The organism is Bacillus sp. 5RYD7K, from assembly GCF_059831465.1.
Genome location: NZ_CP191200.1, coordinates 2,999,620 through 3,057,290, shown reverse-complemented (window position 1 = coordinate 3,057,290; position 57,671 = coordinate 2,999,620). Strand labels below are relative to the sequence as shown.

Genomic DNA, 57,671 nt, shown 5'->3' with positions numbered 1-57,671 from the left:
TGAGATGGTCATCGGCATCCTCGCCATTTTAAAAGCGGGAGGTGCGTATGTCCCGCTTGACCCGGCTTTTCCAAACGAACGGATGGCACACGTATTGACTGACAGCGGCGTTTCAATCGTATTAACGCAAGCGAAAACACGCGGCGTGATTGAGCGGTTAACCATCGGCGGCGTGAGCACGGTGGAGATTGAAAACAGCGGACCTGTCAGCGGAGCGAAACTGATGCCGCGTTCAAAACCGCATCATCTCGCTTATATTCTTTATACGTCCGGAAGCACGGGAAAACCGAAAGGCGTCATGGTTGAGCACAGAGCCATCATGAACACACTGCAGTTTTTAGAAGCGGAGTATCCGGTCGCGCATGAGGATGCCTATTTGTTAAAAACGAATTATGTGTTTGACGTTTCAATTTCAGAATTATTCGGCTGGTTTATCGGAAACGGACGGCTTGTCATTCTGCCGCCCGGTGCAGAAAAAAATCCGCAGCTTTGCATGGAATATATCCAGACTCACCAGGTGACGCATCTGAATTTTGCCCCTGCCGTGTTTAATGTATTTTTAGAAACGGTAAAGCGGCATACGGCATTTACAGAAGGCGGTCCTTTGAAATATGTAATGGTGGCCGGAGAGGCGTTTCCGAAAGACTTGGTCAAAAAGTCGGTTTCCATCTTCAAGCATGCCAGAATTGAAAATATATACGGCCCGACGGAAACATCCATTTATGCCGCTTACTACAGCTGCGGCGATAAAGAAATCACAAGCAGAAATACGCCGATCGGAAAACCGATCCAAAACACGCGGCTTTATATCCTCGATGAAAAGCTCAGCCCCGTCCCTGACGGTGTGGCCGGCGAGCTTTGTGTGGCCGGCGCCGGACTGGCCAGAGGCTATTACAATCAGCCTGAGCTGACGGCGGCATCATTTATTGATAATCCGTTTAGTGAAGGAGAAAAGCTTTACAAAACAGGCGATTTGGCCAGATGGCTGCCTGACGGAAATATAGAATATGCCGGCCGTATTGACAGTCAAGTGAAAATCCGCGGCTTCCGCATTGAATTGGGAGCGATTGAAACAAAATTGAGCGAGCATCCGGATATCCTTGATCAGGCGGTTGTTGTGCAGGAAAAGAACGGACATAAAAAGCTGATTGCTTATTATACGGCCCGCTCCGGTCATTCGGCAGATGAAAAAGCGCTCCGCGAACATCTTTTATCGGGTCTGCCGGATTATATGGCGCCTGCCCGTTTTATCCGTCTGGATGCGCTGCCGTTAACACCGAGCGGAAAAGTGAACCGCAAAGACCTGGAACAGCGCAAGGTGATCGTTCACCGGTCTGAAAGGACGGGCAGACTGCCGTTATCAGAAGCGGAAGCGAAAGTGACCGAAATATGGGAAGACCTGCTGAATACGGCAGGAATCAAAACTGAAGACGGCTTTTTCGATGTGGGGGGCGACTCGCTTCTGGCTGTTGCGGCGGCAGAACGCATTAAACAGGAGCTGGAGTGTGATTTTACCGTTACGGATTTATTCGAACACTCGACGATTCAGGCGATTAGCCGTTTTATTGTTGAAACAAAACAGGCGGATGAACCAGAAACGCCCGGCCAAGATGAGAGAGAAAGGGAACAAACACCGCAAAACGGGATGCCGTCTTACCTTGAAGACAGTGTGGCGATAGTAGGGATTTCCTGCCAGTTCCCCGGCGCGAAAAATCATCATGAGTTCTGGAAGCAGTTAAGAGAAGGAAAGGAAAGCGTCCGTTTCTATTCGGAACAAGAGCTCCGGGAAGCCGGCGTCCCGGAAGATTTGATCGAAAATCCAAACTATGTGCCGGCATTATCGGCGATAGAAGGAAAAGATCTTTTTGATCCTGAGTTCTTTCACATTTCTCCGAAAGACGCTGAATTTATGGATCCTCAGCTGCGGCTTCTGCTGCTTCATTCCTGGAAAGCCGTCGAGGATGCGGGATATGTATCCAAAGAGATTCCGAAGACAAGCGTTTATATGTCGGCGAGCAATAATTCGTATCGGTCGCTTTTACCGGAAAAAACGACAGAAGGCCACGAATCACCTGACGGCTATGTGTCATGGGTGTTAGCGCAGAGCGGCACGATTCCGACGATGGTTTCCCATAAGCTCGGATTAAAAGGGCCAAGCTATTTCGTTCATTCCAATTGCTCGTCATCACTGGTCGGTCTTTATTCAGCCTGCAAAAGCATAACGAGCGGAGAATCGGAATACGCGCTCGTCGGCGGAGCAACTCTGCATGCTTCGACCAGCATCGGCTATGTGCATCAAGCCGGATTGAATTTTTCAAGCGACGGGCATGTCAAGGCATTTGACGCTTCAGCCGACGGGATGGCGGGCGGAGAAGGAGCGGCCGTCATTCTGCTGAAAAAGGCGTCACAAGCCGTACAGGACGGAGATCACATATACGCCGTGCTCAGAGGCATCGGTCTGAACAATGACGGAGCGGATAAAGTCGGTTTTTACGCACCGAGTGTAAAAGGCCAGACGGACGTCATCCAGCATGTTTTAGACAGCACGGGCGTTCACCCGGAGACCATTTCTTACATTGAAGCGCACGGCACAGGAACGACGCTGGGTGACCCGATTGAAATGTCTGCTTTGCAGCAAGTGTATAAACGTTACACGGATCGGGAGCAGTATTGCGGGATCGGCTCCGTAAAAACAAATATCGGCCATCTGGATACAGCAGCGGGCCTTGCCGGATGTATTAAAGTTGCGATGAGTTTATATCATCGGGAGCTGGCGCCTACCCTTAATTACACATCACCGAATCCGAATATCACATTCAGCGGTTCGCCGTTTTATGTGGCGGACAAGAGAAAACCGCTTCCGGAGAGAGACACGCCGCACCGCGCAGCGTTAAGCTCATTCGGACTCGGAGGAACAAACGCACACGCCATTTTTGAACAGTATGAAAACAAAACGATCAGCGGATCAAATGACGGACAGCCGCCTTATATCGTTCCGCTCTCAGCGAGAAATCACGAGCGTCTGACTGCCTATGCGTCTTGTCTTTCTGACTTTCTGAATGACGCCGAAAACGATGTGTCCTTGCATGATCTGGCATTTACGTATCAGACCGGACGTGAAGCGATGGAAGAGAGAGCCGTTTTTCTCAGTCATGATCGTCACGATTTGAAACGGCAGCTGCAGGATTTCATCAATGGCAATGACCAAAACATCTTACAGGGTGAAAAGGTGAGAAATAAAGAAGCGTCATCTCAGGAGCTGGATGAGCTTGCGGCATGTCAGACACGGGATGAAAAGCTGAAAGCACTTGCGGCGCTTTGGATAGAAGGAGTGCGTGTCGATTGGGGCTTATTGTATGAGGATTCCGCGCCGCAAAAAATCAGTGCGCCGACCTACCCGTTCGCAGAGGAGCGCTTCTGGCCGGAAGAAACCGTGAAGCAAACAGATGCGAAGCTTTTGCATCCGCTGGTACATCAGAATACATCCGTTTTGCAGGAGCAGCGGTTCAGTTCGGAATTCACGGGAAAAGAGTATTTTATTGCCGAGCATATCATTAAAGGAATGGCGATTGTGCCGGCTGCCGTCACCCTTGAGATGGCACGGGCCGCGGCGGAGAGAAGCATCGGCGGGGTAACAGACGAATCTCTGGGCCTGCGTTTAAAGAATATCGTATGGGTCCGCCCGGTGATAGCCGATCAGGAGGCTGTCCGTGTTCATATCGGACTTTATGAAGAAGACGGGCAGATTCAATACAGAATGTACGGCGGGAATGATTCAAGCGGTGAAGCAGACCTTCTTTATAATCAGGGCATCGCTGAAATCATCCGGAAAGAACCGGAAGAAACAGCGGATCTTGATGAGCTGAAGCGCCGATGCACGCAGGGAACAATCGAATCTCAAGCGTTTTACAAAGGAATGATCGGAGCTGATTACGGGCCGGGCTACAAAGGTGTCCAGCTTGTATACAAAGGCGAAGACCGGATGCTTGCTAAATTGAAGCTTCCTGAATCCGTCTCTCATACAAAAGCTGATTATATCCTTCATCCGAGTATGATGGACGGTGCGCTTCAGGCCGCCGAATATTTGCAGAACGTGACAAGAGCGCAACTTGCAGAAAGCGGAGAACCATTCAAAGCCGCATTGCCATTTGCTTTAGAGGAGCTGGATGTTCTGAAGCCATGCGCTGATGACATGTGGGTGCACGTCACATTCAGCGCGAACAATAAAGCCGGCGATCCTATTCAAAAAGCCGATATTGATTTATATGACCATAACGGCGTGCTTTGTGTGCGGATGAGAGGTTTCTCAACGCGGATTATGGAAGAAAACGCGGGTGCCGGCGTTTCGGTCAGCCGTACCGAGATATTGCTGGCTGAACCGGTCTGGAAAGAGCAGCCGGAACCGGCGGACCGCGAGCCGTCGTATGAACAGCATATCATTTTTCTCTGTGAGTACGATGAGGCCGTTAAACAAGCCGTCGAAGCAAAGCTTGAACATGCAAGCGTCTTGATCTTGGACGAGCGTCCCGCATCCATTGCAGAGCGTTATCATTCTTATGCGGGCCAGCTGTTTGCCCGTATGAAAACCATCATGAAAAATAAGCCGAAAGGCCGCATCCTTGTTCAGGCTGTCATGCGGTCAGCGGGCTTACAGCAGGTGTTCTCAGGCATTACCGGTCTTTTCAAAACGGCATGTCTAGAACAATCCAAGCTGATCTGTCAAATGATAGAAGCTGATGAGAAAGAAAGTGCTGAAGGCATAGCGGAAAAAGCGGCGGAAAACCGCAGGCATGCCGAAAGCGTCCATGTGAAATATGAAAACGGCAAACGCTTTGCCGCTGATTGGAAAGAGATGGACATTTCTGAAGCGGAGCCTGACATTCCGTGGAAAGATGAAGGCGTTTATCTCATTACAGGAGGTGCGGGAGGTTTAGGTCTGATCTTTGCAAAAGAGATTGCAACCCGCGCAAAAGGCGCCGACATCATATTAACCGGCCGATCCGCTCTCGGAGAAAAGCAGAAAGACATGATGGAAACAGTGCGTGCTTTCGGTGCATCTGTCTTTTACGAGCAGACCGATGTCACAGATGAAGCAGAAGTATACCGTCTCATCCGCAATATCCGCAAACGGCACGGCAAGCTGGACGGGATTGTACACAGTGCCGGTGTTATTAAAGATAACTACATGGTGAAGAAGACGGCGGAGGAATACCAAGACGTTCTCGCTCCGAAAGTGAAGGGTCTTGTCTATCTTGACGAAGCGTCACAGCACGAGAAATTAGATGTCTTTATTGTCTTTTCCTCCTTATCGGGTGTGCTTGGAAGCGTCGGCCAGGCTGACTATGCGTCCGCAAACGTCTTTATGGAGATGTATGCCGAGTACCGCCGTTCTTTGCAAGCCGCAGGACAAAGATACGGAAAGACGCTTTCTGTCAGCTGGCCGTTATGGAAAGAAGGCGGAATGCAGGCAGGAAAGCAGACAGAAGATATGCTGATGCAGGAGGCGGGAATCGCACTGCTCGGCACAGAAGCCGGCATCAAGGCTTTATATCAAGGCTTGATGAGCGGGACAGCCCGGATGACGGTTCTTGAAGGAGATGTGAAAACCATGAAAGAAAAGCTGTTCCGCAAAGAAAATGACCGTCCGGAAGCAGAGACCCGCTTACGTCATGACATTGATGCTGACAGCCTGCTTGAAAAAGTGAAGCATCTGTTAAAACAGCAGACGGCCTCACTGTTAAAAGTGAAGCTTGACAACATTGATCCTCATGAAGAAATGACAAAATACGGGCTTGACTCAATTTCGATGACCGAGTTTACAAACCGGTTAAACAAAACGTACCGGCTCACGTTAACACCGACGATTTTCTTTGATCATCCGACGATCCATGAATTCGCTGTTCATTTAATCGGTGAATATGAAGAGGAATTCGCGGGACGTTTTGCGGTAAATACAAAAACGGTCCAATCACAAAGACCGGTAAAAGAAGCTCAAAACACACGCCCGTCCGTTAAGCGCCGCCGCACTCTGACTGAGACACTGCCGCAGACAGTGCAGCGGAACCAAAAGCCGGAGCCGATCGCAATCGTAGGCATCAGCGGAATTTTTCCGATGGCCGAAGACATTGAAGCTTACTGGCAGAACCTGAAAGAAGGCAAAGACTGCATGACCGAGATTCCGAAAGACCGCTGGGACTGGCGGGACTACTACGGGGATCCTGCAAAAGAAGCCAATAAAACAAACGTCATCCAGGGCGGATTTATTGACGGAATTGCAGAGTTTGATCCATTATTTTTCGGAATTTCGCCCCGGGAAGCGGAACAGATGGACCCTCAGCAGCGTCTCTTGCTGACGTATGCGTGGAAAGCGATTGAAGATGCCGGATATGCGTCAAAGAGTCTATCAGGCACAAAAACAGGTGTGTTTATCGGGACTGGAAATACCGGTTACGGATCTCTTTTAGCCAACGCCGATGCGACGATTGAAGGGTCGTCCGCAGCCAATACAAGCCCGTCTGTCGGACCGAACCGTGTCAGCTATACGCTCAATCTGCACGGACCGAGCGAACCGATTGATACGGCCTGCTCAAGCTCACTCGTTGCCATTCATCATGCCGTTTCTTCAATTGAAGAAGGGACGTGCGACATGGCTTTGGCAGGAGGAATCAACACGATCATTCTTCCGGATGTGTATATCAGCTTTGACAAAGCGGGGGCGCTGAGCAAAGAAGGGCGATGCAAAACATTCTCCGATCAGGCTGACGGTTTTGCCCACGGGGAAGGAGCCGGGCTCTTTTTCCTCAAAAAACTGAAAGCGGCTGAGGCGGATGGAGACCATATTTACGGCGTCATTAAAGGAAGCGCGGTGAATCATGGCGGCCGCGCGGCATCTTTAACAACGCCTAACCCGAAACAGCAGGCGGAAGTCATTAAAGCCGCATACAAAAAAGCGGGCATTGATCCGAAAACGGTCTCTTATATCGAAGCGCACGGCACGGGAACAGAACTTGGAGATCCCGTTGAAATTAACGGTCTGAAGCAAGCATTCAGCTCATTTACAGACGGAAAAGAGAAAGCGTCCGGCTATTGCGGCTTAGGCTCAGTCAAAACGAATATCGGCCATTTATCCCTTGCGGCGGGAGCAGCGGGAATCATTAAAATCTTGCTGCAGATGAAGCATCGGACATTGGTAAAAAGTCTTCATTGTGAGACGGTAAATCCGTACATTCAGCTTGAAGACAGCCCGTTTTATCTGGTGCGGGAAACGATGGAATGGAAGACGCGGACGGACGAACACGGAAACGATGAGCCGCGCCGCGCGGGCATCAGCTCATTCGGCATCGGAGGGGTAAACGCCCACGTCGTCATCGAAGAATACATTCCGCAAGAAAAAGCGGAAGCAGATGATTCGCATATCAACCCATGTCTTTTCGTTCTGTCCGCCAAAAATGAAAAACGCCTGAAAGAGCAGGCAAAACAGCTGAAACGTGCGCTTACTGAAAAACGATACGATCAATCCAGCCTCGTTTCTATGGCTTATACCCTCCAAATCGGAAGGGACGCCATGGAAGAACGTCTGGCGGTTATTGCCGGATCCGCAGAAGAACTGCAGGAAAAACTGTCACAGTTTATCACCGGGGATAAGAACGCGGACTTGTACAGAGGAAGAATAGACAAAGGCACGCTGCAAACGCTGACGGAAGATGAAGACATTCAAGAAGCCGTTGAAAAATGGATGGCACGCGGCAAATACGCGAAGCTGCTTGAATTATGGGTCAAAGGGCTGAATGTCAATTGGGCGAAGCTGTACGGAGACCGGCCGCCTAAGAGGATAAGCCTGCCGACATACCCGTTTGCAAAAGACCGTTATTGGGCGGCGAAACGTACCGGAAAACACGAAAAAACAGCCATTGTTTCAGCCGGAAAACTAGACGTGCTGCATCCGCTTCTGCACAGAAATACATCAAACCTTGCCGAACAGCGGTTCAGCTCCATCTACACCGGGGAAGAATTTTACCTTGCGGACCATGTTGTACAAGGCGTGCCGATTTTACCGGGAGTGGCACATCTTGAAATGGCGCGCGCAGCAATGGAACAGGCATCTGAAGTGCCGGCCGGACAAGGAAGCATCAAACTTAAGAATACGGTTTGGGTGCGCCCGATCACCATTGAAGACGAGCCGGTCCATGTCAACATCCGCCTCGTTCCTGATCCTGCAAACAATGTTCAATTTGACATTTACAGCGGCCGGGAAACAGATCAGCCGTCCGTTTACAGTCAAGGTTCAGTATCAATCCGCCCTGACGCCGAGGCACCGGTCATTGATCTGCAAAAGCTGAGATCACGATCCGCTGAGACACCGTTTTCTGCAGACGAAGTGTACGATATGTACCGCAAAATCGGTTTTGATTACGGCCCGGCTTTTCGGGGTGTCAAAGCGATTTATACAGGTGACGATTTCGTACTGGGCAGACTGTCGCTTGATCCGGCTTGTTCAGACACGGTACGGCAGTATGTCATGCATCCGGGCTTAATGGACTCAGCATTGCAGGCATCAAGCATATTAACCGGAACAAATGATGAAAAACTGATGCTTCCGTTTGCGGTTCAGGAGCTTGAAGTATTCAGCGCATGCGCTGCCGAGATGTGGGTTTACGCCAGACTTTCTGAAGACCACAAAGCCGGCCAGATTGAAAAACGCGATCTTGATATTTGTGATGAAAACGGCAAGGTTTGCGTAAGGCTGAAAGGTTTGTCATTCAGAACGGCTGAAAAAGAACCTGAGAAAAAAGAAAAAGCTCCGGGAACGCTCATGCTTGAGCCGGTATGGACCCGAAGCGATGAAACTGCCGTTCAAACGGAACCGGTTTTTGCCCGGCATATCGTGATACTTTGTGACACAGACGCCGGAATGAAACCAGCCGCTGAAGCTGCGGGGGCCGAATGCATTGAACTGACCTCCCCGCACGGGAAAGCTGCGGCGCGCTTCCGTGATTATACAGGACGGATATTGGAGACGCTGCAAAAACTGCTGAAGGAAGAGACGGAAGGAGACGTCCTCATCCAGACGGTTCTCTCTAAAACAGATAAGCATCAGCTGCTCTCAGGGATTTCAGCTTTGTTAAAAACGGCCGGCCTGGAACATCAAAAACTGAAAACCCAGCTGATTGAAATAGAACCGGCGGAAAACGGCAGAATCACAGACATCATCAGAGAAAATAAAACACGGGCTGATGACAGCCATGTCAAATATGAAAACGGCATCCGATACAGCGCAGATGTCAAAGAAACGGGCGTCTCCGGCAATAAAATACGCATTCCGTGGAATGACGGAGGCATTTATCTCATTACCGGAGGAGCCGGGGGCTTAGGTTTTATTTTCGCAAAAGAAATCGCCCGCAAAGTCAAAGAGCCGACACTCGTTCTGACAGGCCGTTCCGCATTAAGCGAGAATCAGCGGAAGCAGCTGCAATCGCTTGAAACACTCGGAGCAAAAGCGGAATACAGACAGGCTGATGTGACAAACGCTCAAACTGCGGCAGAGCTGGTCAATACAATTGAAACGGAATACGGCGGCCTTCACGGCATCATTCACAGCGCGGGTGTGATGAAAGATCAGTATATCGCAAAGAAAACAACCGAAGAGTTTTACAGTGTATTGGCGCCTAAAACGGACGGATTTGTCAACCTTGATGAAGCAACCGAGCATTTAGCGCTGGACTTTTTCATCGTTTTCTCATCCATATCCGGCGTCACCGGGAATGCGGGACAGGCGGATTATGCGGCGGCAAACGCATTTATGGACAGCTATGCGGCATACCGCAACGCGCTGGTTACGGCAATGTACCGCCACGGGCATACATTGTCGGTCAATTGGCCTCTTTGGAGAGACGGCGGAATGCAAGTCAATGAAGAAATGGCGAAGCTCACCGAAAAAAGAACCGGTGTCGTGCCGATGCGCACTGAAACCGGAATAGAAGCTCTTTACAACGCATGGAGCACAGGGAAAACAAGTGTGCTCGTCATGGAAGGAAACCGCGCCGTCATGCGGGAAAAACTGCTTCAGAAGACGCCTGCAGCCGCTTTTGCACCGGTTAAGAAAACGCCGGAGGAAACGCCTGCGCCGAAGGACTTGACGGCAAAAATTCAGGAATTGCTGGCAAAAGAAGTTTCCGCACTTCTGAAAATAAACATTGATGAAATCGATATTGAATTGGAGTTCAACCAATACGGATTTGATTCCATTACGCTGACGGAATTCGCCAACAAGCTGAATGACACTTATGAGCTTGATTTGACACCGACCGTATTTTTTGAATATGCGACGATTCAAGCCTTGGCACATCATCTGGCCGAAGACTATCACACACAATTTGCCGGCAGCACACAGCCGAAAGAAGAGAAACAAAGCCGCATAACAGATGACGGCAGCATGAGACTGACAGGGAACAAGCGCTTTGCAAAAACTGCCGTACAGCCTATTCAGACTGCGGTTGAACATAAACCGGAACCGATCGCTATCGTCGGCATGAGCGGAGTGTTTCCGAAGGCCGCAAATATTGATGAGTATTGGCGCAACTTAGAAGAGGGAACAGATTGCATAACAGAAGTGCCGGCGGACCGCTGGGACTGGCGGGAGTATTACGGCGACCCGCTTAATGAAGCCAACAAAACAAATGTAAAGTGGGGCGGATTTATTGACGGAGTTGCGGATTTTGATCCGCTGTTCTTCGGAATTTCGCCGCTGGAAGCCGAACAAATGGACCCGCAGCAGCGCTTGTTAATGATGTATGCGTGGAAAGCGATTGAAGATGCGGGGTATTCCGCTAAAAGCCTTTCCGGCACGAAAACAGGCCTGTACATCGGCACGGGAAATACCGGATACGGCTCATTGTTTTCCGACTTGGATATCGGCGGTGCGTCAGCCGCAAATATGAGTCCGTCAGCAGGACCGAACCGTGTCAGCTATATGCTCAATCTGCACGGGCCGAGTGAACCGATCGACACGGCTTGCTCCAGCTCGCTGGTCGCGATTCATCACGCCGTATGCGCCATTGAAAACGGGAACTGCGACATGGCGATCGCAGGCGGCGTGAATACCGTCGTCACACCGCAGGGCCACATCGCTTATGATAAAGCCGGCGCGCTGAGCAAAGAAGGGAAATGCAAAACATTCTCCGACAGGGCGGACGGATTTGCCGTCAGTGAAGGTGCCGGAATTCTGTTTTTGAAAAAGCTGTCAGAAGCAGAAAAAGCGGGCGATCATATCTATGGCGTCATTAAAGGCAGCGCGGTTAATCACGGCGGACGCGCGAACTCCTTGACGACACCGAATCCGAAAGCCCAGGCGGAAGTCGTCAGAACGGCTTATGACAAAGCCGGCATTGATCCGAGAACCGTCACTTATATTGAAGCGCACGGAACCGGAACGGAGCTTGGCGATCCGGTCGAAATCAACGGACTGAAATCAGCCTTTCAAAAGCTGTACGAAAAAACCGGCGATCCCGCCGTTTACGCGAGTCACTGCGGTCTGGGCTCGGCAAAAACCAATATCGGCCATTTGTCGCTTGCAGCCGGTGTCGCGGGTGTGATCAAAGTGCTGATGCAGATGAAGCATAAAACCCTTGCAAAAAGCCTCCATAGCGAGGTCATCAACCCGTATATCAAACTGAAAAACAGCCCGTTTTACATCGTACAGGAAAAAAGAGAATGGACGGCATTGAAAGACGAAAACGGCAACGATCTGCCGCGCCGTGCGGGAATCAGTTCTTTCGGCATCGGCGGCGTAAACGCACATATCGTCATTGAAGAATATATCCCGAGGGAAGAAAGGAAAACAGCCATTTTCACACACCCTCAAATCTTTGTGCTGTCGGCCAAAGAAGAAGCCCGTCTGCAGGAACAGGCACACCAGCTGGCACAAGCTTCTTTTACGGATGAGGATCTTACGGGTATTGCTTACACGCTTCAGCAGGGGCGTGATGCCATGGAAGAGAGAGCGGCCGTTATCGCTTCCTCCGCGGAAGAACTGCGGGACAAGCTAAAGAGCTGTGCAAAAGGGAATTATGACGCAGCGGGCATCTATAAAGGGAAAGCGGGTAAAGCCGCGCTGAAATCCATTATGGCAGGCGCAAACGGCGAAGCGGATACAGAAGAACTGATCAGCCGCCGGGAGAATGACAAGCTTGCGGAATTATGGGTGCAGGGTGCCGATATCAAATGGGACGGCCTGTATGCTGATATCAAGCCCCAACGGATGAGTCTTCCTGCTTATCCGTTTGCGAAAGAGCGGTACTGGATCACAGACAACCGGCCGAAAGCAGAGAAACCGCAAGCTGTGCCGACGGCCAAGGTGCTGCATCCGCTGCTCCACGAAAACGTATCGGATTTAACAGAACAGCGGTTCCGATCTGAATTTACGGGGCAGGAGACGATTTTCACCGATCATCTGATTAAAGGCAAACCGGTCATGCCGGGCGTCGCCTACTTGGAAATGGCTCGGGCTGCAGTTGCTCAGGCGGTCAAAGGGCAAAAAGAACGTCCGTCTGTCATCCGTCTGAAAAACATCGGCTGGGTTCGGCCGATTGAAGCGGGAAGCCGCCCGATTGAAACGCAGATCAGCCTCGTTCCGAGGGAAAACGGTGAAATCGTGTATGACATTTACACGGCTTCACAAACAGAAGCAAGCAGCAGGCAAATACACTGCCAGGGTGCTGCCGGCATTCTCGGCGCCGTTGAGACTCCGCATCGTGATATAGGCGCACTGAAAGCTCAATGCAGCCGCAGCATGCTGACTTCTGAGCAGTGTTACGGCTTATTCAGCAAAATCGGCATTGACTACGGTCCCGGACAACAAGGAATCAAGCAGATTCACATCGGAAACAATCAAGCATTGGCTGAGCTCCGGCTGCCTTCTTTCCTCGAAGAAACGGCAGATCAATACGTTCTTCACCCGTGTATGCTTGATTCAGCTTTGCAAGCGACAATCGGGCTGAAGCTGCACGCAGATGATAACCAGCTGTCACTGCCGTTCGCTCTTGAGGAACTGGACATTTTCAGTCCGTGCACGACAAGCATGTGGGCGTATGTCAGCTCCCGGGGAACGGACGAGAAAATACAGCGGCTGGACATTGACTTATGCGATGAGACAGGCCGGGTCTGTGTCAGGATTAAAGGGATTTCTTCCAGAATGATGGAAGGCTCTGCGCCGGAAACATCATTAAATGGAGCAAACCTTCTGGCTCCGGTATGGGATCTTGCGGAATTCAGTGACCGAAGCCCGGCATATAAGACGGAAGAGGTTGTCTTTATCGCGGGGGATGAGGAGAGCGCAGCTTTTCAATTGCATCATCCTTATGCGAAAAGGCTTCATATCACCCTGGAGGATGAGATAGAGGCTGTTGCAGCAAAAATGAAAGCAAGCGGGCCATTCGGCCATATCGTATGGATCGCCCCTGTTCACAGCGCTGCTGACATGGTGAAAGCTCAGGATACGGGCGTCATCCAGATGTACAGAGTGATCAAGGCCATGCTTGCTTTAGGATATGGAGGCAAGAGAATCAGCCTGACTGCAGTCACCATAAAAACACAGTCCGTACAGCCGGGGGACATCATTGATCCGGCTCACGCAGGCCTTCACGGTTTAATCGGCTCGCTCGCAAAAGAGTACCCGAACTGGCAGACAAGGCTGATTGATGCCGGATGTCCGGAAGATGTTTCAAAGGCGGAGCTGTTCTCGGCGCCGTTCGATGAGCAAGGCAATACTTTGGCGTACCGGAACAATCTCTGGTACAAACAGCGCCTCATTCCTGTACAGCAACCGGTGTCAAGCCGGCCCGCTTACCAAAAAGGCGGCGTCTATGTCGTCATCGGCGGCGCCGGAGGCATCGGCGAGGCATGGAGCGAATATGCCGTAAAAACGTATCAGGCACGCGTCGTTTGGATCGGCAGACGAAAACATAACAGTGCCATCCAGGAAAAAATCGACAGACTCAGCCAGTTCGGCCCGGCGCCGATTTATATTGAAGCAGACGCGGCAGATCAGGATGAACTCACACGTGCGTATGAAACGATCAAACGCAAGTACCCGCAAATAAACGGAATCATCCATTCCGCAATTGTTTTAGAGGATCAGAGTCTGGCAAATATGCCGGAAAGCCGTTTTAAAAGCGTGCTCGCTGCAAAGGTCAATGTCAGCGTGAATATGGCCCATGTTTTCCGAAATGAGCCGCTGGACTTTGCTTTGTTCTTCTCGTCTGTACAATCATTTGCACGAGCGGCCGGACAAAGCAATTACGCCGCCGGATGCAGTTTCAAAGATGCCTTTGCCGCTCATTTGGCTCAAACGCGGCCGTATAAGGCGGCGGTGATGAATTGGAGCTACTGGGGCAGTGTCGGAATCGTCTCATCTGCCGACTATCAAGAACGGATGAAACAGGCGGGAGTCGGATCAATTGAAGCGCCCGAAGCAATGGCGGCGCTTGAACGATTGCTCGGCGGCCCGTTGAACCAGTTCGTCATGATGAAACAGGCGGAAGAGCCTTTGGAAAAACCGGAAGAAATGATAGAAGTATACCCAGAACATCACGGCTCGGCGATGCAAAAACTGCGAAGCTATCAGCCTAAAGTAACTAGACGTGCACAACAATTGAGTTAAGGAGGGGACGGCTTTGCAAAACACTGAAGATCTTCTTTACAAACTATTGGCAGGCCAGCTGAAATCTGTCGGATTCTTTACAGAAAACGAGACACAGCCTGTATTGCAGGGGTTTTACGGCAGGTGGCTGGAAGAAAGCATCTCCATCTTGGTGCAAAAAGGCTTTTTGAAACAGTCAGGCAGTACGTATGTGTTAACAGGTCCGATAGAGCGTGCGGACGTGCTGTGGGAAGAATGGGATGAAAAGAAAGCTCCTTTACTCAAGGACAGCAGCAAACAGGCAATGATCATTTTAGTAGAGACAGCCCTCAGAGCTTTGCCGGATATTTTATCCGGCAGAGTTTCTGCCACTGATGTTCTGTTTCCTGATTCCTCAATGGAATTGGTAGAAGGAATTTATAAAAACAATGAAACGGCAGACTACTTTAATGAAGTGCTCGCTGACACATTGACGGCTTTCATTGATGAACGCCTGAAAGAAGACCCGAACGCAGAAATCCGGATACTAGAAATCGGAGCGGGGACGGGCGGGACAAGCGCGACCGTTTTCAAAAGATTAAAAGAGTACAAACGTCATGTAAAAGAATATTGTTATACCGATTTGTCAAAGGCCTTTTTCATGCATGCTGAAAAAGAATACGGCCCCGACAATCCGTATTTGACTTATAAGCGGTTTAATGTAGAAGAGCCCCCGGCTTTGCAGGGTGTAGAGGCGGGCGCATATGACGCGGTGATTGCGGCAAATGTGCTTCACGCGACAAAAAATATTCGGCAGACGCTTCGCAATGCCAAAGCGGTGCTTAAAAAGAATGGGATTTTGCTATTAAATGAGATCAGCAGCCATTCGGTTTATTCTCACCTGACATTCGGTCTTTTAGAAGGCTGGTGGCTGTATGAAGACGCCGAACTGCGTATTCCCGGGTGCCCGGGGCTGTATCCTGAAGCGTGGCAGTCCGTGCTGGAAAGCGAGGGATATCGGTACGTTACATTTATGGCGGAACCGTCACATCAGCTCGGCCAGCAGATCGTAGCGGCAGAAAGCGACGGTGTCATCAGGCAAAAACAGCCGGACGCACAGGCGGCTGAAGAAACTGCGGCTTCCAAAGAGCCGGCTGATTTTACAGAACCGGCTTTCTCAGTGACAGACCGGACCGTGCAATTCATAAAAGAAACGTTAGCCAAGTCGATAAAGCTTGCTCCCGAGCGCATTCAGCCGGAAACGAGCTTTGAAAAATACGGCATCGATTCCATTTTGCAGGTGAATTTCATCCGTGAACTGGAAACATTGACGGGCGAGCTGCCGAAAACGGTCTTATTTGAACACACGAATACGAAAGAACTTGCCGAGTATTTGCTGGAAACTTACCCGGATAAGCTTCAACAGGCATTTGGAGCTGAAGAAGCGCCTCCTGAAACGGAGCATCCGGTACCTGTAATGGCTGAACCGGTGCCCCTCGTCACGGAAACGCGGCGATTTATCACTGAACCAAAAGAGCCGGACGTGCCAAAGCAAGAAAAAGAAACCGCAGCCGCTAATCACTCTGATCGTGACGACATTGCCATTATCGGCATCAGCGGCCGCTACCCTGAATCTGAAACCCTCGATGAGCTGTGGGAGCATTTAAAAGCCGGAGACAGCTGTATTTCAGAAGCCCCGGAAAACAGATGGAAGTCCGGTCTTCTGAAAACAATGGCAAAAGAAACACGAAAAGAAGATCGCAAAACAAGGTACGGCGGATTTCTGCAGCATATTGACGCTTTTGACCATTACTTGTTTGATGTTAAGGAAGACCATGTGATGGAGATGACGCCTGAGCTCCGGTTAAGCCTTGAAACCGTATGGGAAACATTTGAAAACGGCGGCTACTCGTTAGAAAGATTAAACAAATGGCAGGAATCAGACAGCGGCATCGGTGTATTTATGGGCAGTATGTACAATCAATATTTCTGGAATATCCCGTCATTGGAAAAAGCCGCGCTCAGCTCTAACGGAGGGGATTGGCATATCGCCAACCGCATTTCTCACTTTTTCAATTTAACGGGTCCGAGCATGGGCGTCACGACCGCATGCTCCAGCTCACTGAGCGCCATCCATCTCGCCTGTGAGAGCCTGAAGCTTAACAGCTGTTCTATGGCGATTGCCGGAGGGGTCAATCTCACGCTTGAACCGTCTAAATATGATGCGCTTGAACGGGCGAATTTGCTTGAACAGGGAAGTGAAAGCAAAAGCTTCGGAACCGGCACAGGCCTGATGCCGGGAGAAGGGGTCGGGGCAGTGCTATTGAAGCCGCTCTCCAAAGCGGTTGCCGACAGCGATCATATTTACGGCGTCATCAAAAGCAGCGCATTGTGCCATAGCGGCGGAAGGCAGATGTACACGGCTCCGGATCCGAAACAGCAGGCGAAGCTCATGGCGGCTTCCATCGGTAAAGCCGGAATCAATCCGGAAACAATCAGTTATGTCGAATCAGCGGCAAACGGCTCTGTATTGGGAGATCCGATTGAGGTCATTGCCCTGACAAACGCGTTCTCGCAATATACCGGTAAAAAACGTTTTTGCGCGCTTGGATCTGTCAAGTCAAATCTCGGCCATTTAGAGGCGGCTTCCGGTATGTCCCAGCTCACGAAAGTGCTGCTGCAAATGGAGCGGGAAACGTTAGTTCCGACGATTAACGCAAAACCGCAAAATCCGAATATCTCATTTGAACAAACGGCCTTTTATCTGCAGGAGAAAACCGAGTATTGGGAGCGTCTGAAGGATGCCGAGACGGGAGACATCATCCCGCGGAGAAGTATGATCAATTCCTTCGGGGCAGGCGGGGCATATGCAAACCTGATCGTAGAAGAATATATCAGTCCGAATTCCGATTATGCCCGTCACGGCAATGAAGAATATATTTTCCCCGTGTCAGCGAAAACGAAATGGAGTTTTGACGCCTATCTTGACAGGCTGGCGGCTTTTTTAGAAAAAACGCCTTCACTTCATCCGGCCGCCATTGCATCCGCTTTACAAAAAAGAACGCATCATTTGGAGTATCGGGCGGCATTTACGGCTTCTTCCGTACAGGAACTGCTGAACGAGCTGGCCTCTTACCGCACGGATCAGCCGGGGCGGAGCCGCTCCGATTCTGCTGTCGGCCATCGGGCGCGGCAATGGGAAAAAGGAGAGAATATCGCATTTGATCAGTTGCAGCAAGAGCACGCCGTTCATTTGCCGGCTTATGCTTTTGACCGCCGGACTTCTTTTCAGTTCGGTGAATCAGAAAACACTGCCGGCGTTCAGGTGATATACAGTGATGATGATCCATATGTGCAGGGGCATCAATTCAGCGGAGAACCTGTCCTCGTCGGCGCTACATACAAAAGCCTGGCAGCCGAGCAGTTTTATCATCTCTTTCCTGAAGCGGAAGGAGGACAAATTAAAAAACTGAATTACGTCAATCCCATTGCCGTAAAAAAAGGCGATCGCATCGAGCTGAAAACTGAATCGAAGCAAAACGGGGATGCATTTGAACTGAGCATGATGTACCGCAGCCGCACGTCTCCTGATTGGAGCATAGCGGCGTATGCCGAGTGCAGTCCGTATCCGTTTCAGAAGCAGCCCGCGGATCTGGCAGCCATTCAGCGTTCTTACCGGGAAGTGGGGATAGATAAGTTATACGGCGACGGCACGGGTACCGTCGTGTGGGGAGAAGAATTTAAAACGATCACACGCTTGTACAAAGGCACTGATGCGGTGTTAGCAAAGCTGAACCTGAATAATATCGGCTCACAACAAGCGCATCATTACGCCATAAATCCGTTAATCGCCAACAGTGCTTACTTGGCCGCGCTTTCTTTATTGGACCAAGCCGATGCGGAAAGCTATCTGCCGTTCGGCATTAATGCCGTCACCTTCAGCAGCCCGGCAGATCTCGATAATTGCTGGCTGCATATCAAGCTGGCCAAACAAACAGGGGAAATGATCCTGTTTAACGCAGATGTCATCAGCAGCCGATCTGAAGTGGTGATGTGTTATGAAGGCTATGCCCTTAAACGGTTCCGTCCGGAAGCCAAACAGATCAATCAGCCGGCCCGAACGGCTGTTAAAATCCCGGCGCAACCGGTTTCTGCCGGCAGTCTGACAGATCACATCCGCAGCTATGTCCTTGGCAAGCTTGCCAAAATGATGAGTGAACCTGTGCCATCCCTGCGTTCTGATGTAAATATTATGGAATTGGGGCTTGATTCAGCGAGCCTGATCGGACTGACAAAAGAGATCGGTCAAGAGGCAGAAATCGATGTGAATCCGACATTGTTTTTCGAGTACCCGACGGCAGAAGAGCTGACCCGCCACTTTGCGTCAGCGTATGAGAGTAAGTTTTCTCAATTGCTTGCCGATCATAAGCATTCAGAAGAGGCTAAGGTCATGGAAACAGAAGAGCGCACTATGCCGAAGGAACAGCATCGGCCTTGTGATAACGGCAATATCAAACAAGGAATCGCCATTATCGGTATGTCAGGCCAGTTTCCGCAATCTCCGGATATCCAGTCTTTTTGGGAGCACATCGTAAACGGAGATCACTGTATTTCAGAAATTCCGGCGAACCGCTGGGACTGGCGCCGTTACGCAGGTGATGAGGATGACACAGGTGTCAGATGGGGCGGTTTTATTGACGGCGTCGGAGAATTTGACCCGCTCTTTTTCGGAATTTCTCCTAAAGAGGCTTCACAAATGGGACCGGAGCAGTTTCTGCTTTTGATGCATACATGGAAGGCAATGGAGGATGCGGGCCTGACGAGTAAGACGTTATCAAGCAGACCGACGGGCGTTTTCGTTGCCGCGGGCAATAGCGACCCGAACAATGGAACAGCCATTCCGTCCATCATTCCGAACAGGATATCATATGCCTTGAATTTACAAGGGCCGAGTGAATATTACGAGGCGGCCTGCACGTCAACCTTGGTGGCTTTGCACAGGGCGGTTCAATCAATCCGTCATAACGAATGTGAGCAGGCTGTCGTGGGCGCCGCCAATATTCTGCAGTCGCCGAAGGGCTTTATCGGTTTTGACGCAATGGGATATTTAAGCAAAAACGGCCGGGCAAAATCTTTCCAAAAAGATGCCGATGGCTTTGTCAGAAGTGAAGGTGCGGGCGTTATCATCATCAAACCGCTTGAGGCGGCAATTGAAGACGGCGATCATATTCACATGGTCATTAAAGGAACCGGGGTGTCTCATGGCGGTAAAGGCATGTCGCTTCACGCGCCGAATCCCGCGGGGATGAAGGCTGCTATGAAAAAAGCGTACGAAAACACCGATGTTGACCCGCAAACCGTCACATACATTGAAGCGCACGGCATCGCCTCCGAAATGGCAGATGCGCTTGAGTTCAATGCAATCCAAGCGGGTTACGGCGGGTCTGCGAATGAGGAGGAAAGCACGCCTTGTTACATCAGCACCGTGAAACCTTGCATCGGTCATGGCGAACTCGCTTCCGGACTGGCCGCCCTTATAAAAGTGGCGATGGCCATGAAACATCATACCATCCCGGGGATTCCCGGTTTCACTGCCGCAAATGAGCAAATGACCAATCAGCAAAGCCGCTTCCGTTTCACCGAAGACAATCAAGAATGGACACAGCTTATCGACCGTACAGGCAGTCCGATTCCGCGCAGGGCCGCAATTAACAGCTATGGATTCGGCGGCATGAATGCGCATGTCGTTTTGGAACAGTACAGCCCGAGCCCTAAAGACAAAGAATCTGTGCATGAACCGCAGCTTATCGTGCTTTCTGCTAAGAGCGAAGGCCGGCTTAAGGCGGCCGCAGGTCAGCTGGCCGATTTCATACAAGCTGAACATACTCCGTCACTGCGGGATATTGCTTATACGCTCCAGACCGGCCGCGAGGCGATGAATTGCCGCCTGGCATTCGTTGCCCGCAATCAAGATGAACTGCTGGAAAAGCTGAGAGACTACAGAGAGTTTTGCGGAGAAAGCAATGGAGTGAAAAGCTTCTTTACCGGCAGTCAGCAGACTGGAGCAGGAGACATCGGCATTTTACTGGAAGGGACGCTCGGTACAGTCGTCACGGAGGCGCTTTTGGCTGAAAATAATCTGGAAAAGCTGGCATTTTGCTGGGTGAAAGGTGCGGATATACCGTGGGACAGACTCCATCAAGGCAAATCTGTTCAAAGAGTGCCGCTTCCGACATATCCTTTTGAAAAACAGAAGTATTGGAACGGCAGTCAGACAGAAGACATCAGCCTTGAACCGATTCTAGAGAATCAACAGTTCCGCCGCGGGGGCGCGGCTGACATAGCGGCTGACATTTTAGGAATGGACGCAGCGGAACTGGACCCAAATAAGCCGCTGACTGAATACGGCTTCGATTCAATGTCCTGTATTCAGCTTCTGAAAAAACTTGAAGACACAGACTGCCGAGTAAGTCTGGAAGCTCTTCAGAACTGCGGCACTCTTAAGGAGCTCAGCTTGCTGTTAAAAACGAACCAATCGCAGGATGGGGAAGGGAAATTTCCCGAACTCGTCAAGCTGAATGAAAGAGAAACAGGACGTCCTGTTTTCTGGTTTCATGGAGGAACGGGAGGCGTCGAAGCGTATCAGCCATTCGCCAAAAAAAGCCAGCGTCCTTTTTACGGCATTCAGGCAAGAGGTTTGACAGGGAAAGATCCGCTGCAAGGAATCGGAGAGATGGCCGCTTCTTATGCGAGAATCATTCAAGCGGTACAGCCGAAAGGCCCTTATGACCTCGGCGGATATTCCTTGGGCGGAATGCTCGCATATGAAACGGCGCGCCTCTTGCAGGAGGAAGGTCATACGGTGAAAAGCGCCGTCATGATTGATACCCCGTATAGTGAAAAATGGAAAGAAAGAAAACCATCTGTCAAGTCAGTCATGCTGCAAACGATCAATACGATGCTTACGGCATATCTCAAGCCTGAAAATCCTGAAGACGCATTAATCAGCAGGGAAGACATTAACGTGCAGGCTGGGGATGAGGCTGTATTGAATGAATTGATCAGCCTTGCCAAAGAGCGCGGACTGCCAAAACCGGAAGAAGCGATTCGGATGCAGCTGGAGCAAATGATGAAGACGCAGCTCGCTTACGGAATGGAAGAGTATGAGATAAAGCCGCTGCCGCATCCGGAAACGCTGCAGTGCTACTATTTCCGTAATAAAAGCGGCTTGTTCCTCGGAGATCTTGAACGTTATCTGACAGCAGAGGAAGAACAAAATCTGTTAGACCATGAGGCGTATTGGGAAGAATGGGAACGGCAGATAAAACAATTTCACCTGCTGGATGTTCAGTCTTCTAATCATGTTACAATGCTGTCGGAATCAAAACCGCAAAACGCGATTAAGGCATTCTGTGAAAAACTGTACGCAAATAAAGGAACGATAAGCGCCAATTTCCTTAATTCTTTCAGAAAAAAGCTGGACGAAACAAATGAGTTGGTAAAACGGTAATATAGAAAGAGCTGCCGGAGCAATCCGACAGCTTTTTTTGACTAATGAGAACTAAATTTACTATGTACTAAATTTTCATATTGATTTGTTGTTTCCTGTTAATAAGATATTTAAAAACCCCCAATATGGGGGCGGATATTATAATCTGACAGGCAGTGCTTCAAGCCCTCTTAAAAACACATTCTTTCTCCATGATAAATCCTCAGGCGCTCCCTTCAGCTCTATATTCGGAAACCGTTTTACAAGCGCTGTAAAGGCAATGGATGCTTCCATCCGGGCGAGCGGAGCTCCGAGACAGAAATGAATGCCGAAGCCGAAAGAGATATGACGGTTCGGTGTTCTCTCTGTATTTAATGTATCAGGATCATCGAAATATTCCGGGTCCCGATTGGCTGAACCGATGCCGATAAATATCATATCGCCTTTTTTAATGGAAACATCTTTATAGGCGAAATCTTCAATCGCCCATCGATTCGCCATCATGATGACGGGAGAGGTATAACGCAAAAGCTCTTCGACCGCCGTCTGGATAGTTTCAGGCTGCCGCTTTATCTTCTCCAGCTGGTCTTTGTGCAAAAGAAGCGCCAGTGTGCCGGAGCCGAGAAGGTTAACCGTTGTTTCAAGTCCGGCAACAACTAACAAAAACAGCATGGAATAAAGCTCTGATTCACTCAGCTTTTGGCCGTCCTCTTCTGCGTAAATCAGCTTGCTCGTCAAGTCTTCACCCGGATGTATTCTTTTTTCTTCGATCAGTGTTTTCATATATTGTTTAAACTCTTTTAGCGCCTGATTGGTCGCTTCTCGTCCGCTTTCTGACGTGTCGACCATCGCGTTTGTCCACACCTGAAATGAGGCGCGGTCCTCTTTCGGAATTCCGAGCAGCTCTGAAATGACGATAAACGGAAGCGGAGCGGCGAAATCTCTCATGATATCAGGATCTGTTTTTGTTTCCATTTCATCCAGCAGCTCTTCTGTAATCCGTTCTATCCCGGTGCGAAGCTGCTCAATCATCCGGGGAGTGAACCCCTGATGCACCAAAGACCGCAGGCGTGAATGATCCGGCGGGTCCTTTGCCAGCATATGCTCTGATACAAAATCTATATCTTCACTGACGTTCAGCTTTGCGATCAGCTCCTTCGGCATGACCCGTTTTACATCTCTCGTAATTCTGCTGTCCTTTAGAAACGCCATACAATCATCATAACGCGTGATGAGCCAAGCCGGAAAGGTGCCCCCGAAACGCTGCAGTTCGAATTTATGTATGGGATCCTGCTCTCTGAAAGTGCTTAAAACCGCAAAAGGGTTCTCGTGAAACTCGGATGAGTGTGGATGAAACATTATTTTTTCCATCTTGATTTCCCCGCCTTCATGTTTTTAAGAAAGACTTAAGACATAACAAACTGCCGGTCGGCATTCCTCCTTTTATCCGCTGAAGACATTGATTACAACGGCGCATAAGTATGTCTAAAATATATAGGGAATCAGAAGCTTGTTCAATAGAGAAACCGTAAAGCCGTCATTTTCGTTGATTATCAACAAAACAGCAAACTTTTTTTACCAATTCATCATGTGTGCCGAATCCGGCTAATATACATATTTACGCTTCATATCAACTTCTTAAGGAGGCTGTGAATGATTGCGTTTATGAAATGGGCGGCAAGTCTGCTTTTGGTGATCTCTCTTCAGTTCAGCTTTATGAGCGCCGGGACTCATTCTGAGAATACTGCCCGAGCCGCGTCCAGATACGATCAGGTGCTTTATTTCCCGCTGTTAAAATATCCGGAGACGGGAAATCATATAAAAGACGCCATTTCGGCAGGGCACTCTGACATTTGTACAATTGATCGCGGCGGAGCTGAGGATAGAAGGAAAGAATCATTGAAAGGAATTCCGACAAAGCCCGGGTTTGACCGTGATGAATGGCCGATGGCAGTCTGTACAGAAGGCGGGGCTGGAGCTGATATCAGATATGTAACCCCTTCGGACAATCGCGGGGCCGGCTCATGGGTTGGAAATCAAATGAGCAGGTATTCCGACGGCACGAAAGTATTATTTATCGTTCAGTAATCTTCTCCGGCGCGCCGGAGTTTTTTTTTGCTTTGAAAAGGCGGCGTACCGGCTGGACATATGAAATGGCGAAGAGTAAACTTATATGTTGGACTCAGCATGAGAAAGGATTGGATCACATTGACGGTGACTACATACCGAAATATTGCACTTTTGCTTCTTTGTTTAACTGCGGGAATTGTGGATGTGATCGGTTATTTAAGTTTAGGACACGTCTTTACCGCCAACATGACGGGGAACATCGTTCTGTTCGGCATGGCGATCGGCAACTCATGGCATCTTGCCGTACTCAAATCTTTAACCTCGTTAATCGGATTTATTGCAGGCGTTATGGCTGCGGCTTGGCTTGTCGGCAATAAAGAGAAATCATTCTGGCCTCCTGCGGTCACTGCCGCATTGATCATTGAAGGGGCTGTTTTACTTTTGTTTGCTCTGTTCTCCTGCTTTTTTGCAGAATCCATTTCTGTTTATGTGCTGATTATGCTGCTCAGCTTCGCAATGGGAATGCAGACAACAGCCGCGAGAAAACTTGGAGTAGCCGGGATTTCGACTACTGTATTAACGGGAACGCTTGCTAATTTTTTTGAAGATCTCACCGCAAGGTTTTACAAAGCGGACAAGCGGAAGCAGTTTACGAGAGATGCGGTATTGCGCGCGCTTGCCTTGGTGCTGTATTGCTTTGGGGCGGTTATCGGCGCATTTGCCGAACCGGATTATAAATTTGCCGTGATCTGGCTCCCGATTATCATTATTTTAGGCATTATGCTTTGCGCATTTACAATGTTCCACGGCTACTCGGAAGAAAAAAACCAATAAAAAAACGCCGCTGATTCACGGCGTTTTTTTCGTTTTATTGCTCTTTTCGGGTCCCGATTGTATAAACGGCCCGATCTGTATGTACCTTTAATCCGTCTTGCTCTTTTTGGATGGTAATCTCGCCGAGCAAAGGGATTTCATACGCATCTTGAGGGAGCGGGACATTTCCTTCCTCCGTATAGGTTGTGCCGTGTCCTTTTAGGACGAGTTCTTCGTCAGCTACATAGTCATCGGGATGATTTGTCCGGCGGACGAGAACATCATCAAGGTGAAGCATGATCTGGTCCATATCAGAAATCTCGTTCCGGCTGTCTGTCAGCTCTCCTTTTCTGATATCAAGCGTTTGTCCGATCTGCTTTTGCAGCCATTCAGACAGTTCGGTGTTTGTAAGTGCCATTGATATTCCTCCTTTTATCTACACCATACTTATTCCCTATTTTTTTAGAAATACACTCCTCCGCTTGATCTTTTTTTTCTGACAGCCGGTTTTAAAGAGTTACTAGTTTCTTCATTATAATTGTTTACTAAAAACGGGGTCATCTTCCGGTGCAGACGACCCCGTTTACTCATCATATAAAGATTATTCTTTCGGCACGGCGTTTTCGGCGTTCACTGCGCCCGCTCCGTAAATGTTCGGATCTTCATTTGTCCATTTATCCGGACTTTCCTTGATCAGTGTTTTCACTTCGTCAGGCGTAAGCTGCGGGTTCTGCTGAAGGATTAAAGCAGCAATGCCTGCACAGATCGGAGTGGCCATCGACGTGCCCGACAGACTGAAATACAACGACCCTACACGATTTGATTTTTGTAATTTATCAAGGTATGAACGAGGTGAACGAAGGGACACGATATCGACTCCGGGCGCGAGAATATCAGGCTTTTCTTTTCCGTACACCGTCGGGCCGCGGCTTGAGAAAGAAGCAGCCGTATCGTCTTCATTCGCGGCCGTATCATTGTCATCATAGGCGCCTACCGTGATGACCTTCTCACTGACGCCGGGGCTTGAAATTGTTTGAGCTTCCGGACCGGAATTGCCCGCGGCGACGCAGACGACGATTCCTGCGTTCCATGCTTCTTCAACGGCCTTGACGAGCGGATCGTCCGTTTCTTTGTCATATCTGAGCGCTTCTCCGCCCAGTGACATGCTGATGATCCGGATCGGATTGTCAGTGTGTTTTTTATTATATTGTATGCACCATTCCACACCTTCAATGATATCAGCCAAGGTTCCTGATCCTGTTTTGTTTAAAACTTTGACACCGATCAGATTGGCTTCCGGCGCGGGTCCCTGATATTTTCCGGAAGACGAAGCGCCGCTGCTCGCGATATCACCGGCGCAATGGGTGCCGTGGCCGTTGTCATCATACGGTTCTGTCCTTTGGTTCACAAAGTCTGCAAATCCGGTAATTCTTCCTTTTAAATCGGGGTGCTGATAGATTCCGGTATCAATGACGGCAACGGTTACCCCTTTTCCTGTTAATACGGTGCCGTTTCGGGTCACTTCTTTTGCATGGGATGATTCGGCTGCCGTATCAAGAAGTGCTTTTACTTCCCGGTTTAAATAGACTTTACGGATATCCCGGCATTGAGAAAGAAGCATGTGAAGGGCGGCCGGGGTGACTTCAGCGCTGCAGCAATTAATTGTGTGAAACTGCTTTTTGATCGTGCAGCGTTTCTCATTTGACAGGACCTGGCCTGTGCTGTGAAACCCGGATTCATGGCAGCCTTCCTCGAATTCAATGATGACTGACATTTTCTTTCTGTTTTTCACCTTTTTTTCGAAAAAACGATGGAGAAAGCAAGGCGTCCATTTGAAGGGTTTATATAACTGTAATACGTTTTCTCTGAGCGGCCCGTCCAGCTTATGAGCATTTGACCGAACCATTTGTACCATTGAGTAACCAAACATATATACTTTTCCTCCCATTCTGGCGATTCTCTCTATACCATATGAACAGGCAGTATATTCGGTCCGTTTGTTTGTCCTTTCAGAGAGCTGGTTACTTGCGGCTTTTTCATTTGAAAAAGAACATTTGTTCGTTTATAATGAAACCGACAGAAGGAGGTATATACATGAACATGATATTGAGACATTCCTTGGAAAAGCAGCTTCCGATTGATATTATATATATGAAAAAAGACGGCTCCATTTCAAAACGGACCATTATTATTAAAAAAGGGGATGAGCGGGCTGTAACGGCATTTTGCTGTACAAAAAGGCAGATGAGAACTTTTTTGACGGGCTCCATTCTGTCCTGCGCATTTGCTTCGGGAGACGGATATTCATTTTTAAAAGCGTATTCTTGATGCCGTCTGTTTCCGGCTGTGAATCTCCCGCCCCTGAAAATTCGGGCGTTCCTCCCTTTTTTTTTGCCTCTCTCAACCTTTTTTCACTGATGCCCGGCATTTGAGCGCTTGAACCGTGACCATCCATTGATTTTTCGAAACCGGGAAGTTTTTCACTGATGATAATGTTAATAGAATGTTAAGATAAGACCTATTGACAAAAATCCAAATAATGAATATCTCATTTTTCAGAAAGGAGCAAAGAAGGAGAGCTGATGAAAAGAATTTTACTTAATGTCATCATTATCGTAGCAATGGTCTTACTAATAAGATGCGCTCACTATGCGTCAGACCCTGATCCCTCGAATTCTTCAGATACATACACAGATTTTAAAGATCTGGCTGAACATGAAGACCCCGACGATTATCATATATCGTACAATAAGCGAAAGGGGAGCCCTGTATTGATCATGTCGCCGCACGGAGGGAGAATTGAGGGCGGGGTGAGCGAGATCGTCCGCTCTTTCAGAGATGATTATTCAACCTACCTGTTTGAGGGATTAAAAGCGCATGATAATCAAACTCTTCATATTACGAGCACCAAGTTCGATGAGCCTTTAGCCGTGGAAAGCATTAAGCAGCACCATTATGTGATCGCAGTTCACGGTTATAAAGGCGACGAGAAAAATACCCTTGTCGGAGGAAGCGACCGGAAGCGGGCGGAAAAATTGGTGAGAGCTTTCAAACGAAATGGATTTCCTGCAGAATTGGCAACCTCAAAAACCGGTCTGGCCGGGGTTGACACAGAAAATATCAATAATCAGGCGCAAACAGGTCTGAGCATACAGCTTGAGATCAGCAGAGAACAGCGGGAAGCGTTTTTTGATAATTTCGACTACCGTGAAAGAGAATTCACAAAAACAGACGAATTTTACCGGTTTGTCCGTACGATAAAAAGAGTGATCAATCAAGAGTATTCATGAGCTTATCATAAGACAAACCAGTGTAAGATGAGTAAACTTGAAAAAAAGGAGGATGGTCCCTTGGCAAAACATCATTTTTATTTAAAAGCAAATTGGCCCGGAAATCGGAATGACGTCGGCGATATTAAAAGCGGCCGGCTGGAAACGGCTGTGTCCATTCCTAAGGAAATGGACGGTCCGGGAGAAGGCACAAATCCTGATGAGATGCTGCTTGGAGCGGCCGCGACCTGCTATATTATAACGCTGGCGGCAATGATGGAAAGAAGCGGTCTGGATAAAGAAGATTTACATATGGAATCTGAAGGAATTGTAGATGTAACAAACGGTGTGTTCACGTATCAAAAAATCATTCACCGCCCGTTTATATTATTAAAGCCGGATGCAAACGAAACGGATTTTGCACTGGCCGGGAAGTTAGCGCAAAAAGCGGAATCGTCGTGTATGATTTCACGAGCGGTTCAGGGAAACGTGGAGATGGAGCTTGAGGTTGAAGTAAAAGCCGCCCGCGCATGACGAAATCAAACGGTCAGCTCCGGGCCGTTTGATTTTTTTTCGTTTTTTGAGATTTGGAACGGTTGAGCAGGATGACGCCCGTGATGACCAACACAAGACCGGCCATCATTTTGATCGTCATGGCTTCCTTAAAAACAATAAAGCCGACGATTGCAGTTAAAGCCGTGCCGACACCTGACCATGTCGCGTATGCGGTGGATAAATCAAGGCTTTTCAATGAGAAGCTCAAAAACATAAAAGAGGCTCCGATTCCGGCAATGACGCCGAGAGCGGGCCACAGGTGCGTAAAACCGTCCGACAGCTTCAGCATCGTGCTCCCGAACACTTCTGATACAATGGCTAATGCCAAGCAAAGTAATCCTTTCATCACCATGCCTCTCCTTTCTACCAATTCATCAAAATGACACCGGCCAATAAGAAAAAGAGTCCGATGACGGCCTGCTTGTCCAGTTTTTCCTGGAACCACTTCGCTCCGATAATGGACGCAAGCACCGTTCCGGCCCCGCTCCATGTAGCGTAGGATAAGCTGAGCGGAATAAGATTCAGTGTCAGTGAAAGCATATAAAAGGCCAATGAATAGCCAGCCACTACAAGCGCGCTCGGCACAAACCGCGTAAATCCGCGGGAGACCTTCAGCATGGCCGCACCCATTGACTCTGATAAAATAGCAATTGTGAGGAAGATATAACCCAGAATCATATCCAATCCCCCTCTCATCATCATCTTTCATGCCTTTTGTTTAAGGCAGTAAAATAAAATAATATCCGATCTTTACCCGGCAAGTCAAGACATTCGGCCTATATAAAAAGGCCCCTGAAAGGAGCCCTTTTTGATTAGTAGTAATACGGATAACCTCCGTACGGATAGCCGAAACCGCCGTACAGATACGGATTTAATAAGGCGCTTCCGACCAGACCCCCGACAAGCCCTCCGGCAAACGGACCGCCGAAAAATCCAAACGGACGTCCGAATCCATAGCCAAACCAAGGGCGGCCAAACCAAGGCCGGCCAAAACCAAAACCCGGCCGTCCGAATCCAAAGCCGAATCCGGGACGTCCGAACCCGAAGCCCGGCCGGCCAAAACCAAATCCTGGCCGTCCAAACTGTCTCATTTCACTATCTGCTGCGTATGCGTATTCTTCATTCATAATTAAGGTACCTCCAAGAATAAATTTTAGATGATAACAGAGTATTCAGCCCACCAATTTTTGATTGGGCGTTTATCAAAAAAATAAAGGAGTGAGCTTTTGTGGGCCTGTATCAGTCCGATTGGTCAAAAAAACCTCCGCACACACACGCTTACCGGGCTGTAACGGATGTTGTGCAGGGGCATTACCATTTGATCGAAGGCTTCTCACAGCCTGAGAACGGCAGCAATACAGATCAGCATACACATTTCTATACGGGCATCACCTCATTTGAAAACGGGCATTTCCACAGATATTACGGTATTTCCGGCCCTGCCATTCCGAGGGCTGACGGAACGCATTACCATGAGCTTTCAGAGACCACCTTTGCCGCCTACAATGAGCCGATTCAGATCCAGTACGGCGGCGTCGTTTACGATCCGCGGGAGGAAGGACGGAAAACGCACCGCCATACACTCAAAGGAAAAACGAGAGAGGTTGTCGGCAACGAGCCGATCGGGTGGTAGCGGACGTTTAGCGCTCAGGAAAAAGGGCAAAATGGATAGGTGCATGGAGCAATGAATGCTATAATTAGGGGGAGATTTATAAAAGAGAGTGATACATATTGAAAAATAAAAAACAGCCTGTCGTCATACTCGTCGGACCGACGGCAGTCGGAAAAACAAAACTGAGCATCGGACTCGCAAAAATGCTGAATGCGGAAATCATCAGCGGGGATTCCATGCAGGTATATAAAGGGATGGACATCGGAACGGCCAAAGTCACCGAAGAAGAGACAGAAGGCGTGCCGCATCACCTGATTGATATTTTGGAGCCGTCCGACACTTTTTCAACGGCCGATTATCAAAAAATGGTGAGAGAAAAAATCAGCGAGATTGCCGCCAGAGGAAAGCTGCCGATGATTGTCGGGGGGACGGGTCTGTACATTCAGTCCGTGCTGTATGACTATACGTTCACGGAAAACTCCGGCGACCCTGTATTCCGGGAGCGCATGGAGAAACTGGCTGCCGAGGAAGGGGCTGAGGCTCTTCATGCTAAACTTGCGGCGGCCGATCCGGAAGCAGCGGCAGCCATTCATCAAAACAATACGCGAAGAGTCATCCGCGCGCTCGAAATTCTGCACATATCGGGAAAAACAATGTCAGAACATCTTAAAACCCAAAAACGGGAGCTGCTTTACAATGCGGTGCTCATCGGTCTTACAATGGACAGAGAAGTGCTGTACAGCCGGATTAACGAGCGTGTTGACCTTATGATGGAAGCCGGCCTTCTTGAGGAAGTCAAGCGGCTGTATGATATGAATATTCGGGACAGCCAATCGATTCAGGCGATCGGCTATAAAGAGCTGTATGAATATCTTGATGGAAAAGTGCCGCTTCCTCAGGCCGTGGAGCAATTAAAACAAAATTCAAGACGTTATGCGAAACGCCAGCTGACCTGGTTTCGCAATAAAATGTCCGTTTCATGGACCGATATGACGCCGCCTGTTGATCTTGAACAGAAAAAAAAGGAAATTTTCGAGTGTATAGCAGGAAAACTGGAAATTTAATCGAAACAGTATTGTATTGAGAACCAAGGAGGACGAAACATGAAACCGATTAATATTCAGGATCAGTTTTTGAATCAAATCCGAAAAGACAATACGTTCGTCACGGTATTTTTACTCAACGGCTTTCAGCTTCGCGGCCAGGTAAAAGGCTTTGACAACTTTACCGTCTTACTCGAAACGGAGGGGAAGCAGCAGCTTATTTATAAACATGCCATCTCCACGTTCGCCCCGCAAAAAAACGTTCAGCTTGAGCTTGAATAAACTTTTGTCAAAGACCATGAACAATGGTCTTTTTCTATGCGCATCTGTATATTGCCGGCTGTATATCGGCAACATAAAAGGGGGCTTGGAAAACAATGTTCGAAAGTGAGAATGAACTGAGAAGAATCAGGATAACGCTCGTCTGGATCGCTGTTTTTTTGCTGTTTGGAGCATGCAGCAATCATGAAACGGTGGTGACGGATGATGACGGCGGCTCGGCGGATGCCGAACCGCAGACAGAAGGCACGGTGCAGCTGGAGCATAACCATTTCGGCGTCGTCGAAGACGGTTATTTAAAAATATATCGTTACAACGAAAAAACAAATAAAGTCGAACTGAAAAAAGAAACGACGTTAGATGAGCTTGAATAAATTTCACAAGCTTTCGAATTTACAAAGCGGGCCGCACAAGCTACACTAGGTACTGACATTGATCATGCAGAGGGTGAGACGATTGAAACACAAGGTGATAATCAACCATTGGGAAGAAACCTGTGAAGATGATTCCTGCTATGAATATGGAACCAGCATCATTGTTGACGGCAAAGAACTGCTCAGAGAGGCTTCCATCACAAGCGCTCTGAAAGCTGTGCTGAAAGAAATCGGTGCTGATGCGGAAATAGAAGAGACCGTTGAAAGCGAAAAAAAATGTGATTCTTACAAAAAATAAGAATAAAAGTCTAGACTACTAAGCAGTTTTTTTTCATGTTATGATAGACATCGGCTTACACATGACACCTTGAGTAGGATGAGAGATGATTCTCGTTCTGCTCTCTTTTTTGGGCGTTAATCGGGGCAGAACCAAGGTCCGCTCTTTCAAAAATATGAACTTTTTATAAATCGATCTCAATATGTTGTGTTTTTCTGAGAGGTTAGTATACTATATATAGTGTTAAGAGATTCATTATTTTTGATAGGTCGTGATAAGGATGGTTCAAATCATATTTGATTCAAAGACAGGGAATGTTCAGCGTTTTGTGAATAAAACAGACTTTCAGCTGATCCGCAAGGTGGATGAAATGGACCACGTGGACACTCCGTTTGTTTTGGTCACCTACACGACAAACTTCGGTCAGGTACCGGCATCAACACAATCATTTCTCGAAAAATACGCCCATCTCTTATTAGGAGTCGCTGCGAGCGGCAACAAAGTATGGGGCGATAACTTTGCAAAAAGCGCCGATACCATTTCAAGACAATATCAGGTGCCGATCTTGCACAAATTTGAACTCAGCGGCACAGCGAAAGACGTTGAATTGTTTACTCAGGAGGTAGAAAAAGTTGTCACAAAACCAAGTGCCAAAATGGATTCAGTTAAATAACGAAATTATGATCCAACAAGATGGAAAATTCCAGTTTGATAAAGATAAAGAGGCTGTACATAGCTATTTTGTTGACTATATCAACCAAAACACAGTTTACTTTCACGATTTGAAAGAGAAGCTGGATTATTTAATTGAAAACCAATACTACGAAGAAGAATTCTTAAGCCTGTATTCTTTTGAAGACATTAAAGAAGTGTTTAAGACAGCTTACGCAAAGAAGTTTCGTTTTCCTTCCTTCATGAGTGCGTTTAAATTCTATAATGACTATGCTTTGAAAACGAATGACAAAAAAAGAATCCTCGAGCGTTACGAGGACCGGATCTCAATTGTTGCGCTGTTCTTCGCAAACGGCGACACTGAGAAAGCGAAAGAATATGTGAATCTGATGATCAATCAGGAATATCAGCCGAGCACGCCGACATTCTTAAATGCGGGCCGCAAACGCCGCGGAGAGCTTGTCAGCTGTTTCCTCTTGGAAGTCAATGATTCCTTAAACGACATCTCAAGAGCGATCGACATCTCCATGCAGCTTTCTAAATTGGGCGGCGGGGTTTCTCTTAACCTGTCTAAGCTCCGTGCGAAAGGTGAAGCGATTAAAGATGTGGAAAACGCCACAAAAGGCGTCGTAGGCGTGATGAAGCTTCTTGATAATGCGTTCCGCTACGCTGACCAAATGGGGCAGAGACAAGGCTCAGGCGCGGCATACCTGAACATCTTCCACCGGGATATTAATGACTTTCTTGATACGAAAAAAATCTCGGCTGATGAAGATGTCCGCGTTAAAACCCTTTCCATCGGCGTCGTGATTCCGGACAAGTTTGTCGAGCTTGCGCGTGAGGATAAAGCCGCTTATGTCTTTTATCCTCATACGATTTATAAAGAATACGGCCAGCATATGGACGAAATGGACATGACAGCGATGTATGAGGAGCTTGTCGACAACCCGCGCGTCAAAAAAGAAAAAGTGAATGCGCGCAAATTGCTTGAAAAGCTTGCCGTTCTCCGTTCTGAGTCAGGCTATCCGTACATTATGTTCCAGGATAACGTAAACAAAGAGCACGCGAATAACCACGTATCAAAAGTAAAATTCTCGAACCTTTGCTCTGAGGTGCTTCAGGCATCACAGGTTTCGGCTTACACAGATTATGACGAGGAAGACGAAATCGGCCTGGACATTTCCTGCAACCTTGGTTCTTTAAATATTTTAAATGTCATGAAACATAAATCGATTGAGCGCACGGTGAAACTCGCGACGGATTCCCTGACTCATGTGTCCGAGACGACGGATATCCGCAACGCGCCGGCAGTCAGACGCGCAAACAAAGCGATGAAGTCGATCGGTCTAGGCGCGATGAACCTGCACGGCTACCTTGCCCAAAACGGCATTGCTTACGAAAGCCCGGAAGCAAGAGATTTCGCGAATACGTTCTTTATGATGGTGAACTTTTATTCCATCCAGCGTTCAGCTGAGCTTGCAAAAGAAAAAGGCGAAACGTTTGAGCATTATGAAGGCTCCACTTATGCAACGGGAGAATATTTCAATAAATATATTGAAAAAGAATTCTCGCCGGCATACGAAAAAATCGCTGCGCTCTTTGAAGGCATGCACATCCCGACAATCGAAGACTGGAAAGAGCTGAAGGCGTTTGTCGCTGAAAACGGCATGTACCACAGCTACAGACTGTGTATCGCGCCGACAGGCTCCATTTCCTACGTCCAATCCAGCACGGCATCCGTTATGCCGATTATGGAACGGATTGAGGAAAGAACATACGGAAACTCCAAAACGTATTACCCGATGCCGGGGTTAGCGTCTAATAACTGGTTCTTCTACAAAGAAGCTTATGATATGGACATGTTCAAAGTGGTGGATATGATCGCGACAATCCAGCAGCATATCGATCAGGGAATCAGCTTTACCCTGTTTTTGAAAGATACGATGACAACTCGTGATCTGAACCGTATTGATCTGTATGCCCACCATAGAGGCATCAAAACCATTTACTATGCAAGAACGAAAGATACCGGGCAGGACAGCTGTCTTTCTTGTGTCGTTTGATTAAAGGAGAGTTTACAGTGACAAAAATTTATGACGCAGCAAACTGGTCAAAGCATGAAGATGATTTTACCCAAATGTTTTACAACCAAAACGTAAAGCAGTTCTGGCTTCCCGAAGAGATCGCATTAAACGGCGATCTCCTCACTTGGAAGTACTTGGGTAAAAATGAGCAGGATACGTACATGAAGGTGCTCGCCGGCCTGACACTGCTTGATACAGAGCAGGGGAACACGGGCATGCCGATTGTGGCCGAGCACGTAGAAGGCCATCAGCGAAAAGCGGTTCTTAATTTCATGGCGATGATGGAAAACGCGGTGCACGCAAAATCATATTCAAATATTTTTATGACACTTGCTCCGACTGAAACGATCAACGAAGTGTTTGAATGGGTAAAGCAGAATAAGTACCTGCAGAAAAAAGCCCAAACCGTCGTCGGACTGTACCGCGCTATCAAAAAAGACGATGAGATTTCGCTGTTTAAAGCGATGGTCGCTTCCGTTTACTTAGAAAGCTTCCTTTTCTACAGCGGTTTCTATTATCCGTTATATTTCTACGGACAGGGAAAACTGATGCAAAGCGGTGAAATCATCAACCTGATTCTTCGTGATGAAGCGATCCACGGCGTCTATGTCGGACTGCTTGCCCAAGAAATATACAATAAACAAACAGAAGCGAAAAAGGCGGAACTTCGTGAATTTGCGATTGAGCTTTTAGAAGAGCTTTATCACAATGAGCTTGAGTATACCGAGGATCTGTACGATCAAGTCGGGCTGTCTCATGACGTAAAGAAATTCATCCGCTATAACGCCAATAAAGCTTTGATGAACTTAGGGTTCGATCCTTACTTTGAAGAAGAGGATATTAATCCGATCGTATTAAACGGATTAAACACCAAAACGAAATCACATGATTTCTTCTCCATGAAAGGGAACGGCTACAAAAAAGCGACGGTAGAACCGATTAAAGACGAGGATTTTTATTTCGGTCAAGATGAAGAGCAGATATAATATCTGCTCTTTTGGCTTGAATGGAGAAATATGACAGGAGGAACCGACATGGATAAAATGGATGAAATCATCTTAGCCGCGCCGCGGAGTGACGTCTTCCAAAACGAAACGCTGACATTCCAGGGAGTCAACAGCGAAGATGAGCGTATCGTGAAGATTATGGCTCAAATTGAGGAGCATTTTTCAGAAATCAGAAGAGGCGACGCGGAAGAGGACCCGCGTTTTAAACAGCCGATTCCGTATGTCGTCATCCGCCGCGATGATGAGGTGTTTGTGTATGAGCGGCTCGCGGGCGGTGGAGAATCGCGCCTCCATAATAAACTTTCCCTCGGTTTCGGCGGACACATGAATCCTATGGAGGGAGCGGCTTCATTTGCGGAGGTGCTGAAACAGAATACCGACCGGGAGTTAGCAGAAGAACTGCATATTCTTGAGAAAGACAAACAAAACATTGTCACACTCGGTTTAATCAATGATGATGAAAACAGTGTCGGAAAGGTTCATATCGGTATCCTTTCTGCGCTCCAATTAGCGTCTGGAGCACAAGTCGAAGTGAAAGAAAAAGAGCAGATCGCCGGCCGCTGGATGAAAGTGAACGAATTAAAAGAAGAAGACGTGTATCAGCGGCTTGAAACTTGGTCTCAGTTTGTCGCCGATATTCTTCAATAACAGAAAAACCCCTGTTCCTCCTAAAAAAGGGAGAACAGGGGTTTTTCATTAGTTTAACGTAATGACAGTATCAAATCCCGCTTTTTTGGCCCGCGCTGCTAAAGATTCAGCATAATCTCTGGAAGAGAATGCACCAATCTGTACTTTAAATAAGCCGTCTTTTGGAAGCACAATCGCATCAAAACCTTTAGACACCGCATTGGCGGCAAGCGCATCAGCATTTGCTTTCACATTGAAAGCGCCGATTCGCACTTTATATAAGTCAGGCTTTTTTTTTAGCCCGAAAGCCTGCTCCAAGCCCTTGGCATGTCCTCTTGCAAGGCTTTCAATAAAACTGGCTGTTTTCAGTTTATTTGCATCAGCTGCCGTATCAACAAAACCATTCTCCGTCAAAATCGCCGGCATACTTGTCTCCCTCAGCACATGGAAGTTGGCTGTTTTTTTTCCTCGGTCATTAAAACCGGATGCTTGGATTACTTGCGTGTGAACGGCTGACTGGTAAGTCGAGGTCGGCGCTCCTACACCCGGGTAAATATAGCTTTCGAATCCGGTTCCGCCTCCTGAGTTAATATGAATGGATAAAAAATAATCTGCGCCCCAGCTGTTGGCGGCATCCGTTCTTTCCGTCAGGCTGACCGTCTTATCGCTTGTCCTGCTCATCGTGACAGAAACCCCTTCATACTCATTCGTCAGAATCGTGCGCAAAACCAGCGCGATCTCCAGCGTGACCGCTTTTTCCTGAAGCCCGTTTCCGGTTGCGCCTGAATCAGTTCCGCCATGACCGGGGTCTAAAAAAATTTTAACCATTCTCCATCACCTCATTACAGCATATGATGATATTTAAAAGGTGCTTGTACGGCTGTCATTCATGAAAAAAATGAGAAATCCGCCCGGCATTTCCCGGAAAATAAAAATAAATGGTTTGTCCTTCCGTTTCAGCTGAATACAATAAGAAATGAAAAATATTTCTCGGGAAAGCGCAGGATTCAGCATCATTCCCGAAGAGAACGGAAAATGCGACAGATAAAAGGGGTAATCGGGCCTCATGATGATAGGCGGGTGTCACGGAACGCCTTTATCATGAATAAGATAAAGAGAGAACAGAGAGGTGAGCATGTTGGAGCGCGCTGTAACCTATAAAAACAACGGACAAATTAACATCATTCTTAATGGCCAAAAGCAAGTGCTGACAAATGCGGAAGCTGAGGCGGAATATCAGGCCGCCATGCAAAAAAATGAAGCCAAGCACAGCATTCTGAAAGAAATTGAAAAAGAAATGAACACATTAGTGGGTATGGAAGAAATGAAGCGCAACATTAAGGAAATTTATGCGTGGATATTCGTCAACCAAAAACGGGCCGAACAAGGGCTGAAAGTCGGAAAACAAGCTCTTCATATGATGTTCAAAGGCAATCCCGGCACCGGAAAAACAACCGTCGCGAGACTGATCGGCAAGCTTTTCTTCGAAATGAACGTGCTTTCTAAAGGACATCTGATCGAAGCAGAACGTGCCGATCTGGTCGGTGAATACATCGGACACACGGCGCAAAAAACGAGAGATCTGATTAAAAAATCGCTCGGGGGCATTTTATTCATTGATGAAGCATACTCACTTGCAAGGGGCGGGGAAAAGGATTTCGGTAAAGAGGCGATTGATACGCTTGTCAAGCATATGGAAGACAAACAGCATGAGTTTATTCTGATCCTGGCAGGGTACTCGAGAGAAATGACACATTTCCTGTCATTAAATCCCGGCCTGCAATCGCGTTTTCCTATCAGCATCGATTTTCCGGATTATTCTGTCGCTCAGCTGATGGACATTGCAAAGCGCATGATAGCGGAGCGGGAGTATCAATTAAGCCAGGAAGCCGAGTGGAAGTTAAAAGATTACTTAATGACGGTGAAAAGCACGACAAGCCCCATTAAATTCAGCAACGGACGCTTTGTCAGAAATGTGATTGAAAAATCAATCCGCGCTCAGGCCATGAGGCTTTTAATGGGGGACCAATACTTAAAAAACGATCTGATGACGATCAAGAGTCAGGATTTATTTATAAAAGATGACACAGCAGCTCATGAATAATCCTCTCAGCCGGTTTGAGAGGCCTTTTTTATTTCTCTTTTTAAAACCCGCCGGATGTGTGGTATACGTCCTGCGGGTTTGGTATGATAGTACTACTGCCCAATACGACACAGAAAGGAACATCCATTTGAACGAACAGGAAGAAAAAAAAGAAACGGTCATTTTAGTCGGCTGCCAGCTTCCGCACATGACCGACGAGCACTTTGAACATTCCATGGACGAGCTCGCTTCATTGACAAAAACGGCTGACGGAACGGTGCTGACCCGGATTACACAAAAACGGAACAGAGCGGATGCCGCTACATATATAGGCAAGGGGAAAGTAGACGAGCTGAAGGCGCTGTGTGAAGAGCTTGAAGCGGATCTGGTCATTTTTAATGATGAACTGTCACCGAGCCAGCTTAAATCACTCGCCACGGCAATTGAAGCGAAGATCATCGACCGCACGCAGCTTATTTTGGATATTTTCGCAAAAAGGGCGAAGACGAGGGAAGGAAAGCTTCAGATCGAATTGGCCCAGCTTCAATACGCACTGCCGCGCCTGAGCGGACAAGGAATCAATCTCTCCAGACAAGGCGGCGGAATCGGGACGAGAGGGCCCGGTGAGACAAAGCTTGAAACAGACCGGCGCCACATTAGAAACCGCATACACGAAATTAACGTGCAGCTGTCAACGGTTATCCGCCACAGAAGCCGTTATCGGGAGAGACGCAAGAAGAATGGTGTGCTTCAGGCGGCGCTCGTCGGATATACCAATGCCGGAAAATCAACGTGGTTCAATAAATTAACAAGCTCAGACAGCTATGAAGAAGATCTGCTGTTTGCAACACTTGATCCCATGACAAGAAAGATGGCGCTTCCAAGCGGTTACAGCGTCCTTTTGTCTGATACGGTCGGCTTTATTCAGGATTTGCCGACAACGCTGATTGCCGCTTTCCGTTCAACGCTTGAGGAAGTGAAGGAAGCTGACTTGATCATTCATGTCATTGATTCTTCCAATGAAGATTATGCCGGGCATGAACAGACTGTTCTCGGACTGTTAAAAGAGCTTGAAGCAGATGATATTCCGGTGTTAACCGCTTATAACAAAAGGGATGAAACACTTCCTGACTTCATTCCGACAGCAGGGGAAGGCCACCTCATGATCAGCGCCAGAATTGCCGGGGATGAAGCGAAATTGAAAGCGGAAATCGAAGCTTATTTGCGCCGGGAGCTGATGACGCCGTATGAAGTTCATGTACCCGCCGCTGAAGGCAAATTGATGTCGCGCATTAAATCAGAGACTATGATCGACAGCCTTTATTTTAATGAAGAAAATGAACGCTACGAAGTCTCAGGTTATGTGCAAGAAGAACAAAGCATACTTGGAGAACTGAAGAAATTCATGTAAGGAAGGTATACACAACATGTTTGAGACACTGACACACGGCACTCTATTGCAAAAAACCGCCGAAGAAACAGAAGCGGAAATCGCCGCCGTTCATAAAAGAATAGAAGAAATCAGTGAACGGAATGAATGGAGAGTCCTGCAAAGCTACAGAAAGCATAAAGTAAGCGATACGCATTTTACACCTTCAACCGGATACGGTTATGATGACATCGGCCGGGATACTCTGGAAGAGATCTATGCTGATGTGTTCGGAGGAGAGGCGGGGCTCGTGAGACCGCAAATCATTTCGGGGACGCACGCGATCTCAATCGCGCTGTTCGGTGTGCTGAGACCCGGAGACGAATTGCTTTATATCACAGGCAAGCCTTACGACACACTCGAAGAAATTGTCGGGGTGAGAGGCGGGGAGTATTCAGGCTCGCTTAAGGAATTTCATATCGGGTATCATGCAGTCGATTTAACCACAGAAGGCAAAGTGGACTTCGAAGCGGTCCGTGCTGCAATCCGTCCGAATACAAAAGTGATCGGTATTCAGCGTTCAAAAGGATATGCGAACCGCCCGTCTTTCAGGATAAATGAGATTGAAGAGATGATTCGTTTCGTAAAAGAAATCAAAGAAGATGTCATTGTTTTTGTGGACAATTGCTACGGAGAATTTGCGGAAGAGCGGGAACCCTGTCACGTCGGAGCGGATCTTATGGCCGGCTCCCTGATTAAAAACCCGGGCGGCGGCCTTGCCAAAACGGGGGGATACCTTGTGGGGAAAGCCAAGTGGATTGAAGCCTGCTCTTACCGGATGACCTCACCGGGAATCGGAAGTGAAGCCGGCGCATCGCTTTATTCACTGCAGGAAATGTATCAAGGTTTCTTTCTCGCTCCGCACGTAGTGGCGCAAAGCTTGAAGGGAGCGGTATTTACCGCCCGCTTTCTTGAAAAGCTGGGATTTTCGTCAAACCCTGCATGGGATGCGCCGAGGACGGATCTGATCCAATCTGTTGAGTTTCAGGACCCTGATAAGATGATCGCTTTTTGCCAGGCGATACAATACGCTTCTCCGATTAATGCGCATGTCACGCCTTATCCGAGCTATATGCCGGGATATGAAGACGATGTCATTATGGCAGCGGGCACTTTCGTACAGGGGGCGAGCATTGAATTATCGGCAGATGGCCCTATCAGACCGCCTTACGTCGCGTATGTCCAAGGAGGATTAACCTATGCGCACGTAAAAAATGCGATTTGCAGCGCAGTTAATGCTCTAATGGAAAAAGGGCTGATCTGAGCCGTTTGCAATTTTCAAAGAATTTGATGTTAAGATTCCTTACATTGTGTTGACACAAAATATAACATCACCTATAATGAGACTAAGATAAGAAAAGGAGGAAATTGAGATGAGTGATAACATTCGCCGCTCAATGCCTTTATTTCCAATAGGAATTGTCATGCAGTTAACAGAACTTTCTGCCCGGCAAATTCGATATTATGAGGAAAATGGACTGATATTTCCAGCGAGAAGCGAAGGAAATAGACGATTATTTTCATTCCATGATGTAGATAAACTGTTAGAAATCAAAAATTTGATTGAACAAGGCGTCAATATGGCGGGGATCAAACAAATTCTGGATAAGGCATCTGCCGAACCGGAGGAAAAATCCGAAAAAACTGCCAAACCGATGAAGCACAATCTGTCTGACGACGAACTCAGAAAGCTTCTGAAAAACGAACTGATGCAGGCAGGCCGATTCCAGCGGGGGAACACCTTCCGCCAAGGTGATATGTCCCGATTCTTTCATTAATCCGTTAGCAACTGTTTTGCTATATACATTTACCTTTTAGAGGAGGAGTTTTACGAAATGGCAAAGTACACAAGAGAAGACATCGTAAAATTAGTAAATGAGGAAAACGTAAAGTACATCCGCCTTCAGTTTACAGACATTCTCGGAACGATTAAAAACGTGGAAATTCCTGTGAGCCAGCTTGAAAAAGCACTTGATAATAAATGCATGTTTGACGGTTCTTCCATCGAAGGTTTTGTCCGTATCGAAGAATCTGATATGTACTTATATCCTGATCTGAACACATTTGTTATCTTCCCATGGACAGCTGAAAAAGGTAAAGTAGCACGCTTCATCTGTGATATCTACAATCCGGATGGCACCCCGTTCGAAGGTGACCCGCGTAACAACCTCAAACGGATTCTGAATGAAATGAAAGAACTCGGTTTCAGCGATTTCAATCTTGGACCTGAGCCTGAATTCTTCCTGTTTAAATTAGATGAAAAAGGCGAACCGACACTCGAATTGAACGATAAAGGCGGATACTTCGACCTGGCTCCGACTGACTTGGGAGAAAACTGCCGCCGCGATATCGTGCTTGAGCTGGAAGAAATGGGCTTTGAAATCGAAGCATCTCACCATGAAGTGGCTCCCGGCCAGCACGAAATCGATTTTAAATATGCCGGTGCCATCCGTTCTTGTGACGACATCCAAACTTTCAAACTTGTCGTCAAAACGATCGCCCGCAAACACGGTCTGCATGCGACATTTATGCCAAAACCGCTGTTCGGCGTAAACGGTTCCGGTATGCACTGTAATCTATCACTCTTCAAAGATGGCGTTAATGCATTCTTTGATAAAGACGCTGATCTTCAGCTGAGTGAAACAGCAAAACACTTCATTGCCGGTATCGTAAAACACGCGACAAGCTTTACAGCTGTCACAAACCCGACAGTGAACTCTTACAAACGCCTTGTTCCGGGCTATGAAGCACCATGCTACGTAGCATGGAGCGCGCAAAACAGAAGTCCGCTGATCCGTATTCCGGCTTCCCGCGGCATCAGCACGCGTGTTGAAGTCCGCAGCGTAGACCCGGCGGCAAACCCGTATTTGGCATTAAGCGTATTGCTTGCAGCAGGCCTTGACGGAATCAAAAATAAACTTGAAGCGCCGGCTCCGATTGACCGCAACATCTACGTCATGAGCAAAGAAGAGCGCATGGAAAGCGGAATCGTAGACCTTCCGGCGACACTTGCGGAAGCTCTCGACGAATTCAAATCAAACGAAGTCATGGTTGCAGCTCTCGGTGAGCATCTGTTCGAACACTTCATCGAAGCAAAAGAAATCGAATGGGATATGTTCCGCACACAGGTTCACCCTTGGGAGCGCGAACAATACATGTCTCAGTATTAATCTCTCAATCCCTTGGCACTATTGGTGTCAGGGGATTTTTTGGTTTGTTAACAAATTTAATAATTTAATATAAATCATATACCACCCACAAAATACCCACAAAATACCCACAAAAAATCAATAAAAAATTACTCCATAATTGTGGAGATATAATCCTCGTACTTATTCATTGAATCTCTGTCAATTTTTTTGCTGATGTGTGAGTTCGATAAGCTATCATTTTGCTATCGAGTTATATAGAAATGATTCAGGGGATTCCGCTGAACCGGAATGCTTGGCATTCTGGCGATGGCACAAACGGAACCGGTAACCGTAAGTCTATCGCAGTAGAAATCTGCTACAGTAAGTCAGGTGGCGCGCGGTACCGGGCAGCAGAGGCGCTGGCTATCAAGTTTGTGGCGCAGCTTCTAAAAGAGCGCGGCTGGGGCGTCGACAAAATCAGAAAGTATCAGGATTGGAATGGCAAATACTGCCCGCACCGCATTTTGTCTGAGGGACGCTGGGATCAGGTGAAGGCGGCCATTGCTGCAGAATTAGAATGCCTTGGCGGTAAAAAAGTATCTTCTTCTACGAAAACAAAGGCCAGCGGGGCGACGTACACCATCAAGAAGGGAGATGTCCTCTCTGTAATTGCAGGGAAAACAGGCGTAAGCATGAAAACCCTGCAAAGCTTGAACGGCATCAAGAATCCGAACCTGATAAAAGTCGGTCAGGTATTAAAGTTGACCAGATCGGCCGGCTCTCCATCAGGCGGCAAGAAATCATCTTACACGCTGCCATCAGGCGTTTTAAAAGTGACAAGCCCCTTAACTAAGGGGACGGCCGTAAAACAGATTCAAACAGCGTTGGCGGCTCTCTATTACTATCCAGACAAAGGGGCAAAGAACAACGGAATAGATGGTTATTACGGACCGAAAACAGCAAATGCTGTTAAACGATTCCAGTCAATGCATGGCTTGAAGGCAGACGGCATTTATGGACCGAAGACAAAAGCAAAGCTTGAAAAATTAATTTGAAAGAATAAAAAAATAACCGATACATTAAATGGCGTGCTATTAAAAGTTAGGAGAGATATATGTGAAAAAAAGCTGGTTGGTAGTTTTTGTAATTTTAGCTTTTGCTGTGTTAGTAAGTTACGTACCAGTGCAGGCAGAACAAACATCATCAGAATCAAAATCAGACTCAAAAGAATGGGTGCCAAAGGCTAATTTACCTGAAAGTCGAACATCTGCTATGACAGCAAGTGTTAATGGGAAGATTTATGTTTTTGGTGGAACTCATAATGGGGTATCAACGAGTACAACATACGTTTATGATCCAGAAAGTAATGTGTGGTCTAACAAAAAAAATATGCCTATAGCAGTGTCTTCGGGTTCTGCAGTTGCAGTAGGAGAGAAAATTTATATTATTGGAGGGATTCACGCGAAAAGCGGCAATACCGAATCTGTTTATTTAAAAACTGTTTTGGTGTACAGCACTCAAAATGATACTTGGGAGAAAGAGGCTAATATTCCAAGCGAAAAAACATCTTTTACTTCCGTAGCTGCTGTCGGAAAACATATATACATTATGGGTGGAGCTTATGACAGTTTGTCCAAGAACCTCTGTTATGATACGGAATCAAAAACATGGTCACAAAAAAAAGATTTACCTGTTCCTTTAGGGGGGGCGACAGCACAAACTTTAAACGGTAAAATTTATGTAATTGGGGGCGCGGATTCAATTTTAATACCACCAAAAACAACCTATAACTCTATTTATGAATATGATCCTGAAACAGACACTTGGCTGGAGAAAAATAAGTTATTGACAGGGATTCAATATACAACTTCAGCTCTTCTAAATGGTAAAATATATATCCTAGGTGGTGGATCTTCAAGTAATAAAGAAGTCATTACAAAAGTGCAGGTTTATGATCCAAAGGATAATTCAGTAACAGAATTAAAAGACTTTACAAATAAAAGAATGGCTGCTAGTGCAGCTTCAATTGGTAGTAAGCTTTATGTTATTGGCGGCCAATCAGTTTATGATCAAATGTCGAAGCAAACATCAGGATTGTTAAATTCTGTTGAGATGTTTGATACAAGTAATCAAACAGATGTAAGACCAGACAAGCCTACAGAGCCTAAATCTAATGGTGATCGAGCTATACTTACTATAACAATGACAACAGGACTTGAAAAAGAATTTGATCTTTCGATGGAAGAAGTAAATGATTTCATTAACTGGTACGATCAAAAAGATTCAGGAACAGGCCCTTCGAGATACGAGATTGATAAGCACAATAATAATATTGGACCGTTTGAGAACAGAAAAGATCATGTAATCTTTAAGAATATCCTTACTTTTGAAGTAAATGAGTACTCAACGAATACAAGCAACAATCAAAGTGCTAAAACCACTTAACACGTATAGTCCAAAAACAGCAAATACGATCAAACGGTTCCAGTCCATGGGGGCTTCCACACGACGGCATTTACGGGCCAAAAACAAAGGCGAAACTAAGAACTCTTTTTGAATAATAAAAAGCCCCATCTCTCATGTGACTGACCCCATAATATGAGACAAACAAAAAACACCTTCAAGTTTGAAAACGGATCGTTGTTATCCGAAATTAGACTTGGAGGTGTTTTTCTATGAGGACAAGAGTGAGTTATCCGGTTGAAGTCAAACAGAAGGCTGTAGAAATGAGATTGGCGGGCGTTCCTGTGAAGGAGATCATGCAGGAATTGAATATAAAGAATAAGACGCAGGTGCAGACATGAGTCAGGTGGTATAAAGCTGGGGATACACATCGATTCGAACAACCTGTCGGAAAGCAATATTCTTATGGAAAAGGTCCAGAGTATTCTTCCGAATTAGAGAAACTGCAGGCAGAAAATCGTTATCTGAGACAACAGAATGAAGTGTTAAAAAAGTACAACGAATTGGAAAGGAAGCTGATAGCGAAACGCCAGTCGAGCTTGTAGAAGCATTGCGCGGCACAATGACCATAAAGGATATCTGTATTCATTTAGGTATCTCACGAGCATCTTATTATCGTTGGAAGAAGAATCTGATGAAAGATAACCCTAAATACCATTTAGAAAAACAAATCGGCACGTTGTGCCGAGAACACAAGTATCGGTATGGCTATCGGAAAATCACAGCCATATTAAAAAAGGGAATGCGTATGAATCATAAAACGGTTCAGCGCATTATGCAGAAGAATCAGTGGCAATGCCGGGTTAAGGTGAAAAAGCGCAAGAAGAATGGGCAGCCATATGCCGTGGCCGAGAATATATTGGATCGGAACTTTCAGTCTGATCGCCCTCTGGAAAAGCTAGTAACCGATATCACATATTTGCCTTATGGGCAGAAACAATTGTATCTTTCCAGTATATTGGATTTATACAATGGAGAAGTGATTGCTTTTACGATTGGCGATAGACAGGACACAGACTTTGTCTTACACACACTTGATCAGCTGCCTGCACTGCCAGAGAACTGCGTGTTACATAGTGACCAAGGTTCTGTTTATACATCTTATGAGTATCAGAAAGCTGTTAAAACAAAAGGCATTACCATGAGCATGTCCCGCAAAGGGACGCCCGCTGATAATGCCTCCATCGAATCGTTTCATTCCTCACTAAAGTCTGAAACGTTCTACCTCGACAGGTTGGAAAGCACTACGACGACCATCGTAGAACAAACTGTCGAAACCTATATACACTATTATAACAACATTCGTATTCAAACGAAACTAAACAACCAGCCGCCGGTCACATACCGACAGCTGGCTGTTTAAAGGTGTTTTGATCCCTGTCTCAAAAACGGGGGTCAGTCCCCATTGAAAGGGGGCTTTTTTGTATATATAGCAATAATTATATAGCCTCGTTAATATAACCATTTATTGATTGAATAAATCCTGCATCAGCTTTAATTTTTGCCGTAATCTCACCAGTCACATTAACCTCTAATAATCCCTCTTCATCATTATTTATCTCGATGTTTCCTCTGTATGTATCTGATGTTGTTTTCATTTCTAAAGAATGAATATCAAAAAAGTCGACTTGAAGAGCAATTGAGTTGTATCCTAAATTAGCCCATTTCTTAGGAGGGTTTTCTGCATAAAATGGCATGTCAAAATGTAATGTTACTTTTCTGCCTTCCTCCTTTATGTAAATTCCTTCGATGCGTACATTTTCTAAATTTGGCACCTCATTATATAAACTATTTAAAAAACGACTCTCTTCAATCTTTGTGTACCACATAAAATCACCTCAAATTATTTGTTAAAAGGATAATGTTCTTTTGTGCCAGGAACCTTTCCTGTTCGAGTGTTATCAATCGGTCGAACATTAAAGTGTGGGCCCTGACCACCTTTTTCATGCCCAGCACTATGATCTTGGATGATAATCTTTTCCCCTTTATTATTAGTGAAAGTGTACTCCCTCGTCCATATGATCTTACCATTTTTATCTTTAATTACACGACTACCTTCGTGGGGAGCAGTGCGCATTTCTACTCGATTAATTGACTCTGGATGTTGAGCACGTGGTATACCGGCGTCTCTTTTAGCTTCTTTCAAAGCCCCTTTTCTGCTAACAATAATAGTTGTGTTTTTAACTGAAGTTGAAGTTTTAAGGCCTGTTTTACCGGGAAAACCCTTTGCCCCGAAAGGCATAAAAACAGCAAGCGCTGCATTAATACTGTTATGCTGCTGTTCTTTGGAAATCTTATTCCCAAACATATCACGGCCTGTTATCCCTTCACTTAAACCATTTGCTGAGACTAAGCCATAAAGCCCTTTTTGAGAACTTTCCAATGCATGAAAGGTTTTGGGAGTTTTATATATTTCGAGGGCTTTATCAGCCTTGTATATCGCTTTTCCAGTTGAATAGACTGTTTTTCCGCCTTTATAGATACGGCCGGCCCAACCGACAATTGGAATATACCCTGCAGCAGCCATTCCCCCGGCTGCGACCCGTTGCCCGGCAGTAAGTTTTTCACCTGTAACGGGGTCAACTCCATCAGCCGCCCTTTTATAATCATAATATCCGGTAACCTCACCTGTAAAATCACAAACAACATCCCATGTTTTTTCGTACCACGACCTGTTCGCAAGCTCTTCCTGTTCCTTCGCAATTCTTCTTTCTTCTGCCTGCTGTTTTTTGAACGAAAGATATTCCGATGATTGTTTATGTAATCCTGCTTGCATCTGATGGATTTCACTTTCCCGGTACGCCTTGGCATTATAGTTGAGCGGGGTGGCGTTTTTGCCTTTCCCTGTCGCATCTTGTAATGCCTGGAAATCTGCCATAATGAACGCCTCATTAGCTTCTGACAGCCCATATTCATTTGAAAGGTTGTTATCCAGCTCACCAATTTTTTGTATTGTATCTCTTTTTGTTGTATCAGAATCATCTAATTTTTGATCCGCGTTAGCGGTTGAAAAGAGATCGAGCGGCAGTATATCTGCGATTTCATCAAGGATACCTTTCATTTCGTTGCGCTGTTCTTGCATAATCGCTTTTGATTTATCAAGTGCGTTTGTCAATTCATGTTCAAGGAAAGATTCTTCTACATAAGAGTCTGAAAGGCCGGCATCTTCAATCATAGCTTCTATGCTTGTGAGAAACGCAATTTTCATATCAATCAATTCCAGCCATTCATCTGTGACGCCAGCGTGATCTTGAAATAAAGCTTTGATGTTGTCGGCGCCTTTGCCCGAAAAATCGCTGTCGCCCAGGTCTGCCATGCCTTGGAACGCATTTTTCAGGTTCGTCATTTGGCTGCGCAATTCTTTGTATTCGTTTGCGCGTTGTTTGGCGGCAGAAAGCAGGGTAGTTGCTTCAAAGATTTTCATGATCATATCCTTTCGCGATAAAATGTTATTCAAAATTTTACCACGATGAAAGCCGGAGTAAATACATAACAAAACTTCCAAATACAAAATGGTTCTTTTGGATTGGTTTATTTTTACTATTATTCTTCAATTCGAACTTTTAAAAATAGGTTAAATTGCCCTTTCCTCTGATTGCGTAAAAACGAAATAAGAATTGCGGCATGTCGAAAATTATTTCTGTATATTACATATTATGCTAAAAGTATGCTAGAATGTTGTTTGAGAAAATTTAGAATATTTGTAGAAAGAGGGGTTTATCGTATGAGTAAACTGGCTTCTGAAAGAGTTGCAAATATATTAAATGATTGGTATATCGCGATAAAACAACAAGACGATGAGTCTGCTGAGAGATATTTTGAAGAGATCAAACCACTTTTAGATGAAATGGAAGAGGATCAAGAGGTGTTAATGTATTATTCTCTGCTGGAAGAAAGGCATAAAATGCTTTTGTATCAGGTTAAAGGGGAGGAGCTGCCGCCTCATTCATACTTTAATGAGAACCACGCTGATGAAATCCTAAAAACAGACCATATGATTGAATATTATTTTTATTTATTTGAAGCGCTTTTCGAGTCATATAATAGGAATTTCGAGAGCGCCATAAGTTTATTTAACATCGCTGAAAAAAAGCTTTCATTAATACCGGATGAAATTGAAGCTGCAGAATTTTATTCAAAGGTTGCCTCTATGTACATGATGTTGGGCCAGAACATCGTATCGTTAAATTATATAACCAATGCAATGAATATCTTTAAGAATAATGAAAATTACTTGAAGCAATTTGCGACGTCTTTAATGGTGGTTGCTCATAATTACACTGAATTGGGACAATACGAAAAATCGGAGGAACATTATTTACAAGCAATTAAAGTGGCAAAGAAATTGGATGATTCATTTTTCGTGGCTATGATTCATCACAATTTAAGCATTACATATTCAGAAGCGAAGCGGCCGCAAGATTGTCTTAATGCGATTAAGCATGCATTAAGAAATAAAGAGTGGTGTGGATCATCGTATTATATAAATTCATTATATATGATCGCAAAAGAGCTAGTGATGATGGGGGAAAACAATAAAGCATCATATTATTTGAAAAAGGGACAGGAAAATCTTAGACAAAAACAGAATAAAATATACGAAGCTAAAATAAATATTATTCATGAGCTTTCACAAAGTCCTTTAAATGAGCGTGTTGATCGGATTCACAGTCATATGAACAGATTAGCAGAACAAAATGACTTTGACAGCATTCGCGATCTAGCTCTAATCACTTCAAAAAAATTTGAAGAAAGGGGACTTTATAAAGAGGCTCTAAAGTTTTCTAATAAAGCTATTTTAGCTGAAAAGAAAATGAAGCAGTTGGAGGGAATTTGATGAAAAAGAGAATTCTTTTTGCGGCATTATCTGTTGCTTGTTTGAGCGGGTTAGCTGTTGCGAGCTTAATGGGGTTTTCAAATAAACATGTAGCTGAAAAGCCAGTCGGTACTTATATATTAGCTGAAAAGCCAGTCGGCACATAATAAAAAAAAGTCTCAATTAAAAGATGGGGGTCATAATATGACAAAAGGCGTTAAAATAACATTATGGAGCATCTTAGGGATAGTCATCGTGTTAATGATAATTGGAGTTGTCTCTTTTTATCAGACCCCATCTTCATAAAGCGAAAACATGTAATTAATCCCTTTATACGTATACCTTTAGATTACAATAAAAATCTAAAAAGAAATAGATGTGGGCGCCCACAAAGACACCCACAAAACACCCACAAATATAATATACTTGATGATTTCTTATTCGAAGTGAAATAACAAAACCTTTTTAATTCAACGTTTATCATGCATTATGACATTGAAATATTGCCTAGGTTATAATCCGCACACAAGTTCATCCGTGGGAGCGCGAACAATACATGTCTCAATATTAATCCCTCAATCCCTTGGCACTATTGGTGTCGGGGGATTTTTTGGTTTTGACCGCCAAAAATACTAAACATATATATTCTTCAAAATCATCAACTGATGAATTTTCAAGTTTCTCTGAGATATGGGAGTATAGGTAGGAAGTGATGGTTATATTTTCATGTCTAAATATTTCCTAGAAAAATTTCATTGCTGCCCCAGATTCAAAAAGAAGAAAAGCGTGACAAACTGTAAAATACAGACGGGTTACAGTGTTTTTCCCTAAATAAAAAGACCAGGGTGTTGGTATCACCCCGGCTCTGTAATAAAAGCTGCCCATCAAAGGGCTTGCTCAGCTGATATTCATGATAGACCTTTTCATTTAGGTTCTGAGGCTCACGGGAGGTCTGTTTTTCTCTTATATACGTCAACAGGCTGATTATAAACGGCTCGAATAATCATTTATATTTAATGAGGATATGATATGATTTCCTTCATGTTTCATTTTCAATAGGAAGGAGCAGGTAATTCATCGATTTTTATACGAAGTAAACTATAAGGTTTCTGTCGTAAGTCTTTTCCATAATGAAATCTAGCCTGCCGATGTAATTGGTTCACGATGACGTATAAGTATTCATCCGGACCAATCGAAAAAGTATCCGGCCATAAAATTCTCGGATCATGTGCGATGGTTTCCATTGTGCCATTCGGCAGTATTTTTCGAATACTATTGTTCTCGTAATCTCCGGCATAAATAGCTCCTTTTGCATCTGTAATCATTCCATCAGACGCACCTTTTTCTCCCCAATACGCCACATGATAAAGTAAATCCATGTCCGGTATATTTCTATCTCTCAGGGCTTCTGTTGAGATCGAGAACAAATGGCGGCTGGTCAGTGGACAAAAAAATAATACCTTCCCGTCAGGAGAAATCGCAATACCGTCGGATGCCAGCCTAAATGGGGAAGTTGAACCATCCCTGTTACGATTCATCAAAATGTTGCCTTCTACTTTCGGTATAAAATAGGAATCCGGTGAAGTTGGATTTGCTCCATTTAACCGTCTGCATGCATTTCCGGTTTCTAAATCAACGACGATAATCGCTCCTGGTCCTTTGGAAGAAGAATCCGTTATATAGGCATAACCTGCAGTTCCAACACGAAAATCAAATCGGACATCATTCAGGTAAGTTGTGGGCAGGACAACATTTTCTGTAAAGGTATACACTCTTCTGATTGTATTGGTTTTTAAATCAACAGCGACTAATTTTGCCCCGCCTTTAATTGGTTCAGAAAAATTGGGCGCCGCTGTATCTAGTACCCAAAGCGTTCCCCTTCCATCAGCAACTACACTTTGGACACTGATGAAAGTGATTTTGATAGTCTCGGGGTTAACCAAATTGGTTTGTAAATCAGGATAAGGCTGCAATTTATCCCCAACTATTTCCGCCACCGTAAATTTAACATCGTCTCCCCATTTTGGAAAACAAATGAAAATACGACCAGTTTCCGAAACCGTAACACCGGTAGGCATAGCTCCATAAAATGCATAAACCAGTTCTAAATCACCGAAATATTTTTCAAAAGGCAGCATAGGTTTCATCATATCCTCCTCAACCAATTAAACGGGATATCACTTATATATGATTCGCATTTTTTCTAGTGCATGTTTCTTGATACGTTTTTCTAAACGAAAAGGTGATGGAAGTGCTTATCATTTATTAAGTCAGTCAGGCACAAGGGATTTTTACTAATACGTCTGTCGAAGCAGTTGGCAATTACACTATAGTATGTCCTTGGCCGGTTGTAAATTTTCTGAAAAAGGAGTTGAAAAAGCAGATCAGATTTTATAAGATTAAATCAAGTTAGTTTGTTTGCTCAACAAACTAAGAAATCCGATTAAATTACCCGTAATTAAATGCATGATGGAAGGGGGATAAGGGGCTCGAAAGAAGAATATAAAAAATGAAAGCACGGGGCTTTTATCCTTTCCGGGCATATAAGATGAAATTACAGCCATCTGATCACCATTTATCTGATGAAAATGCTCTGTGAAAGTCATCGGCTATTCTTTTATGAAAGCGCTTTTATGAAGTGCGTACTGCCCAATAAATTTGAAGACATGTTATATCCTTTCATACTGGTTCCTTATGAAAGGATCGAAAAGGGGAGGAAATCATGCTCAGTGAAAATGTAAAGAAGATCAGCATGGCTGAAAAAGTTGGATATGCGTCTGGGGATTTTGCATGTAATTTAATTTATGCAACGGTGTCTACTTATCTTTTGTTCTTCTATACAGATGTATTTGGTTTATCGGCAGCAGCCGCCGGTACGATGTTTTTAGTGGTCAGAATCATCGACGCCCTCGCTGATCCTTTTATCGGAACAATAGTAGACAGAACGAATAGCAGGTTTGGGCGCTTCAGACCGTATCTTTTATTCGGAGCTTTTCCATTTGTCATACTGGCCATCCTCTGTTTTACAACCCCCGATTTTTCAGATATGGGGAAATTAATATATGCCTATATAACATATGTCGGCTTGTCGCTTACATACACAGCGATAAACGTTCCGTATGGCGCGTTAACTTCTGCCATGACCAGAAATAATCAAGAAGTTGTTAGTATAACATCTGTCCGTATGTTATTTGCAAATCTTGGGGGACTTGTCGTTGCATTTTTTGTTCCCTTACTGGCTGCTTATTTAAGCGATACTTCAGGCAGCGAATCTCTTGGCTGGCAGCTAACCATGGCCATTATGGGATTCATAGGCGGGTGTCTTTTAATCTTTTGTTTTAAAAGCACAAAAGAGCGTGTCACTCTTCAAAAATCTGAAGAAAAAATTAAATTTTCGGATATATTTGAGCAATTTCGTGTTAATCGTCCGCTTGTTGTACTGAGTATTTTCTTTATTATTATTTTTGGAGTGAATTCAATAAGTAATTCGGTCGGCATCTATTACGTGACGTATAACTTAGAAAGAGCGGATTTAGTGAAATGGTACGGTTTGTTAGGAAGTTTGCCCGCTCTGGTCATTTTACCTTTTATTCCAAAGCTTCATCAACTATTGGGGAAGAAGAAATTACTAAACTACGCATTATTACTGAATATGATCGGCCTCTTAGCTTTATTGTTTGTTCCGTCAAGTAATGTTTTCCTCATACTCTTCTTTCGATTAATTGCTGCTGCCGGAAGTCTCACTGCCGGGGGATATATGTGGGCGCTTATTCCTGAAACAATAGAATATGGAGAATACAGAACCGGGAAAAGAATGGGCGGGCTCATATATGCTATTATCGGATTTTTCTTTAAATTCGGCATGGCCTTGGGAGGGGTTATACCGGGGCTGGTTTTAGATAAGTTTGGATATGTGGCAAATCAGGCGCAAACGGCGGAGGCATTGACGGGAATTTTAATTACAACCACCATTATTCCCGTGTTCTTACTGGTTTTAGCCATGATTGATATTAATTTCTATAACTTAGATGAGAAAAAATATAAAAACATGGTTCGAGAATTAGAGAATAGAGACAAAGTTTATTTGGATCATATAGATGATTTCAAAGCTTAAAATATGATGAATCAACAGAAAATAGCTGAGGAGGCGTTCCGCATGAAGATTATCAATCCGGTACTTAAAGGATTTAATCCCGATCCAAGTATTTGCAGGGTAGGAGAGGATTATTATATCGCTGTATCTACATTTGAGTGGTTTCCAGGAGTCCAGATACACCACTCAAAAGATTTAGTGAATTGGCACTTAGTTGCACATCCATTACAGAGAGTTTCACAATTAGACATGAAAGGAAACCCTAATTCAGGCGGGGTCTGGGCGCCATGTTTAAGTTACAGCGACGGGAAGTTTTGGCTGATCTATACGGATGTTAAGGTAGTAGATGGCGCCTGGAAAGATTGCCACAATTATTTAGTGACTTGTGACACGATTGATGGTGATTGGGGGGAGCCGATCACATTAAATAGCTCGGGATTTGATGCTTCTTTATTCCATGATACGGATGGAAAAAAATATTTATTAAATATGTTATGGGATCAGCGTATTGATCGGCACTCATTCGGAGGAATTGTCATGCAGGAATATTCTGATGAGGAGCAAAAATTAATTGGAAAACCGAAAGTGATATTTAAAGGAACTGAAAGAAAGCTGACGGAAGCGCCGCACCTTTATCATATCGGGAACTATTATTATTTATTAACCGCAGAAGGGGGAACGCGGTTCGAACATGCTGCTACAATTGCCCGTTCTGCAAATATTGAGGGGCCATATGAAGTTCATCCTGATAATCCTATCTTAACGTCATGGCATGATCCGGAAAATCCGCTGCAAAAATGCGGGCATGCATCCATCGTTCAAACACATACAGGTGAGTGGTATTTAGCTCATTTAACGGGGCGTCCTATTCATCCGGACGATGATTCAATTTTTCAGCAGCGAGGTTATTGTCCTTTGGGCAGAGAAACAGCTATTCAAAAACTCTATTGGAAAGATGAATGGCCTTATGTAGCTGGCGGAAAAGAGGGAAGTTTGGAGGTGGAAGCGCCTTCTATACCTGAAACCATATTTGAAGCAACGTACCCGGAAGTTGATGAATTCGAGAGCTCAACATTAAATATCAATTTTCAAACATTAAGGATTCCGTTCACGAAAGAATTAGGCTCATTGACTCAAGTGCCAAATCATTTGCGATTATACGGCCATGAATCATTAACCTCGGCATTTACTCAGGCATTTGTAGCCAGACGCTGGCAAAGTCTCCATTTTGAAGCGGAAACGGCTGTTATGTTTTATCCAGAAAATTTTCAGCAAGCCGCTGGTCTGGTGAACTATTACAATACAGAGAACTGGACGGCTCTTCAAGTCACGCATGATGAAGAACTCGGCCGTATTCTTGAATTAACAATATGTGATAACTTTTCTTTTTCACAGCCATTAAAAAATAAAACTGTGATTCCCCGTGAAGTAAAGTATGTCTATTTAAAAGTGAATATCGAAAAGGAAAAATATTATTATTTCTATTCGTTTAACAAAGAAGACTGGCATAAAATTGACATTACATTAGAATCGAAAAAATTATCAGATGATTACATCCGCGGAGGAGGATTCTTTACAGGAGCTTTTGTAGGGATGCAGTGCCAAGATACCAGCGGTCACCACATTCCGGCTGACTTCAGATATTTTCGTTATAAAGAAAATTAATGTGCACAGGAAAAAGGAGCTTCTATTTAAGAACTCCTTTTTTATATCCTGTCCTATGTGAAAAATCCCTTCAGAAATACTCCTGTTCAGCATAAAAAAAACAGCCTAAAACTTAATGATTAACCATATCAAGAAAATGATCAATCACAATAGAGGACATTCCCAATGCCGATGCATTTTTTCCTAAAACAGATGGTAATAATTCATAACTATTGCCTAATTGGGAATAAACCCGGGACGACACCTCGCTTCTGATTGAATTTAAAACCATAGGATGCGATTCAATGATGCTGTTTCTTAAAATGATGGCTTGCGGATTGAATGTATTCAAAATATTGGTCAGGCCTATCCCTAAATAGAAGCCAAAATTCTGTAATGCACGTAAAGTTTCAACATCATTCAGATGGGCGTGGTCTATGATATCTTGATTGGACACTTTTTTTTCTTTCGTCTGAAGAGATTTTAATAAAGCCTTCTCTGAAGCATACAATTCCCAGCAGCCTCGGTTTCCGCAGCTGCATTTCGGACCATTAAAGTCTATTGTCATATGTCCCATTTCACCAGAGAATCCGCCAACCCCTCTATATAAATCATTGTTGATAATAACGCCGATTCCTATCCCGGTGCCGATACTTGCATAAATCATGTTATCGTGATTTTTTGCAGCCCCAAATACTTTTTCTCCATATGCGCCGGCATTTGCCTCATTTTCAATAAAAACAGGCACATTGAACTTCTCTTTTATGAAAGATTTTAAGTCAATATCTCTCCAGTTGGAGTTCGGAGTGAAAACAATTTTTTGATTTTTATCAATTAATCCGGGAACGCATATGCCTATACCAATAAGCCCGTACGGAGATTGCGGCATATTCGCAATAAAGTGATGAATCATCTCAATTAAAATATCTTTCGTTATTTCAGGGGAATTACATTCCAAATGGTGATGTTGATCAAGAACAATTGTCCCCTCAAGGTCTGTTAAAATGCCGTTAATATAATCCACCCCGACATCTATTCCTACGGAGTATCCTGCTTTTTTATTAAAAACAAGCATGACAGGTCTTCTGCCGCCGCTTGATTGTCCCTGACCGATTTCAAATACAAGGTGTTCTTTCAATAATGTGTTTACCTGGGATGAAACGGTTGATTTATTTAATCCGGTCATTTCAGATAATTTTGCTCTTGAAATAGGTGAATTCTTAAGTA

The 57,671-nt window shown here is 45.7% G+C and carries 37 protein-coding genes and 3 pseudogenes (2 of these 40 only partly in view); 29 read left to right on the top strand and 11 right to left on the bottom strand.

Annotated features, from left to right (window positions below):
* Positions 1-14,656 carry the 3' portion of a non-ribosomal peptide synthetase gene (locus ACQE26_RS15170; protein ID WP_500469986.1) on the top strand. It extends 1,649 nt beyond the left edge of the window, so 14,656 of the gene's 16,305 nt are visible here — the last part of the coding sequence; its start codon lies beyond the left edge, outside the window; it ends in the stop codon at positions 14,654-14,656.
* 13 nt (positions 14,657-14,669) lie between these two features.
* A complete protein-coding gene (locus tag ACQE26_RS15165) occupies positions 14,670-22,124 on the top strand; it encodes a beta-ketoacyl synthase N-terminal-like domain-containing protein (RefSeq protein WP_500469985.1) in 7,455 nt (2,484 codons plus the stop codon).
* Positions 22,125-22,262: 138 nt separating this feature from the next.
* Here ACQE26_RS15165 and ACQE26_RS15160 read toward each other — a convergent pair whose 3' ends face one another.
* The gene (locus tag ACQE26_RS15160; protein WP_500469984.1) at positions 22,263-23,474 is read right to left on the bottom strand and encodes a cytochrome P450 family protein; all 1,212 of its coding nucleotides are present in this window, start codon (positions 23,472-23,474) and stop codon (positions 22,263-22,265) included.
* A gap of 345 nt (positions 23,475-23,819) precedes the next feature.
* Here ACQE26_RS15160 and ACQE26_RS15155 point away from each other — a divergent pair, with 345 nt between their 5' ends.
* Complete coding sequence (locus ACQE26_RS15155) at positions 23,820-24,191, top strand: NucA/NucB deoxyribonuclease domain-containing protein (protein WP_231937532.1); 372 nt, start codon at positions 23,820-23,822, stop codon at positions 24,189-24,191.
* Positions 24,192-24,251: 60 nt separating this feature from the next.
* The gene (locus ACQE26_RS15150) at positions 24,252-25,007 is read left to right on the top strand and encodes a YoaK family protein (protein WP_500469983.1); all 756 of its coding nucleotides are present in this window, start codon (positions 24,252-24,254) and stop codon (positions 25,005-25,007) included.
* 34 nt (positions 25,008-25,041) lie between these two features.
* Here the strand turns inward: ACQE26_RS15150 and ymzB are convergent, their stop codons facing one another.
* Complete coding sequence (gene ymzB / locus ACQE26_RS15145) at positions 25,042-25,404, bottom strand: protein YmzB (RefSeq protein ID WP_016936035.1); 363 nt, start codon at positions 25,402-25,404, stop codon at positions 25,042-25,044.
* Positions 25,405-25,587: 183 nt separating this feature from the next.
* Complete coding sequence (aprX, locus tag ACQE26_RS15140) at positions 25,588-26,916, bottom strand: serine protease AprX (RefSeq protein ID WP_016936034.1); 1,329 nt, start codon at positions 26,914-26,916, stop codon at positions 25,588-25,590.
* 164 nt (positions 26,917-27,080) lie between these two features.
* Between aprX and ACQE26_RS15135 the strand changes: the two genes are divergently transcribed.
* From ACQE26_RS15135 to ACQE26_RS15125, 3 genes are all read left to right on the top strand, one after another.
* Positions 27,081-27,314 (top strand): hypothetical protein, encoded by a 234-nt coding sequence (locus ACQE26_RS15135; protein WP_060962730.1) that lies wholly within the window; start codon positions 27,081-27,083, stop codon positions 27,312-27,314.
* 254 nt (positions 27,315-27,568) lie between these two features.
* The gene (locus ACQE26_RS15130; RefSeq protein ID WP_438421983.1) at positions 27,569-28,276 is read left to right on the top strand and encodes a poly-gamma-glutamate hydrolase family protein; all 708 of its coding nucleotides are present in this window, start codon (positions 27,569-27,571) and stop codon (positions 28,274-28,276) included.
* A gap of 60 nt (positions 28,277-28,336) precedes the next feature.
* Complete coding sequence (locus tag ACQE26_RS15125; protein ID WP_438421984.1) at positions 28,337-28,789, top strand: OsmC family protein; 453 nt, start codon at positions 28,337-28,339, stop codon at positions 28,787-28,789.
* Between the two features lie 13 nt (positions 28,790-28,802).
* Here ACQE26_RS15125 and erbB read toward each other — a convergent pair whose 3' ends face one another.
* From erbB to ymaG, 3 genes are all read right to left on the bottom strand, one after another.
* Positions 28,803-29,156 carry an SMR family multidrug efflux transporter EbrB gene (gene erbB / locus ACQE26_RS15120; RefSeq protein ID WP_223152198.1) on the bottom strand — a complete coding sequence of 118 codons (354 nt, stop codon included), beginning with the start codon at positions 29,154-29,156 and terminating at the stop codon, positions 28,803-28,805.
* A gap of 17 nt (positions 29,157-29,173) precedes the next feature.
* Positions 29,174-29,488, bottom strand: a complete 315-nt coding sequence (erbA, locus tag ACQE26_RS15115; RefSeq protein ID WP_016936028.1) for an SMR family multidrug efflux transporter EbrA — start codon at positions 29,486-29,488, stop codon at positions 29,174-29,176.
* A gap of 134 nt (positions 29,489-29,622) precedes the next feature.
* Positions 29,623-29,937 carry an inner spore coat protein YmaG gene (gene ymaG, locus ACQE26_RS15110; protein ID WP_438421986.1) on the bottom strand — a complete coding sequence of 105 codons (315 nt, stop codon included), beginning with the start codon at positions 29,935-29,937 and terminating at the stop codon, positions 29,623-29,625.
* A 101-nt stretch (positions 29,938-30,038) separates the two neighbouring features.
* Here ymaG and ACQE26_RS15105 point away from each other — a divergent pair, with 101 nt between their 5' ends.
* The 9 genes from ACQE26_RS15105 (at position 30,039) to ACQE26_RS15065 (ending at position 36,806) form a co-directional block, all read left to right on the top strand.
* Positions 30,039-30,443 carry a YmaF family protein gene (locus ACQE26_RS15105; protein ID WP_438421987.1) on the top strand — a complete coding sequence of 135 codons (405 nt, stop codon included), beginning with the start codon at positions 30,039-30,041 and terminating at the stop codon, positions 30,441-30,443.
* 98 nt (positions 30,444-30,541) lie between these two features.
* A complete protein-coding gene (gene miaA / locus ACQE26_RS15100) occupies positions 30,542-31,486 on the top strand; it encodes a tRNA (adenosine(37)-N6)-dimethylallyltransferase MiaA (protein ID WP_500469982.1) in 945 nt (314 codons plus the stop codon).
* A 39-nt stretch (positions 31,487-31,525) separates the two neighbouring features.
* Positions 31,526-31,747: an RNA chaperone Hfq gene (gene hfq, locus ACQE26_RS15095; protein ID WP_003154064.1), complete on the top strand. Its 222-nt coding sequence runs from the start codon at positions 31,526-31,528 to the stop codon at positions 31,745-31,747.
* A gap of 95 nt (positions 31,748-31,842) precedes the next feature.
* Complete coding sequence (locus ACQE26_RS15090; RefSeq protein WP_060962724.1) at positions 31,843-32,118, top strand: YmzC family protein; 276 nt, start codon at positions 31,843-31,845, stop codon at positions 32,116-32,118.
* A gap of 82 nt (positions 32,119-32,200) precedes the next feature.
* The gene (locus tag ACQE26_RS15085; protein WP_016936023.1) at positions 32,201-32,416 is read left to right on the top strand and encodes a hypothetical protein; all 216 of its coding nucleotides are present in this window, start codon (positions 32,201-32,203) and stop codon (positions 32,414-32,416) included.
* A gap of 259 nt (positions 32,417-32,675) precedes the next feature.
* Entirely contained in the window at positions 32,676-33,068 is a 393-nt protein-coding gene (gene nrdI, locus ACQE26_RS15080) for a class Ib ribonucleoside-diphosphate reductase assembly flavoprotein NrdI (protein ID WP_016936022.1), read from the top strand.
* The gene (nrdE, locus tag ACQE26_RS15075; RefSeq protein WP_007611605.1) at positions 33,028-35,130 is read left to right on the top strand and encodes a class 1b ribonucleoside-diphosphate reductase subunit alpha; all 2,103 of its coding nucleotides are present in this window, start codon (positions 33,028-33,030) and stop codon (positions 35,128-35,130) included. The genes nrdI and nrdE overlap by 41 nt, the downstream gene beginning before the upstream one ends.
* A gap of 17 nt (positions 35,131-35,147) precedes the next feature.
* Positions 35,148-36,137 carry a class 1b ribonucleoside-diphosphate reductase subunit beta gene (gene nrdF, locus ACQE26_RS15070; RefSeq protein WP_047474863.1) on the top strand — a complete coding sequence of 330 codons (990 nt, stop codon included), beginning with the start codon at positions 35,148-35,150 and terminating at the stop codon, positions 36,135-36,137.
* A gap of 48 nt (positions 36,138-36,185) precedes the next feature.
* A complete protein-coding gene (locus ACQE26_RS15065) occupies positions 36,186-36,806 on the top strand; it encodes a hypothetical protein (protein WP_500469981.1) in 621 nt (206 codons plus the stop codon).
* A gap of 48 nt (positions 36,807-36,854) precedes the next feature.
* On the opposite strand, the gene ACQE26_RS15060 is transcribed toward ACQE26_RS15065, so the two are convergent.
* A complete protein-coding gene (locus ACQE26_RS15060; RefSeq protein ID WP_500469980.1) occupies positions 36,855-37,613 on the bottom strand; it encodes an N-acetylmuramoyl-L-alanine amidase in 759 nt (252 codons plus the stop codon).
* Positions 37,614-37,920: 307 nt separating this feature from the next.
* On the opposite strand from ACQE26_RS15060, the gene spoVK reads away from it, so the two are divergent.
* The 9 genes and pseudogenes from spoVK (at position 37,921) to ACQE26_RS15015 (ending at position 47,254) form a co-directional block, all read left to right on the top strand.
* Complete coding sequence (gene spoVK, locus ACQE26_RS15055) at positions 37,921-38,889, top strand: stage V sporulation protein K (RefSeq protein ID WP_438421994.1); 969 nt, start codon at positions 37,921-37,923, stop codon at positions 38,887-38,889.
* A 127-nt stretch (positions 38,890-39,016) separates the two neighbouring features.
* The gene (gene hflX, locus ACQE26_RS15050; protein ID WP_438421996.1) at positions 39,017-40,279 is read left to right on the top strand and encodes a GTPase HflX; all 1,263 of its coding nucleotides are present in this window, start codon (positions 39,017-39,019) and stop codon (positions 40,277-40,279) included.
* Between the two features lie 16 nt (positions 40,280-40,295).
* A complete protein-coding gene (locus ACQE26_RS15045; RefSeq protein WP_438421998.1) occupies positions 40,296-41,561 on the top strand; it encodes a methionine gamma-lyase family protein in 1,266 nt (421 codons plus the stop codon).
* Positions 41,562-41,670: 109 nt separating this feature from the next.
* Positions 41,671-42,075 (top strand): MerR family transcriptional regulator, encoded by a 405-nt coding sequence (locus ACQE26_RS15040; protein WP_007410366.1) that lies wholly within the window; start codon positions 41,671-41,673, stop codon positions 42,073-42,075.
* A 57-nt stretch (positions 42,076-42,132) separates the two neighbouring features.
* Positions 42,133-43,467: a type I glutamate--ammonia ligase gene (gene glnA / locus ACQE26_RS15035; protein ID WP_060962718.1), complete on the top strand. Its 1,335-nt coding sequence runs from the start codon at positions 42,133-42,135 to the stop codon at positions 43,465-43,467.
* Positions 43,468-43,666: 199 nt separating this feature from the next.
* Positions 43,667-44,483: pseudogene (locus ACQE26_RS15030) on the top strand (peptidoglycan-binding protein).
* Positions 44,484-44,544: 61 nt separating this feature from the next.
* Complete coding sequence (locus ACQE26_RS15025) at positions 44,545-45,873, top strand: Kelch repeat-containing protein (RefSeq protein WP_500469979.1); 1,329 nt, start codon at positions 44,545-44,547, stop codon at positions 45,871-45,873.
* A 4-nt stretch (positions 45,874-45,877) separates the two neighbouring features.
* Positions 45,878-45,989 (top strand): annotated as a pseudogene (locus ACQE26_RS15020) (peptidoglycan-binding domain-containing protein); the annotation flags it as partial.
* 114 nt (positions 45,990-46,103) lie between these two features.
* Positions 46,104-47,254, top strand: a pseudogene (locus tag ACQE26_RS15015) (IS3 family transposase).
* 76 nt (positions 47,255-47,330) lie between these two features.
* Here the strand turns inward: ACQE26_RS15015 and ACQE26_RS15010 are convergent.
* Together ACQE26_RS15010 and ACQE26_RS15005 are read right to left on the bottom strand one after the other, a co-directional pair.
* Positions 47,331-47,720, bottom strand: coding sequence for an Imm50 family immunity protein (locus ACQE26_RS15010; RefSeq protein WP_071181881.1), 390 nt, complete (start codon positions 47,718-47,720; stop codon positions 47,331-47,333).
* Between the two features lie 14 nt (positions 47,721-47,734).
* On the bottom strand, positions 47,735-49,315 hold the full coding sequence (locus ACQE26_RS15005; RefSeq protein WP_500469978.1) for a T7SS effector LXG polymorphic toxin: 1,581 nt from the start codon (positions 49,313-49,315) through the stop codon (positions 47,735-47,737).
* A 300-nt stretch (positions 49,316-49,615) separates the two neighbouring features.
* Here ACQE26_RS15005 and ACQE26_RS15000 point away from each other — a divergent pair, with 300 nt between their 5' ends.
* Both ACQE26_RS15000 and ACQE26_RS14995 read left to right on the top strand, forming a co-directional pair.
* Positions 49,616-50,728, top strand: coding sequence for a response regulator aspartate phosphatase (locus ACQE26_RS15000; RefSeq protein ID WP_326255912.1), 1,113 nt, complete (start codon positions 49,616-49,618; stop codon positions 50,726-50,728).
* Positions 50,728-50,874, top strand: coding sequence for a PhrK family phosphatase-inhibitory pheromone (locus ACQE26_RS14995; protein ID WP_438422006.1), 147 nt, complete (start codon positions 50,728-50,730; stop codon positions 50,872-50,874). The genes ACQE26_RS15000 and ACQE26_RS14995 overlap by 1 nt, the downstream gene beginning before the upstream one ends.
* Positions 50,875-51,759: 885 nt before the next feature.
* Here the strand turns inward: ACQE26_RS14995 and ACQE26_RS14990 are convergent.
* Positions 51,760-52,854, bottom strand: coding sequence for an L-dopachrome tautomerase-related protein (locus ACQE26_RS14990; protein WP_500469977.1), 1,095 nt, complete (start codon positions 52,852-52,854; stop codon positions 51,760-51,762).
* A 575-nt stretch (positions 52,855-53,429) separates the two neighbouring features.
* Between ACQE26_RS14990 and ACQE26_RS14985 the strand changes: the two genes are divergently transcribed.
* Both ACQE26_RS14985 and xynB read left to right on the top strand, forming a co-directional pair.
* Positions 53,430-54,821: an MFS transporter gene (locus tag ACQE26_RS14985; protein ID WP_500469976.1), complete on the top strand. Its 1,392-nt coding sequence runs from the start codon at positions 53,430-53,432 to the stop codon at positions 54,819-54,821.
* A 42-nt stretch (positions 54,822-54,863) separates the two neighbouring features.
* A complete protein-coding gene (gene xynB / locus ACQE26_RS14980; RefSeq protein ID WP_500469975.1) occupies positions 54,864-56,465 on the top strand; it encodes a xylan 1,4-beta-xylosidase in 1,602 nt (533 codons plus the stop codon).
* A gap of 112 nt (positions 56,466-56,577) precedes the next feature.
* Here the strand turns inward: xynB and xylR are convergent, their stop codons facing one another.
* On the bottom strand, positions 56,578-57,671 hold the 3' portion of the coding sequence (gene xylR / locus ACQE26_RS14975; protein WP_500469974.1) for a transcriptional repressor XylR. Its footprint extends 61 nt past the window's final position; the window shows 1,094 of its 1,155 coding nt (coding positions 62-1,155); its start codon lies beyond the right edge, outside the window; the stop codon is at positions 56,578-56,580.

What these genes read in the sequence shown, in the direction of transcription:
- ACQE26_RS14995 (WP_438422006.1), top strand. Translation starts at nt 50,728, where the DNA reads ATGAAAAAGAGAATTCTTTTTGCGGCATTATCTGTTGCTTGTTTGAGC.
- hfq (WP_003154064.1), top strand. Translation starts at nt 31,526, where the DNA reads ATGAAACCGATTAATATTCAGGATCAGTTTTTGAATCAAATCCGAAAA.
- ACQE26_RS14985 (WP_500469976.1), top strand. Translation starts at nt 53,430, where the DNA reads ATGCTCAGTGAAAATGTAAAGAAGATCAGCATGGCTGAAAAAGTTGGA.
- ACQE26_RS15160 (WP_500469984.1), bottom strand. Translation starts at nt 23,474, where the DNA reads ATGGAAAAAATAATGTTTCATCCACACTCATCCGAGTTTCACGAGAAC.
- ACQE26_RS15130 (WP_438421983.1), top strand. Translation starts at nt 27,569, where the DNA reads ATGAAAAGAATTTTACTTAATGTCATCATTATCGTAGCAATGGTCTTA.
- ACQE26_RS15045 (WP_438421998.1), top strand. Translation starts at nt 40,296, where the DNA reads ATGTTTGAGACACTGACACACGGCACTCTATTGCAAAAAACCGCCGAA.
- ymzB (WP_016936035.1), bottom strand. Translation starts at nt 25,404, where the DNA reads ATGGCACTTACAAACACCGAACTGTCTGAATGGCTGCAAAAGCAGATC.
- ACQE26_RS15155 (WP_231937532.1), top strand. Translation starts at nt 23,820, where the DNA reads ATGAGCGCCGGGACTCATTCTGAGAATACTGCCCGAGCCGCGTCCAGA.
- ACQE26_RS15010 (WP_071181881.1), bottom strand. Translation starts at nt 47,720, where the DNA reads ATGTGGTACACAAAGATTGAAGAGAGTCGTTTTTTAAATAGTTTATAT.
- spoVK (WP_438421994.1), top strand. Translation starts at nt 37,921, where the DNA reads ATGTTGGAGCGCGCTGTAACCTATAAAAACAACGGACAAATTAACATC.
- ACQE26_RS15060 (WP_500469980.1), bottom strand. Translation starts at nt 37,613, where the DNA reads ATGGTTAAAATTTTTTTAGACCCCGGTCATGGCGGAACTGATTCAGGC.
- nrdI (WP_016936022.1), top strand. Translation starts at nt 32,676, where the DNA reads ATGGTTCAAATCATATTTGATTCAAAGACAGGGAATGTTCAGCGTTTT.
- ACQE26_RS15040 (WP_007410366.1), top strand. Translation starts at nt 41,671, where the DNA reads ATGAGTGATAACATTCGCCGCTCAATGCCTTTATTTCCAATAGGAATT.
- erbA (WP_016936028.1), bottom strand. Translation starts at nt 29,488, where the DNA reads ATGATTCTGGGTTATATCTTCCTCACAATTGCTATTTTATCAGAGTCA.
- erbB (WP_223152198.1), bottom strand. Translation starts at nt 29,156, where the DNA reads ATGAAAGGATTACTTTGCTTGGCATTAGCCATTGTATCAGAAGTGTTC.
- glnA (WP_060962718.1), top strand. Translation starts at nt 42,133, where the DNA reads ATGGCAAAGTACACAAGAGAAGACATCGTAAAATTAGTAAATGAGGAA.
- ACQE26_RS14990 (WP_500469977.1), bottom strand. Translation starts at nt 52,854, where the DNA reads ATGAAACCTATGCTGCCTTTTGAAAAATATTTCGGTGATTTAGAACTG.
- ACQE26_RS15090 (WP_060962724.1), top strand. Translation starts at nt 31,843, where the DNA reads ATGTTCGAAAGTGAGAATGAACTGAGAAGAATCAGGATAACGCTCGTC.
- ACQE26_RS15000 (WP_326255912.1), top strand. Translation starts at nt 49,616, where the DNA reads ATGAGTAAACTGGCTTCTGAAAGAGTTGCAAATATATTAAATGATTGG.
- xynB (WP_500469975.1), top strand. Translation starts at nt 54,864, where the DNA reads ATGAAGATTATCAATCCGGTACTTAAAGGATTTAATCCCGATCCAAGT.
- aprX (WP_016936034.1), bottom strand. Translation starts at nt 26,916, where the DNA reads ATGTTTGGTTACTCAATGGTACAAATGGTTCGGTCAAATGCTCATAAG.
- ACQE26_RS15065 (WP_500469981.1), top strand. Translation starts at nt 36,186, where the DNA reads ATGGATAAAATGGATGAAATCATCTTAGCCGCGCCGCGGAGTGACGTC.
- ACQE26_RS15005 (WP_500469978.1), bottom strand. Translation starts at nt 49,315, where the DNA reads ATGAAAATCTTTGAAGCAACTACCCTGCTTTCTGCCGCCAAACAACGC.
- ymaG (WP_438421986.1), bottom strand. Translation starts at nt 29,937, where the DNA reads ATGAATGAAGAATACGCATACGCAGCAGATAGTGAAATGAGACAGTTT.
- ACQE26_RS15150 (WP_500469983.1), top strand. Translation starts at nt 24,252, where the DNA reads ATGAAATGGCGAAGAGTAAACTTATATGTTGGACTCAGCATGAGAAAG.
- ACQE26_RS15135 (WP_060962730.1), top strand. Translation starts at nt 27,081, where the DNA reads ATGAACATGATATTGAGACATTCCTTGGAAAAGCAGCTTCCGATTGAT.